53 protein-coding genes and 2 pseudogenes (2 of these 55 only partly in view) are annotated in these 55,407 nt (G+C 72.3%); 27 read left to right on the top strand and 28 right to left on the bottom strand.

What is annotated here, in order from left to right; all coding sequences use genetic code 11:
• Positions 1–5,904, bottom strand: the 5' portion of a protein-coding gene (locus OP04_RS30160; RefSeq protein ID WP_033343237.1) for a TIR domain-containing protein. Its footprint begins 1,317 nt before the window's first position; the window shows 5,904 of its 7,221 coding nt (coding positions 1–5,904); it begins with the start codon at positions 5,902–5,904; the stop codon falls past the left edge of the window.
• A gap of 62 nt (positions 5,905–5,966) precedes the next feature.
• A complete protein-coding gene (locus tag OP04_RS30155) occupies positions 5,967–6,416 on the bottom strand; it encodes a hypothetical protein (RefSeq protein ID WP_033343236.1) in 450 nt (149 codons plus the stop codon).
• 185 nt (positions 6,417–6,601) lie between these two features.
• Here OP04_RS30155 and OP04_RS30150 point away from each other — a divergent pair, with 185 nt between their 5' ends.
• Positions 6,602–9,247 carry an alpha/beta hydrolase family protein gene (locus OP04_RS30150; RefSeq protein WP_033343235.1) on the top strand — a complete coding sequence of 882 codons (2,646 nt, stop codon included), beginning with the start codon at positions 6,602–6,604 and terminating at the stop codon, positions 9,245–9,247.
• A gap of 813 nt (positions 9,248–10,060) precedes the next feature.
• On the opposite strand, the pseudogene OP04_RS55910 reads toward OP04_RS30150, so the two are convergent.
• From OP04_RS55910 to OP04_RS30125, 5 genes and pseudogenes are all read right to left on the bottom strand, one after another.
• Positions 10,061–10,525: pseudogene (locus tag OP04_RS55910) on the bottom strand (sigma factor); the annotation flags it as partial.
• A gap of 194 nt (positions 10,526–10,719) precedes the next feature.
• Entirely contained in the window at positions 10,720–11,364 is a 645-nt protein-coding gene (locus OP04_RS30140) for an RNA polymerase sigma factor (protein ID WP_033343233.1), read from the bottom strand.
• A gap of 113 nt (positions 11,365–11,477) precedes the next feature.
• Positions 11,478–11,726, bottom strand: a complete 249-nt coding sequence (locus OP04_RS30135) for a hypothetical protein (protein WP_033343232.1) — start codon at positions 11,724–11,726, stop codon at positions 11,478–11,480.
• A 163-nt stretch (positions 11,727–11,889) separates the two neighbouring features.
• Positions 11,890–12,891 carry an LLM class flavin-dependent oxidoreductase gene (locus OP04_RS30130; protein ID WP_033343231.1) on the bottom strand — a complete coding sequence of 334 codons (1,002 nt, stop codon included), beginning with the start codon at positions 12,889–12,891 and terminating at the stop codon, positions 11,890–11,892.
• 76 nt (positions 12,892–12,967) lie between these two features.
• Complete coding sequence (locus tag OP04_RS30125) at positions 12,968–13,642, bottom strand: SDR family oxidoreductase (RefSeq protein WP_033343230.1); 675 nt, start codon at positions 13,640–13,642, stop codon at positions 12,968–12,970.
• Positions 13,643–13,714: 72 nt separating this feature from the next.
• Between OP04_RS30125 and OP04_RS30120 the strand changes: the two genes are divergently transcribed.
• Complete coding sequence (locus OP04_RS30120) at positions 13,715–14,239, top strand: TetR family transcriptional regulator (RefSeq protein ID WP_033343229.1); 525 nt, start codon at positions 13,715–13,717, stop codon at positions 14,237–14,239.
• A gap of 293 nt (positions 14,240–14,532) precedes the next feature.
• On the opposite strand, the gene OP04_RS30115 is transcribed toward OP04_RS30120, so the two are convergent.
• A complete protein-coding gene (locus tag OP04_RS30115; RefSeq protein WP_051799342.1) occupies positions 14,533–15,915 on the bottom strand; it encodes a hypothetical protein in 1,383 nt (460 codons plus the stop codon).
• A complete protein-coding gene (locus OP04_RS30110; protein WP_033343228.1) occupies positions 15,912–16,961 on the bottom strand; it encodes an NAD-dependent epimerase/dehydratase family protein in 1,050 nt (349 codons plus the stop codon). Before OP04_RS30110 ends, OP04_RS30115 begins: the two co-directional genes overlap by 4 nt.
• A 113-nt stretch (positions 16,962–17,074) precedes the next feature.
• Between OP04_RS30110 and OP04_RS30105 the strand changes: the two genes are divergently transcribed.
• The 9 genes from OP04_RS30105 to OP04_RS30065 all read left to right on the top strand — a co-directional run bounded on the left by OP04_RS30105 (position 17,075) and on the right by OP04_RS30065 (position 24,338).
• Positions 17,075–17,734, top strand: a complete 660-nt coding sequence (locus OP04_RS30105; protein WP_033343227.1) for a glycosyltransferase — start codon at positions 17,075–17,077, stop codon at positions 17,732–17,734.
• The gene (locus OP04_RS30100) at positions 17,731–18,378 is read left to right on the top strand and encodes a TIGR04282 family arsenosugar biosynthesis glycosyltransferase (RefSeq protein ID WP_033343226.1); all 648 of its coding nucleotides are present in this window, start codon (positions 17,731–17,733) and stop codon (positions 18,376–18,378) included. Before OP04_RS30105 ends, OP04_RS30100 begins: the two co-directional genes overlap by 4 nt.
• Positions 18,375–18,992 carry a methyltransferase domain-containing protein gene (locus OP04_RS30095; protein WP_033343225.1) on the top strand — a complete coding sequence of 206 codons (618 nt, stop codon included), beginning with the start codon at positions 18,375–18,377 and terminating at the stop codon, positions 18,990–18,992. Before OP04_RS30100 ends, OP04_RS30095 begins: the two co-directional genes overlap by 4 nt.
• Positions 18,965–20,350, top strand: a complete 1,386-nt coding sequence (locus OP04_RS30090) for a molybdopterin-dependent oxidoreductase (protein ID WP_063746710.1) — start codon at positions 18,965–18,967, stop codon at positions 20,348–20,350. Before OP04_RS30095 ends, OP04_RS30090 begins: the two co-directional genes overlap by 28 nt.
• Positions 20,347–20,775 (top strand): hypothetical protein, encoded by a 429-nt coding sequence (locus OP04_RS30085; RefSeq protein WP_051799341.1) that lies wholly within the window; start codon positions 20,347–20,349, stop codon positions 20,773–20,775. Before OP04_RS30090 ends, OP04_RS30085 begins: the two co-directional genes overlap by 4 nt.
• A 10-nt stretch (positions 20,776–20,785) precedes the next feature.
• Positions 20,786–21,487 carry a response regulator transcription factor gene (locus OP04_RS30080; RefSeq protein WP_033343350.1) on the top strand — a complete coding sequence of 234 codons (702 nt, stop codon included), beginning with the start codon at positions 20,786–20,788 and terminating at the stop codon, positions 21,485–21,487.
• 155 nt (positions 21,488–21,642) lie between these two features.
• On the top strand, positions 21,643–22,578 hold the full coding sequence (locus OP04_RS30075; RefSeq protein ID WP_033343223.1) for an SDR family oxidoreductase: 936 nt from the start codon (positions 21,643–21,645) through the stop codon (positions 22,576–22,578).
• Between the two features lie 164 nt (positions 22,579–22,742).
• Positions 22,743–23,771, top strand: a complete 1,029-nt coding sequence (locus tag OP04_RS30070; protein WP_033343222.1) for a sensor histidine kinase — start codon at positions 22,743–22,745, stop codon at positions 23,769–23,771.
• 60 nt (positions 23,772–23,831) lie between these two features.
• Positions 23,832–24,338, top strand: a complete 507-nt coding sequence (locus tag OP04_RS30065; RefSeq protein ID WP_085066872.1) for a DM13 domain-containing protein — start codon at positions 23,832–23,834, stop codon at positions 24,336–24,338.
• Positions 24,339–24,343: 5 nt separating this feature from the next.
• On the opposite strand, the gene OP04_RS56560 is transcribed toward OP04_RS30065, so the two are convergent.
• The 3 genes from OP04_RS56560 to OP04_RS50305 all read right to left on the bottom strand — a co-directional run bounded on the left by OP04_RS56560 (position 24,344) and on the right by OP04_RS50305 (position 27,249).
• On the bottom strand, positions 24,344–24,478 hold the full coding sequence (locus tag OP04_RS56560) for a hypothetical protein (protein ID WP_269746717.1): 135 nt from the start codon (positions 24,476–24,478) through the stop codon (positions 24,344–24,346).
• A 75-nt stretch (positions 24,479–24,553) separates the two neighbouring features.
• On the bottom strand, positions 24,554–25,729 hold the full coding sequence (locus OP04_RS30060) for an MFS transporter (protein WP_232323787.1): 1,176 nt from the start codon (positions 25,727–25,729) through the stop codon (positions 24,554–24,556).
• A gap of 203 nt (positions 25,730–25,932) precedes the next feature.
• Positions 25,933–27,249, bottom strand: a complete 1,317-nt coding sequence (locus OP04_RS50305; RefSeq protein WP_051799340.1) for an alpha/beta hydrolase — start codon at positions 27,247–27,249, stop codon at positions 25,933–25,935.
• A gap of 162 nt (positions 27,250–27,411) precedes the next feature.
• On the opposite strand from OP04_RS50305, the gene OP04_RS30050 reads away from it, so the two are divergent.
• Positions 27,412–27,978 carry a hypothetical protein gene (locus OP04_RS30050; protein WP_033343220.1) on the top strand — a complete coding sequence of 189 codons (567 nt, stop codon included), beginning with the start codon at positions 27,412–27,414 and terminating at the stop codon, positions 27,976–27,978.
• On the opposite strand, the gene OP04_RS30045 is transcribed toward OP04_RS30050, so the two are convergent.
• The 5 genes from OP04_RS30045 to OP04_RS30025 form a co-directional block, all read right to left on the bottom strand.
• Positions 27,947–28,558: a LuxR C-terminal-related transcriptional regulator gene (locus tag OP04_RS30045; RefSeq protein WP_033343219.1), complete on the bottom strand. Its 612-nt coding sequence runs from the start codon at positions 28,556–28,558 to the stop codon at positions 27,947–27,949. The two genes, OP04_RS30050 and OP04_RS30045, sit on opposite strands and share 32 nt — an antisense overlap.
• On the bottom strand, positions 28,555–29,937 hold the full coding sequence (eccB, locus tag OP04_RS30040) for a type VII secretion protein EccB (RefSeq protein WP_051799339.1): 1,383 nt from the start codon (positions 29,935–29,937) through the stop codon (positions 28,555–28,557). Before eccB ends, OP04_RS30045 begins: the two co-directional genes overlap by 4 nt.
• Before the next feature lie 84 nt (positions 29,938–30,021).
• Positions 30,022–30,615, bottom strand: a complete 594-nt coding sequence (locus tag OP04_RS30035; RefSeq protein ID WP_033343218.1) for a TetR/AcrR family transcriptional regulator — start codon at positions 30,613–30,615, stop codon at positions 30,022–30,024.
• Positions 30,616–30,748: 133 nt separating this feature from the next.
• Complete coding sequence (locus OP04_RS30030) at positions 30,749–31,501, bottom strand: SDR family NAD(P)-dependent oxidoreductase (protein ID WP_033343217.1); 753 nt, start codon at positions 31,499–31,501, stop codon at positions 30,749–30,751.
• 125 nt (positions 31,502–31,626) lie between these two features.
• Positions 31,627–32,220 (bottom strand): TetR/AcrR family transcriptional regulator, encoded by a 594-nt coding sequence (locus OP04_RS30025; RefSeq protein ID WP_033343216.1) that lies wholly within the window; start codon positions 32,218–32,220, stop codon positions 31,627–31,629.
• A gap of 86 nt (positions 32,221–32,306) precedes the next feature.
• Between OP04_RS30025 and OP04_RS30020 the strand changes: the two genes are divergently transcribed.
• The gene (locus tag OP04_RS30020) at positions 32,307–33,065 is read left to right on the top strand and encodes an SDR family NAD(P)-dependent oxidoreductase (RefSeq protein WP_033343215.1); all 759 of its coding nucleotides are present in this window, start codon (positions 32,307–32,309) and stop codon (positions 33,063–33,065) included.
• Between the two features lie 140 nt (positions 33,066–33,205).
• Here OP04_RS30020 and OP04_RS30015 read toward each other — a convergent pair whose 3' ends face one another.
• A complete protein-coding gene (locus OP04_RS30015) occupies positions 33,206–34,051 on the bottom strand; it encodes a helix-turn-helix domain-containing protein (RefSeq protein ID WP_033343214.1) in 846 nt (281 codons plus the stop codon).
• 104 nt (positions 34,052–34,155) lie between these two features.
• On the opposite strand from OP04_RS30015, the gene OP04_RS30010 reads away from it, so the two are divergent.
• Positions 34,156–35,193: a zinc-binding dehydrogenase gene (locus OP04_RS30010; protein ID WP_157240578.1), complete on the top strand. Its 1,038-nt coding sequence runs from the start codon at positions 34,156–34,158 to the stop codon at positions 35,191–35,193.
• Positions 35,194–35,427: 234 nt separating this feature from the next.
• On the opposite strand, the gene eccD is transcribed toward OP04_RS30010, so the two are convergent.
• From eccD to OP04_RS29990, 4 genes are read right to left on the bottom strand one after another with little or no spacing between them, the layout of a single operon-like run.
• The gene (gene eccD / locus OP04_RS30005) at positions 35,428–37,227 is read right to left on the bottom strand and encodes a type VII secretion integral membrane protein EccD (RefSeq protein WP_051799338.1); all 1,800 of its coding nucleotides are present in this window, start codon (positions 37,225–37,227) and stop codon (positions 35,428–35,430) included.
• A complete protein-coding gene (locus OP04_RS50300; protein WP_051799337.1) occupies positions 37,224–37,544 on the bottom strand; it encodes a YbaB/EbfC family nucleoid-associated protein in 321 nt (106 codons plus the stop codon). The genes eccD and OP04_RS50300 overlap by 4 nt, the downstream gene beginning before the upstream one ends.
• Positions 37,545–37,557: 13 nt before the next feature.
• Positions 37,558–38,133 (bottom strand): hypothetical protein, encoded by a 576-nt coding sequence (locus tag OP04_RS29995; protein WP_033343212.1) that lies wholly within the window; start codon positions 38,131–38,133, stop codon positions 37,558–37,560.
• A 4-nt stretch (positions 38,134–38,137) separates the two neighbouring features.
• Complete coding sequence (locus tag OP04_RS29990; RefSeq protein WP_033343211.1) at positions 38,138–38,467, bottom strand: type VII secretion target; 330 nt, start codon at positions 38,465–38,467, stop codon at positions 38,138–38,140.
• Between the two features lie 187 nt (positions 38,468–38,654).
• Between OP04_RS29990 and OP04_RS29985 the strand changes: the two genes are divergently transcribed.
• The 6 genes from OP04_RS29985 to OP04_RS29960 all read left to right on the top strand — a co-directional run bounded on the left by OP04_RS29985 (position 38,655) and on the right by OP04_RS29960 (position 44,971).
• Positions 38,655–42,440 (top strand): type VII secretion protein EccC, encoded by a 3,786-nt coding sequence (locus OP04_RS29985; RefSeq protein ID WP_033343344.1) that lies wholly within the window; start codon positions 38,655–38,657, stop codon positions 42,438–42,440.
• Between the two features lie 2 nt (positions 42,441–42,442).
• On the top strand, positions 42,443–42,784 hold the full coding sequence (locus OP04_RS50295) for a WXG100 family type VII secretion target (RefSeq protein WP_051799336.1): 342 nt from the start codon (positions 42,443–42,445) through the stop codon (positions 42,782–42,784).
• Between the two features lie 31 nt (positions 42,785–42,815).
• The gene (locus OP04_RS29975) at positions 42,816–43,121 is read left to right on the top strand and encodes a WXG100 family type VII secretion target (protein WP_033343210.1); all 306 of its coding nucleotides are present in this window, start codon (positions 42,816–42,818) and stop codon (positions 43,119–43,121) included.
• Positions 43,122–43,204: 83 nt separating this feature from the next.
• Positions 43,205–43,519, top strand: coding sequence for a hypothetical protein (locus OP04_RS29970; RefSeq protein ID WP_033343209.1), 315 nt, complete (start codon positions 43,205–43,207; stop codon positions 43,517–43,519).
• Between the two features lie 4 nt (positions 43,520–43,523).
• The gene (locus tag OP04_RS29965; RefSeq protein WP_033343208.1) at positions 43,524–44,453 is read left to right on the top strand and encodes a WXG100 family type VII secretion target; all 930 of its coding nucleotides are present in this window, start codon (positions 43,524–43,526) and stop codon (positions 44,451–44,453) included.
• 44 nt (positions 44,454–44,497) lie between these two features.
• Positions 44,498–44,971 carry a hypothetical protein gene (locus tag OP04_RS29960; RefSeq protein ID WP_033343207.1) on the top strand — a complete coding sequence of 158 codons (474 nt, stop codon included), beginning with the start codon at positions 44,498–44,500 and terminating at the stop codon, positions 44,969–44,971.
• Between the two features lie 326 nt (positions 44,972–45,297).
• Here OP04_RS29960 and OP04_RS29955 read toward each other — a convergent pair whose 3' ends face one another.
• The 3 genes from OP04_RS29955 to OP04_RS29945 all read right to left on the bottom strand — a co-directional run bounded on the left by OP04_RS29955 (position 45,298) and on the right by OP04_RS29945 (position 47,424).
• Positions 45,298–45,762, bottom strand: coding sequence for a RidA family protein (locus OP04_RS29955; protein WP_198154029.1), 465 nt, complete (start codon positions 45,760–45,762; stop codon positions 45,298–45,300).
• Positions 45,763–45,868: 106 nt separating this feature from the next.
• On the bottom strand, positions 45,869–46,414 hold the full coding sequence (locus OP04_RS29950) for a hypothetical protein (protein ID WP_033343205.1): 546 nt from the start codon (positions 46,412–46,414) through the stop codon (positions 45,869–45,871).
• Positions 46,414–47,424, bottom strand: coding sequence for a helix-turn-helix transcriptional regulator (locus tag OP04_RS29945; RefSeq protein WP_033343204.1), 1,011 nt, complete (start codon positions 47,422–47,424; stop codon positions 46,414–46,416). The genes OP04_RS29950 and OP04_RS29945 overlap by 1 nt, the downstream gene beginning before the upstream one ends.
• A gap of 226 nt (positions 47,425–47,650) precedes the next feature.
• On the opposite strand from OP04_RS29945, the gene OP04_RS29940 reads away from it, so the two are divergent.
• Complete coding sequence (locus tag OP04_RS29940; RefSeq protein ID WP_033343203.1) at positions 47,651–48,109, top strand: peptidoglycan-binding domain-containing protein; 459 nt, start codon at positions 47,651–47,653, stop codon at positions 48,107–48,109.
• A 53-nt stretch (positions 48,110–48,162) separates the two neighbouring features.
• On the opposite strand, the gene OP04_RS29935 is transcribed toward OP04_RS29940, so the two are convergent.
• Positions 48,163–48,552, bottom strand: coding sequence for an ester cyclase (locus OP04_RS29935; protein ID WP_033343202.1), 390 nt, complete (start codon positions 48,550–48,552; stop codon positions 48,163–48,165).
• A 13-nt stretch (positions 48,553–48,565) separates the two neighbouring features.
• Complete coding sequence (locus OP04_RS29930) at positions 48,566–49,498, bottom strand: alpha/beta hydrolase fold domain-containing protein (protein ID WP_033343201.1); 933 nt, start codon at positions 49,496–49,498, stop codon at positions 48,566–48,568.
• A gap of 56 nt (positions 49,499–49,554) precedes the next feature.
• Here OP04_RS29930 and OP04_RS56860 point away from each other — a divergent pair.
• From OP04_RS56860 to OP04_RS29905, 6 genes and pseudogenes are all read left to right on the top strand, one after another.
• Positions 49,555–49,758, top strand: a pseudogene (locus OP04_RS56860) (MerR family transcriptional regulator); the annotation flags it as partial.
• 103 nt (positions 49,759–49,861) lie between these two features.
• Positions 49,862–51,079, top strand: coding sequence for a hypothetical protein (locus OP04_RS55905; RefSeq protein ID WP_033343200.1), 1,218 nt, complete (start codon positions 49,862–49,864; stop codon positions 51,077–51,079).
• 55 nt (positions 51,080–51,134) lie between these two features.
• Entirely contained in the window at positions 51,135–51,782 is a 648-nt protein-coding gene (locus OP04_RS29920; protein WP_051799335.1) for a TetR/AcrR family transcriptional regulator, read from the top strand.
• Positions 51,783–51,853: 71 nt separating this feature from the next.
• Positions 51,854–53,071, top strand: a complete 1,218-nt coding sequence (locus OP04_RS29915) for a cytochrome P450 (protein WP_033343199.1) — start codon at positions 51,854–51,856, stop codon at positions 53,069–53,071.
• Positions 53,072–53,197: 126 nt separating this feature from the next.
• Positions 53,198–54,379: an NAD(P)/FAD-dependent oxidoreductase gene (locus tag OP04_RS29910; protein WP_033343198.1), complete on the top strand. Its 1,182-nt coding sequence runs from the start codon at positions 53,198–53,200 to the stop codon at positions 54,377–54,379.
• A gap of 2 nt (positions 54,380–54,381) precedes the next feature.
• Positions 54,382–54,576: a ferredoxin gene (locus OP04_RS29905; RefSeq protein ID WP_033343197.1), complete on the top strand. Its 195-nt coding sequence runs from the start codon at positions 54,382–54,384 to the stop codon at positions 54,574–54,576.
• A gap of 368 nt (positions 54,577–54,944) precedes the next feature.
• Here OP04_RS29905 and OP04_RS29900 read toward each other — a convergent pair whose 3' ends face one another.
• Positions 54,945–55,407, bottom strand: partial view of a YbhB/YbcL family Raf kinase inhibitor-like protein gene (locus OP04_RS29900; RefSeq protein ID WP_033343196.1) — the 3' portion only. The gene runs 74 nt beyond the window's last position; 463 of the gene's 537 nt are visible here — the last part of the coding sequence; the start codon falls outside the window, past its right edge; it ends in the stop codon at positions 54,945–54,947.

Here is a 55,407-nt window from a genome sequence, read left to right as displayed (position 1 = left end):
GCTGGCGGAGACGGTCGGCAAGGCTTGAATCGCCTCCTGACGTCGGTCTGATCCGAATCGTGCCAGCGTCTGTGCCGCGTCGACTCTGGCGACGGTTGTCATCGCCGGGTCGTTTGCGAGGGCACGCAGCACGTCGGCGGCTCTGGTGGTCTGATCCGGCCCGATATTGGACAGATCCTGGGCAGCTGTTACCCGCCAGTCGTCGTCGATCATCGGACTGCTGGCCAAGCCGTGAATCACATCAGCTACCTGACCATGGGTGACATGTGGGTAACGCAGAAGATCCCAGGCGGCCCAGCAGTGCTGACCTGAGTTCACTGCAGCATCGCCGGCCATCGTTGCCAACAGGTCTGCGCTGTGGGTGGACCGGTCGTCGCCCCAGCTGTGGAGGGTGGTCAGGGCGCGCCGTCGGCGCCTGGGATACGCGGTCAGGTCCGTCGCAGCGATATGGAGCGCCGACATCGCTCGCTCCCGCAGAGCAGGGTCTGCGGTGGCGGCATCGACCAGGAGAAAGGCGACCTTGTCCGTGTCCCCGCCCGTGTCGGCGGCAACGCCGGAGTCGCTGGTCCTTGAGACCAGAAGCTCCACGCCGATGGTGCGATCGGCGCCGCCGAACTGACTGAGCTTTTGTGTTGCTTCTTGCTGTTGGAGAGGAGTTAGGCAGGCGTTACCAGCGGCTTCGCGAAGTATCATTCTGGCACTCTGTTCGGCCTTCGGGCCCAGCCGTGAGGCTTCGGCGGCTGCGCTCCATCTGGTGTCCGGGGACGCCGAGGGGTCCGCCGAGATGGCGAGCAACAGGGCGATCGGCTCGTCGCGTTCCAGCCGCGGCCGCAGGCGGATGAGCACGACGAGTGCTGCCATCCGATGCTCCGCGCGTGTCGCCACCGCTGTGCTGAGCTCGAGCAGCAGACCGATGGCCTCTTGGCGCCGCCCAGGATCCAGCCGGGCCAAAGCCTCAGCGGCGTCGATTCGTGTCTTGGCGCCGACCGTTGAGTCGCGGGCAAGGGTGCTCAGTGCTTCCACCGCGCGCCGACGTTCCGCTGCGCCGAGTTGTCCCCAGCGGCGTGCCGCCTTGAGCCGCACTGTGTCGTCCTGGGCAGGATCCGAGGCGATTGAGGCGAGCGCATCGACAGCTGTCGGGCGCATGCGCGGGCCGAAGCCGAGTAGCAACTCGGCGATGGCTGGGCGGTCGGGTGCGTCGGCGACAGAGAACAGGCCGGCCAGCACAACGGCACTGATTGACCAGCTCTCCGATCGGACCCGAGAGGACAGGGAGACCGCTGCGACACGGTCCTGGGTGGAAGCCCAATAGTCAAGCATCGCCATGTCGGCGTCGGCCGCGAGGGCCGTTGTTTGTTTATCGCTGAATCGAGTGAGCCACCCTGCGGCTTCGACGCGGTTGAGGACGGGAAGTTGCGGATCGGAGGCGATCGCCGTCAAAGCGCTTATGGTGGAAGCCTCGTCGTGCAGCGCTAGATCGAGCGCCGCCCTAATCCGTTGATCTACCGGGGCCTCCGGCTGCACTGCCATCCCGTATAAGCAGTCGATCACCCTGTTCCGGGATTCAGGATCGAGCCTTGCCCAGGACGCGGCCGAACTACGCCGCTGCTCTGGGTGTACGTACGGGTCGAGTGCAATTCTTCTGTGAATTGATGTCGCCCGCATTCGATCAGGAGCCTCAAGCTTGGCCAGCTCTGCCGCAGCCTGTGCTCGCTCCCACGGGAGGGCCGTAGGTGCGGCTTCGGCATCTCGGTATGTCTCGATGACTCGATCGAGACAGTCGGGACTCAGTTTTCCGGCAGTCTGGGCTGCGGTGACTCGCTCCTCCCACCCGGCGAATGGATCGGCGGCAAGTGCCCCGGCTGCAGCGATCAGCGACGCGGCGTTGCCTCCGGCGATGACGTCTGCCTGAGACATTGCCATCCTCGCGGCGTGCCCGCGCGGTGCGCCCGTAATCGCGTAGCGGCGGAGTGCGACGGCTGCCCGGGATCGCCCATCGGTACCGCTCACCGCGAGCGCCTTCGTACTGCGTGCCCGGACATACTCGTCGTTACGCACGTCGGCGGTCAGTTCCTCCAGCACCGGGGTCACTCGCTCCGACCAGCCGTCCATCCGTTTGAGGAGAACTTCGGCCGAGTACAGTCGAGCAAGCGAGCCGGCTGTGTAGTCGAGCGCGATTTCGAAGAGGATTTCTGCTGTGCGAGCAGTTTTTTCGGTATCTGCTCCAATCGTTCGTTCGGCAGCTAGGTATCGATATACCGGATTTATTGTTGGGTTCTGTGTGGCATCGATCAGTATTTTTCTAGCCCAGGTCCGATCGGACTCGCCGCCCGTCTGAGTAAGTCGCCACGCTTCACTGACGATGCCCCATATGCCCGGGTCGTCGATGCTGTGATCCGCCGCCAAGGAGCGTAGTGCGCCGATGCCGATATCCCGATGCGTGCTTCCCGAGTTGATCAGCCTTTGGACGGCGGAAATTCGAATCGTAACTTCTTTTGCTGGGTCATCGGCTATTGATGCAACTGTCGTCATGGCCGATTCAAGCGTGTCGTCCCCGAGTTCCGTGATCGCTTGTGCCGCGAGCAGCCGTGCCTTGTCCTCCACCGATGGGCAGGCCGCGATGCGGGCCAGCGTCGATGCGGCCAAGGGATGATTGTCGGGATCGAGTGCTATGAGAACGGCACCCGCCAATATCTGATCCGATGGTGCAGTGGTGGGGTCAGCCAAACGTGCTCCGAACCGTGCGAGTGCCTCGTCACGTTGAGCGTCGCCGAGCTTCGCCCACCCGGTTGCCGCCCGCAGCCTGTCGTCGAGTTCTGCGGTCGAGGCCGTTGCGATCGAGCGAAGTACCTGGTCTGCGATTGCCCGCGGACCGGCACCCAGTACGGCAAGTTCGTCGACCGCTTGGATCCGGATACCGTTCGGGGCCGTGACTTCGTTTGCCAAGGTGGTCAACGCCGCTATCGCGAGACCGCGGTGCCGAGGGTCGAGGGCGGCAAGTTCTTCTGTGGCGAGTTGGCGGAGATTCCAGTCATCCGTCGGCATCGAAGCTAGGCGATGGTACAGCCGGGCGGCGTGTGCACGGTGGTCGCCGCCCAGCTTGGCGAGTTCCTCGATTGCGTCGGCCTGTCCCTCCATGAGCGGGCTTTCCGCGACCCGTCGAAGCAACTCGATGGCGACCTGTCTGCCGCCGACGTCCATGGTGTGGGCTGCGGCGCGGGCAAGTAGCCGCTGTGGAGCGTCGACGCCGTATACGTCGTCGCTCAATCGGCGCAGTGCGTCTGCGGCCGACAGCCGGCAGTCTCCGCCCAGCATTGCCAGTGACTGTGCTGCTGATCGTCGTGCTCCGACCACTTGGGTCGAATCTGTCGCGAACTTGAACAGCAGGCCTGCGGCGTGTTCTCTATGCTGGTCCGGGAGCTTGGCGAGCTCCTCGGAGGCGGAGAGTCTCTGCCATATTTGCAAATGTGGGTTGGTGGCCAGTGCCGATAGCAGTCGGCCGGCTTCGTTTCGATGCTCACCACCGAGCTCGGCGAGTGCCTGAGCTGAGCTGAGTCGCTCTCCGGCACTGTTCGTGGAGTCGCTTGCCAGCCTGGTCAGAACTCGTACTGCGGTGATCTGATGCTCGGACCCGAGCCGTGCGAGCACGCTGGCCGCGTTGCGTCGATGTGCACATGGTCGCTCGACGTCTTCAGCCATGGCCATCAGCACCGTGACGCCCTCAAGCCGTGCCTCGATGTCGTGGTCGCGCAGGACGTCCACGATCGCCGGTTTGGCACCGTCATCAACCCGAGGATCGCGGAACAGGCTCAAGAGTGCGGCGGCGACGGCGGGCCTGCGCGCTAGCCCAGCCAGCGGCCGGAAGTCCGTCCACGTCCCGGCGAACGTCTGCCGCCAGACCAGCGCGAGAAAGGTGTCCAGCTCACCGTCGGTGCACGGTGCTCCCTGAGCGATGAGCTTCCCGGCCCACTCCTGTTCATGCGTGCCGCGCCGCTGCAAATGGGTCAACAGCCCGGTACCCGCCGTAGGCAGGTGGAGGTGGTGCGACAACACCTGTTCCGTGAGGCGATCACCAAGCAGAAGGCTGGTGATCCGCTCGGCCCAGGCCGGGGCGAGCGGATCGAACGGGATGGGCAGCGTGCGAGCCTCTGCTGTGGCCGCGAGGTGCTCAGCGAAGGTCTGGTGCAGGAACCGCAGGCCCACGCCGCGCCGGCTGAGGATGCCGGTCCGGGACAGCCAGCTGCCGAGCAGGTTGTCCCAGCCGGTAGGCGACCTGCCGGGCAACGGCGCCGATCTCTCCCGCAGGAACTGCTGGACGACGCCGAGCAGCGGCGTCTCACTGCCGATGTGCTCGACGGCGAGCCGTTCCAGCAGTTCGGCACGGTGCTCGTCGAGCCACCCGGTCAGCTCGGGCCCGCATACGCCGGAGAGGACCGACGCCGCCGAGCCGTCGCGGGCTTCGGCGAAGTGGTCGATGTAATCCTCGTACAGCTCGTAGCGGCTGGACGGGAGGGACTGTCCGCGGCGGGCGTCGAAGACCTTGGCCGCGACCCAGGCGAGCAAGGGCACTTCGAGCACGCGTTCGAGGCCGGCGATGTCGACCTGCTTGAGGAACTCCGCGCGTGCGATCGCGCCCTCGGGCGTACCGTCGGCGTTGAATCGCAGTTCCGCGAATCGTTCCAGGGCGGTGCGGTCGAACGGTTGGAGTTCGAAGAATCCGACGCCGGGGTCCTTCAGCCGGTCGATCTCGCCGGGCTCCAGCGGCCTGGTCGTGATCAGGAACTTGGCCGGGCCGGCCGTCGACGTGCGCATGCTGAGCGTGGTCAGGAGCGCTTCCTGGTCGGCGGGCTCCGGGATCTCATCGAGCGCGTCCACCACCACGAGCCAGCGATGGCTGTCGACCGGGTTCTCGAAGATCTCCGCCGGAGGGACCCGTACTCCGAGCGATCCGCACTCGGCGGCGACGGTGTCGCGCAGCGCTTCGAACCAGCTGCGACCGGCGAGGTGGGCGGCCAGCGTGCGGGCCGGGACCATCACGGGTATCAGCCCGTTGGTGGAGGCGGGATCGCCGGAGAGCAGGGTGTCGGTCAGTTCGGCGACGAGGCGCTGCCCGAGACTGGACTTTCCGAGCCCGGCGGCACCCTCGATCACCAGGTGCTCGTGCTGCGTGAAGACCTCGTCGAACGGGCGGGCCAGGGCGAAGATGCGCCGGTCCTCGTCCGCTACGGAAGCCTCGTCGAGCTCAGGGTCGAGGTTCCGGCGGATTTCGAACGCGCTCGCGACACTTTGCTGCACGTACGTCACGGACAGCGGAATCCGATGCTGGCCGGGCAGGCTGTAGGGCTGTTCCTCGGCCAGCCGCCGCAGCGCGCGAAGCATGTCCTCCAGCCCGGAAGGCAGCACGGTCGCCGGAGCGTCGGCGGTGGCGGTGCCGCCTGGGAAGTGGATCTGCCCAGGGCTTCCGCCAGGAAAGTGGAGCCCCGTTGGGCGCGGCCTGTTGCGGTCGACCGCCGCCATGAGTCTCTTTCGGGCGGCCGTCTCGTCCACGCCGAACAGATCGGTGTAGACGATCGGCCGGAGCAGGCCCGGCGGGTCGCAGGGCTGCGCCCGTACTGGGATGAGGAGCCCTTTTTCGCCGGTTGGATCGTGAGTGAAGGTCGCGAGCCACTCCGCGGTGCCGAAATCAGACCGCAGATAGTCCGGGGTGAGGATCGCGATCGTCCGCTCCGAGGTCGACAGCGCCCGGTGCATTTCGAAGGCGAAATTCCGGCCTGGCCGGAGGTCTGCCGCCTGGTACACCGTGGAGAAGCCGGCCGCCTCCAGTTGGGCCGCGATCCATTCGGCCCAGGGCCGGTCCCCGGTTTCGTAACTGATGAAGAAGTTTCGGCCCGAGGCGTGATCCATGCGGTCTCCGATATCCGGCAGACTGCCATCCTAATTAAGCACCGGCCAGGTGCAACAGCAGGCTATCGGATGATCGCGATAATGATCAGAGTCGCGCCGTGGATGGCGACCGCGATATGCAGGCCGGTCCAGAACCAGTGCAGGCGGACGTGCGACAGGCGGCGGTGAAGGCTGTGATGCCTGGCCGTGGCCGCCTCGAGGTGCGGATTGTCGTGGAGGGCGCCGAGATCCTTGAGCGTCATGGTCAGGGCCTTGGCCTTGCGGCGGTGGAAAATGGCGCGCTCGTGATATTTCGCCGAGATCAGGGCGCCGTAGACGCCCAGTGTGATGATCAGTGCGCCGAGTGGGATGGTGGTGTCCGCGAACTTCTGCTGAATGATCAGTCCGCTGAGCGCCGAAATGATCACGAGGATGAAGTTGGTCATTGTCGCGCGCTGGTTCTCGGACTGCCGGAACTGCTGACGTTGCTCGTTCCAGTAAGCCAGGACGACGTCGATCTCCCTATCCATCATGATCCTCTCAGCGTCGCTGAATAGCGGGACCAGAGCAGATATTCACTCAACCAGACGTGGTCAAGGAAGCCTGCAGCGTGACCCAGGTCACTCGCGGAGGGCCAACCTGAATCGCGTTCGCGCGTCCATCGGTGCGACAAGGTTTTCCTTCGAGTCGGGAGATCAGGTTGAGTTCTCGTAGAGCCATGTGGGGGTTCGGGACCGCGGCGGTGCTGGTCGCGGCGCTGGCCGGCGCGGTGGCGGTCGCGCAGGCGGAGACGGATCCGGCAGGACCGGCTGCGCTGCCCGCCGGTTGGAGCGTGCAAGATCGGGATCTGGTGTGGACCGCGCCGGAGCCTGTTACGACGCGGGCGGCGGCGGTGGAGTTCTGGTCCGGGGATCGGATGCTCGGGCGGGCCCGGCCGGGGGCGGAACTGCGGTCGTACCACCTCGATCTGCCTGTGGATCTTGATGACCTCCAGGTGCGTGCGGCCGGCCGCCGGCTCGACGCGCCGCCGGTGAGTGCGCGGCGCGGTGCCGCGGCTCCCGTGCTGCCGGGGCAGCGGCCCGCCGCGGCCGTCGATCCGGGTGTGGCGGGGGCGTTCGAGACCGTCACCGGCGAGTACAGCCTGCCGGGCGTGCGGGTGCCGGGCTTCGAGACCGAGCTGGAGCGGCGGGCCGTGGTGGTCGCGCCGAAGAACGCGCCCGGACCTCGGCCGCTGGTCGTGCTGCTGCACGGCGTGCACTACACGTGCCACGGCGACGAGGGCCAGACCGACCAGTGGCCCTGCCCGCCCGGAACGACCGAATCGCCCAGCTTCCGCGGCTATCTCTACGCGCAGCAGCTGCTGGCCTCGCAGGGCTATCTGACGGTCTCGGTGTCGGCGAACAGCATCGACGGCCAGCCTTCCGCCGGGTCGGTCGTCGAGACCCAGGCACGATCATCGCTGGTACGGCTGCATCTTGCCGCCTGGGCCGACTGGGCCGCCGGCCGTGCCGGTGCGCCCGCGATCGTGCGCGCGGCCGGGCGCGCGGACCTGTCGAAGGTCATGCTGGTGGGTCATTCGCGCGGCGGTGAGGGCGTCAACCAGGCCGCGCTGGACAGTCTCCGCCCGCCGCCGGCCGCGCGGGACGGCTACCACGGCGAGGTCCGGTGGACGGTCCGCGGCGTGGTGGGCCTCGCGCCGACCGCGTTCGGGCAGAACCCGGTCCCGGAGATCCCGTCCGTGACCGTGCTGCCCGGCTGCGACGGCGACCTGTCCGACCTGCAGGGACAGCAGTACGTGGACGGTACGCGCGGGGTCGGGTCGGGCAGGGCGCTGCACAGTGCGCTGTACGTGATCGGCGCGAACCACAACTTCTTCAACAGCGAGTGGACGCCCGGCCAGTCGGCCACCCCGTCGTGGGACGACGCGCCGTCCGGCGACGACGCGTTGTGCGCGGCCGGTGCTGCGGCCCGGCTCACCGCGTCGCAGCAGCAGGCGGTCGGCGCGACCTACCTCGCCGCCGCGGCCCGCCTCTTCCTGGCCGGCGACGACCGGGTCCTGCCGCTGCTCGACGGCAGCGGCGTGCGGGCGCCCTCGGCCGGCCCGGCGCGCGTGCTCGGTCACGCGCTCGGCGGTGCGCGCACGCCCGCGCTGATACCGGACACGACGGTCACGGTGACCGGCGCGCGGCTGTGCGAGATGGTCACGGACGGCTGCCTCCCGGACCGGGGCGCGCCGCACTTCGTCCCGTTCGCCGGCGTGACCGAGGAGCCCGGCCGGTACGCGATCCGGCTCGACGGCGCCGCCACCGTGCGCCCGCAGGCCGCCGCCTCCCTGACCGGCGCGAGCGAGCTGGCCCTGCGCCTGATCGTGCCGCCGAACACGACCGGGAACCGGTTCGGCGTGGCGGTCACCGACGCGGCCGGCCGGCGGGCCGACCTGGGCGAGGTGACGCTGGACGGCCTGCCCGGCACGTCGTACACCTCGTCGTACTGGGCGCAGGAGGCCCGGATCCGCCTGCCCCGGCCGCTGACGTCCGTGACCGGCCTCGAACTGACCCCGCGCCAGGCCGGTCCCGCCTGGCTGATCGACGCGTGGGGCTGGCGGCCCGGCCTGCCGGCGCCGGCCCCGGAGAGCCCGGCCCGGGTCGACGTCGGCGAGCTCACCGTGGACGAGGGTGACGCGGGCACGACGACCCACCGGGTCCCGGTCGAGGTCACCGGCGGCGCGACCGGCCAGGTCAGACTGTTCCTGCGCGACCCGGCCACGGGCGAGCAGCGCTCCTGGGTCGCGGACGTCACGCCGGGAACATCGCGTATCGACGTGCCGATGGAGGTCGTCGGCGACACGCTGTACGGCGGTGACCAGCACTGGGCCGTGTACGCGAAGGCGGTCCGGAACACGCTGGTCGGCGCGTTCGAGGGCGGCCTGACCGTCCGCGAGAACGACCCCCGCCCGACCGTGACGATCGAGCCGTCCGAGGTCACCGCGGCCGAGGGGGAGGCGCTCACCTGGACCGTGCACCTGTCCGCGCCGGCCGCGGCCTGGCTGGCCGTGACGTTCGAGATCAAGCCACCGGCCGGGCCCGAGCTGTCCACCACGGACGTCGACCCGGTCTGGTACCGCCAGCACACGTTCGACGACCCGGAGCCGTCCCGCCAGCTGTCCGAGGCCGGCCTGCGCCTGTTCGTCTCGCTGCCACCCGGCGAGACCACCGCGGACCTCGTCGTTCCCACGGCCCGCGACGACCTCGCCGAGGGCCCGGAACACGTCCGCTGGCAGGCGCTCACCTACGACGCCGACGGCCCGGTCCCGGCCGGCTTCGCGGACGGCACGCTCACGGACGTACCCACGGCCGGCTCTTGAGGTCAGGCGCTGCCACCGATCATGGTCGGTGGCAGCGCCAGGTCGGGCAATGGGCGCCCCCGGTCGGCGACCTAGTCCTGCGCGCGCTGGCCGGTGTTGCCGTGCACGGGCGCGCCGTCGGCGTTGTAGCCGTCGCCGCCGCACATGTTCGGCAGCCGCCCCGGAGAGCGTGTCGAGGAAGCCGCCGATCTGGCGCCGCTGGCCGTTGACGAACGAGTCGACCGGCTCCAGCGGCTCGCTGGTGCGTTCCCTGGTTGCGGCGCCGGCGAGGAGTTTTAAGCCCTCACGGGGCCGGCCCTTGTCCTCGTCCGAGCCGGCGAGCGCCAGCTGGGCCCGTTCGGTCTGCCGCTTCACGGTGTAGAGCGCGTCGCCCGGATTCGCGTCCGAGCCGGCCATGGACATGCCGGACAGTGCGACCGCGCCGGCGATGACGCCGACCACGACCGCGCCGCGGGCACGCAGTCGACGTCCGGCGTCGCCGCCGCTGGGCGCCCGCGTTGCATGGCTGTGGTCGACGCCGCCGATGCCCTCTCGATCTGCGGTTGCCGCCAGCATGGTCCCGAGCGAGGCACGGAAGCCAGGATCGATGCCGACGCCCGCAGGCATCTCCGAGAGGGCCCGAACGACAGCTACCAGCGGGTCGAGCCGCTGATCGATATCCTGGCCCGGAGAATGTGGTGGCGTCTTCGCTTCCGCCCTGGCCAGGGCGGCGAACCGGGTTGCCGGCTCGCTCGTCGGCGATCTCCTCAACCGCATCCTCTGTGTGACGAACGTGAACCGTGCCTTCCGGACCTGCGGTGTCTCGATCGCGCCCACCGTGGTGACGTGATCGGCGACGGCCGCGTCCGGCCCGCGGTCCGTGTTGAGCACATCGCCGGTGAGGTGCTGCCTGGATGCGAGACGGTCGGCGACCTGGTCGCGGGCGATCGTGACCAGCCAGGCGCCGAGGTCGCGGCCCTGCTGGGTGAAGCTGCCGATCCGCTTGAGCGCGTGCAGGAACGTGTCCGACGTCAGGTCCTCGGCGAGTTGCCGGTTGCCGACCCGGGATCGGATGAAACGGAAAACCGTGTCCACGTAGCGGTCGTAGATCAGCCCGAACGCCTCGGACTCGCCGGCTTGGGCGCGCTCGACCAGCTTTCCGACCCCGCTTGAGTCCGGCGCTGTGCTTCCCGATGACGTGGCGTGCGTTCGCGGGGACTCCGCAGCCGGGATGGTGTTCATCCACCTCGGCAATTCGGTCACGATCAGGGGACTCTGCGGGGGAGGGGCGGCTTCTCTCAGCAGGTCGTCAGGGACGGTGCACACCAATGCCTCCGCAGCAGCGACGGCCTTGAGGCGGGCACGCCGCCGGGCGAGTTCACCGCCGGCCAGGCGGGACTCCACGATCTGATCGACAAGGCCGAGGACGTCGATGGCCAGTTCCTGCATGGTCGGCTCGTGCAGGCGGGGGGTGGAGCCGTCGTCGGAGGTGTTCACCGGTTCTCCTTCCCGGACAGACCCGTGGTGCCGGCCGCACACACCTCGCGCGTCATGTTCTCCTTCTCCTCCGTCAGGAGGCGCTTGAGACGTTCGCGAGCCAGGTGCAGGTGCTGGCGGACAGTGGCCTCCGTCTTGCCGACGACGGGGGCGATCTCCTGCGCGCTTATCCCATCAAGGAAGCACGCCATCACCTCGCGCTGAGCCGGAGAAAGAGCGCCCAGCTGCTGTATCACCCATTCCCAGCTCTCGTGCTCGCTCAGTTCCGGGCACATCTCAGCCTCGGGAACGAGGTGGCCTCCGGCGATCTGGCGTTTCAGCCGGTCGGCGTCCCGTTGCCGGCGCTTCGAGAGTTCGTTTCTGACCGCCTGGCTGGCGTAGGCGACCGGGTAGATGGGACGCCCCGGCGTGTTCCAACGCTGGTAGAGGCGGAGCATCACCTCGTTGATCGCTTCCTCGGCCTCGGCGACCGCGCTGCCGTGCGAGACGCCGACCGCGATGCCGGCCATGATCCCCATTTTCAGGAGGCGGGGGTATATCGCGTCATAGAAGTTGTCGAAATCCAGGAGGTCTGGCATGGAGATCCCGGTATCGGGCCGGGCGCGGTGATCAGGCGGCGCCTGAATCAAGCCCTTCTCCATTCGGATCACGGCCAACCTCCGGTTCGTCGTCGCGGACTGTCCGCCCTCACCTCCCTGGATCCGCAGGACCGAGCCCGTGTGAAGGTGCCCTCCGCACTTTTTTGAGACGGCGGTCATTGCCGGGTCAGGACGAGCACTCCGACCACGATCACGGCCGACACCGAGGCGATCGCCGTCACCACCACCGAGGCCGAGACGGCGTAGACCCCGCCGATCCCCACCAGCATTCCGTTGATCATCCCCAACAGCCCGGTGGTGCCCGGTCCTCGAACATCCACGACGTCCCGCGGAGGCCGTGATCCGGTGACGTCCGCGATGCGCTGCCGCGCAGCACCGGTCTCGTTCTCATCGTCGATGCTCATGTTCGTCCTGCCCGTGACCCGGACGGTGCCGTTGCACCGCTCTCCTGACCTGAGATCTGTGGCCGGGCCGTGGCGTGAAGATCGGTGGCTGGCGCATCGAGGCGCTGCCGCCCGCCCGTGGTCTCGCCGAGCCTCGAGACCACGGACAGCCGGTACGAACGGATCAGGACAGTCCCGCCGCCTTTGCCGCCAGCTCGTAGCTGCGGACCCGCGCCTGCGGGTCGTACACGCCGCAGAACAGCATCAGCTCGTCCGCGCCGGTCTGGTCCACCAGGTCCGTGAAGCGGCGCGCGACCGTCTCGACGCTGCCGCGGGCCTGTGATGCCGAGTGGGCCGCGATCATGTCGCGGGCGGCCTCCGGGACCCCGTGGCTCTCGGCCTGTGCGGGTGTGGGGAGCGCGAGCGCGATCTGGCCGGTCATGGCGCCGACCTTGGCCACGTCCATGGCGCGGCCCAGGCGGGCGGCCTCCTCGTCGGTGTCCGCGACGATCGTCTCGACGCAGATCATCACGTACGGCCGGTCGGCCCAGCGGGACGGCGTGAACAGCTCGCGGTAGCGTGCCGCGGCCGCGACCGTGTTGTCCGGGCGGATGTGGTGGGCGAGCGCGATCGGCAGCCCGAGCCGCGCGGCCAGCTCCGCGCCGGCCGGGCTGGAGGACAGCAGCCACGGCGCGGGCCCGCCGGCGGCCGGCGGCCAGCCGTTGATCAGCGCGACGCCCGCCTCGCCGGACAGGTAGCCGATCAGCTCCGCCACGTCCGCCTGGTACTCCGCGTCGGTCGACGGCTCGCCGCCGCGGCGCAGCCCACGGATGATCTTCTCGTCGTGGGTGCCGGGACCGCGGCCGACGCCCAGATCGATGCGGTCCGGGTGGAGCGCGGCGAGCGTGGCGAACTGCTCGGCGAGCGCGAGCGGCGCGTGGTTCGGGGCGAGGACGCCGCCGGAGCCGAGCCGGATCCGGCCGGTCTGCGCCGCGTAGTGCGCGATCAGGACGGCCGGGACCACGCTGGACGCGATCCCGGCGCCGTGGTGCTCCGCGAACCAGACCCGCCGGTATCCGAGTTCGTCGACGGCCTTCACGGCGCGCCCGGCGGCGTCGAGCGCCTCCGTGGCCGTCCGCCCGTCCTCGGTCAGCGCCAGCTCCAGTGCAGACAGTGCGATTCCCATGCCGCCACCCTAGCCACGCTCCGCGATGATCCCGTGGTCGGCAGTTTTCAGATCAAGGGCCGGCCGGGGGTACGGGTCAGGCCGCCGCGAGCCCGGCCTTGACCCCGCGGGTGACGTCGTCCGCGAGGATCTGCGGCGTGCCCGCGGCGATGCCGTCGAGCGCGAGCGCGGCCACCAGTGCGGGGTCGATCTTCTGGTCGGCCGGGATGGAGGCGGCCATGTCCGTGTCCATGAAGCCGACGTGCAGTGCGGAGACGGTGATGCCGCGCGGGGCCAGCTCTTCGCGTACCGCGTCGGTCATGGCCCATCCCGCGGCCTTGGCCGCGCTGTAGGCGCCGGCCCACGCCGGGTGGTGCCAGGAGAGCACGGACAGCACGTTGAGGATCGCGCCGCCGCCGGCCGCCTCGATGACCGGTGCGAACGCGCGGGTGACGGTGAGCGTGCCGAAGTAGTGCGTCTCCATCTCCAGGCGGATCAGGTCGGTGTCGCCGTCGAGCAGCGCCTGCCCGGTGGCGGACCCGGCGTTGTTGATCAGGAGGTTGACGTCCGGCGCGGCCGTGACCGCGTGTCGCACGGAGGCGGGGTCGGTGACGTCGATCCGCACCGGTACGACGCCGGGCAGGTCGATCGTCTCCGGGTCGCGTGCACCGGCGTAGACGGTGGCGCCGCGGGCGAGCAGCTGGGATGCGAGGTGGCGGCCGAGACCGCGGTTGGCGCCGGTGACCAGCGCGACTGCCTGGGTGAGTTCCATGCGCTTTAGATTACGCACATCATCTAACAGGTCAAGGGTAATAGATGACACACCACATCTATACTGGGGATCATGGGACGGGTATCGCAGGCACAGGCGCAGGAGAACCGGAAGCAGATCGTGCGGATCGCGGCGCGGCTGTTCCGCGAGCGCGGGGTGGCCGGCGTCAGCGTCGCGGACGTGATGGCCGAGGCCGGTCTGACGCACGGCGGCTTCTACAAGCACTTCGCCTCCAAGGAGGCACTGGTCGCGGAGGCGGTCGCGCAGGCGTTCGCGCAGCGGGCGGACCTGCTGGCCACCGTGCCGCGGGACGCGTTCATCGCGGGCTACCTCTCCGCCGCGCACCGGGACGCGGCCGGCGACGGCTGCCCGTCCGCGGGCTTCGGCGGCGACCTGGCACGGGCCGGGCAGGACGCGGGCGCGCGGGCGGAGTACGCCCGGGGCGTCGAGATGTACGCGGACTGGCTGGACGGCGACCTGGCCACGCTGAGCACCATGGTCGGCGCGATCATCCTCGCGCGCGCCACCGCCGGCACGGACGTCTCCGACCGCATCCTCGCCACCGCCCGCGACCGTCTGGTCCCGCGCGCGGTCTGAGAGCGCGGTCTTGAGAGCGCGGTCTGAGCGCTCAGTGGGGGTGAAGGTCCCCGCGACGCCCGCCGAGAGGGTGGCTGCGGGAGGACGCCGGCATCCCCGCGTCGTTCCGGGCGGCCGGCGTCGACGAGCACGCGTTCCTGGCCGCTGCCGCATCAGGCGGTTGAACGCCCACGCGGAACAGGGTGCGCCCGCGAACCCGCACCTGCCGATGCTCGACGACCTGCGGGAATTGATGCGCGAGGCCTGCTACGGCACGGCCGGGCCCGCCCGGCCCGGTCCGTGCCCGCAGCGGCTCACCAGTGGGTCAGCAGCAGATGGTTGACGATCAGCGCCACCGCGGCCTGGACCCCGAGCCAGGCCCGGTGGTGCCGAAGGGGCAGCATGCCGGCGCCGGCGAGCAGCCAGATCGCGAACGGCAGCCAGATCCGCTCGACCTCGGCCTTGCTGTAGCCGGACGCGTCCGCCGCCAGGATCGCCAGGACCGCGGCCGCCACCAGCACCCAGGTCGCGTGCGGGCCCCGACGGGGCATGATCCGCGGACGGACCGCCCGGACGGCGCGCGACGCGGCCCGGCGCACGATCGCCGCGGCGGCCGGCCCGGCGCTGACCGTGAGCGCGGCCAGGTTCGCCCAGACCCAGTACGCGTACCGCCGGTCCGTGGCGATCCCCTGGTAGTACCGCTCGATGACCAGGTGGTATCCGGTCGGCCACCAGAATCCGGCGGCGGCGAAGGCGGCCACGACCACGGCCGCGCCGACCGGTGCCCACACCGCGATCAGCACCCGGGTCCGGGCGAGCACCAGCACGGCCAGCGCGATCGGGGCCATCAGCACCAGTCCGTACGACAGGAAGCAGCCGAAGCCGAGCAGCACGCCCGCGGTGAACAGCCGGACCGGGCGCCGCCGCACCGCACCGGACGCCAGCAGCGCGATCCCGGTGGCGGTGACGCCGGCGAACAGCCCGTCCGCGGACACGCCCACCCACACCGCGCCGGGGAACAGCACCACGAACGGCACGGCGGCCCGCGCGGCGTCGTCCGTGCCGAGTGACCGCACCGTCCAGGGCACCGCGACCGCGATCAGCGCGCCGGTCAGCACGCACAGCATTCCGGCCCAGCCGCCACCGCCGAGGCCCAGCCGGTCCAGCGCGACGAAGACCAGCAGCGCGCCCGGCGGATGCCCGGACACGTGCGTGGTCCACGAATCCGGCTGGAAGTCGAGGATCCGGCCGGTGAACCCGGCCAGCATCGCAGGCACGTCGGTGACGCCCGGGACCTCGTGCAGATATTCGTGTGTGGTGGTGAGCCGGCCCGCCACGCCCCGGTCCCAGCCGTCGACCAGCGCGAGCGCCAGCGTCCAGGCGACCGCGGTCGGATAGGCCACGACCGGCAGCCACCGCCACGACAGCGTGGCAGCCACGCGCGGGCCGTGGACGCAGACCAGGACCGCGATCGCCACGGCCGGCGGGGTGCCCGGTCCGGCGTGCGGGAGCCAGTGCGCGAACAGCGGCGCGGCCGGGGCGTAGACCGGCGATCCGGCGAGCCACAGCAACCCGCCGACGACCGCGGCGACGACGACCAGCCCGATCGCGAGCCCGCCGGCGACCGCGTCCGGATGGGGCCTCGGCCGTGTCCGCCGGGCGAGGTCCGGGCTCGGCCCGGTCGGATCCGGGCTCATCCGCGCAGCGGAGCGTCGGCGAACTCCGCCATCCCGGCCGCCGGCAGCACGGCGGCCCGGAAGCCCAGCTCCGTCTCGGCCCGCCGCGGCGACGCGACCACGTGCCGCACGTCGCCGAGCCGGAATTCCCCGGTGGTCACCGGCGTCGGACCGCCCGCCGCCTCGGACAGCGCCACAGCCATCTCACCGATGGTCGCCGGGTGGCCGGAGGCGACGTTGTACGCACGCCAGCCCGGCCGTGCCGCGGTCGAGACCAGCGCGGCCACGTTCGCGGCCGCCACGTCGCGCACGTGCACGAAGTCGCGCCGCTGACCGCCGTCCTCGAACACCCGCGGCGGGCGGCCGGCCGCCAGCGAGGACCGGAAGATCGCGGCCACCCCGCTGTACGGCGTGTCCTTCGGCATCCGCGGCCCGTACACGTTGTGGTATCGCAGCGCCGCCACCGCGCCCCCGGTCTGCCGCGCCCATGCCGAGGTCAGGTGCTCCTGCGCGACCTTCGTGGCCGCGTAGACGCTGCGCGGGTCGAGCGGTGCGTCCTCACCGATCAGCCCGGGGACGAGCGACGCCCCGCAGTCCGGGCAGACCGCCTCGAACCGTCCGGCGGCGAGGTCGGCCTCGGCACGCGGCTCCGGGCGGGACGGGCCGTGCCGCGGGCACTCGTAGGCGCCCTCGCCGTAGACGACCATCGAGCTGGCGAGCACCAGGCGGCGTACCCGGGCACGGGCCATCGCGGCCAGCAGCACCGCGGTGCCCAGGTCGTTCGCGCCCACGTAGTCCGGCAGGTCGTCCAGGTCGACGCCGAGCCCGACCATCGCGGCCTGGTGCACCACCACGTCCACGCCGGAGAGCGCATCGTCCATCGCGGTCCGGTCACGGACGTCCGCGACCCGGACCGGGCAGCCGGCGATCTCCGCCGGGATCGGCGCCCGGTGCGCGGCCGGGCTGCCGGAGTCGATGACGGTCACGTCGTGGCCCGCGCTGAGCAGCGCCTCCACCACGTGCGATCCGATGAAGCCGGCACCGCCGGTCACAAGCACATGTGTCACGGTGCCGACCGTAGGGCCGCGGCAGGGGTTCGGCGGCGTACGTCACCGGACGGTAAGGGTTCGTCATCGTTCGATAAGGATTCGCGGGCCGGATCCCTCATAGCGTGCGGAGCATGACCGATGTGGTGCTGCCCTGCCGTGATGAGGAACGGGCCCTGCCGGGCCTGCTGACCAGGATGCCGGCCGGCTACCGGCCGATCGTCGTCGACAACGGCTCGGCCGACGCGACCGCCGCCGTGGCCCGCGCGCACGGCGCGGAGGTGATCACCTGCCCGCAGCCCGGCTACGGCGCCGCCGTCCACGCCGGGGTCCTCGCCGCGGACCCGGACGACGGCGTGGTCTGCGTGATGGACGCGGACGGCTCGTTCGACCCGGCCCAGCTGCCGCTGCTGGCCGATCCGGTCCGGGACGGGCGGGCCCGGCTCGCCACCGCCCGCCGCCGCCCGGTCGCCCGCGGGGTGTGGCCGCTGCATGCGCGGGCCGGCAACGCGGTGCTCGCCCGCCGGCTGCGCCGCACCACCGGGCTGCAGGTCCACGACATCGGCCCGATGCGGGCCGTCCGACGCGACGACCTGCTCTCGCTCGGCCTGCGCGACCGCCGCTTCGGATATCCGCTGGAGTTGCTGATCGCGGCCGGGCGGGCCGGCTGGGAGGTGCTGGAGGTCGACGTCGACTACCACCCGCGTGCGGCCGGCACCCACTCCAAGGTCACCGGCACCGTGCTCGGCACGGCCCGCGCCGTGCGTGACATGAGCGCGGTGCTCGCCCGATGACCGGCCAGATCCTGCTGCTGGCCAAGGCGCCGGTGCCGGGCCGGGTGAAGACCAGGCTGTGCCCGCCGTGCACCCCGGAGCAGGCCGCGGGCGTCGCCGCGGCCGCGCTCGCGGACACCGTGGACACCGTCACCGCGTCGGCCGCGGACCGGCGGGTGCTCGTCCTCGACGGCGCCCACCCGGCGCCGCCCGGCTGGACGGTCACCGCGCAGCGCGGCGGGCCGCTGGGGGAGCGGCTCGCGCACGCGTTCGCCGACCACGCCGGCCCGGCCACGATCCTGATCGGCATGGACACCCCGCAGCTGACCACGGCCGGGCTCGACGCGGCGCTGCGTCTGCTGACCGGCTGGGGCGGGCCGGACGCGGTGCTCGGCCTCGCCGCGGACGGCGGCTGGTGGGCGCTCGGCCTGCGCGATCCCGGGGGCACGAAGGCTCGCGCCGCCGTCGCCGGGTTGCGCGACATTCCCACCTCCCGGTCCGACACCGGCGCGCGGACGCTCGCCCTGTTCCGCGGCGAGGGCCTGCGGGTGGCGCTGCTGCCGGTGCTGCGCGACGTGGACACCGCGGCCGACGCGGCCGAGGCCGCCGCGCTCTGCGCCGGGGACAGCCGGTTCGCCCGTACCGTCGCGGCGGTGGGCCTGTGACCGCGGTCTTCGAGGACGCGTTCCGGCGCCTGGAAGCGGGACGGCCGGCCACGATCACGGTCCGGGACGTCACGTTCGAGCCCGCGCTCTGGTGCCGGGACGACCTGCCCGGCGACAGCGTCCTGCGCGACGCGTGCACCGGCCCCACGCTCGACGTCGGGTGCGGCCCCGGCCGGCTCACGGTCGCACTGGCCCGTGCGGGACGGCCCGCGCTCGGCATCGACGTCAGTGCCGCCGCCGTCCGGATGGCACGGCGCCGGGGCGCGTCGGCGCTGCTGCGGGACGTGTTCGACCCGCTGCCGGGGGCGGGCCGCTGGGAGCACCTGCTGCTGGCGGACGGCAACATCGGCATCGGCGGTGACCCGGTCCGGCTGCTGCGCCGCTGCCGCGCGCTGCTGGGACCGTCCGGCCTGCTGCACGCGGAACTCGCGCCGCCCGGCACCCCGACCTGGTCCGGCACGGCGATCGCGCGCAGCGGCGCCGGCGCCACCACGATCTCCTGGGCCGCCGTCCCGATCGACGACCTGAGCGGCCCGGCCACCGCGGCCGGCCTGCGCGTGCTGCACACCCGGACGGAGGCCGGCCGATGGTTCGCCACCCTCACCCGCCGCTGAGTCGCCTGTGGACCTACCTGACGACGCCGCTCCCGCCGCCACCGGGATATCTGCGGCGCGGGCCGTTGCGAGCGGGCGCGTTCCGGTCCGGTGGCCGCTCCACCGCGCTCACCGCCCGGCTCGGCGTGCTGCTCGGCGCCGCGTTCGCGGTCTGCTTCGTGACCGGGCTGCTCAGCCACCTCATCCAGCATCCGCCCGGATGGTTCTGGTGGCCGTCGCGTCCCGCCCGGCTCTACCAGGTCACCCAGGGCCTGCACGTGGCGACCGGTCTCGCCTGCGTGCCGTTGCTCGGCGCGAAGCTCTGGGCGGTCTATCCGCTGCTGTTCACCTGGCCGCCCGCGCGCAGCGTCACGCACGCGGCCGAGCGGGCGGGCATCGGCGCACTGGTCGCCGCCGCCCTGTTCCAGCTGGTCAGTGGCGTGCTCAACGTCTCCCGCTGGTACGCGCCGATGCCGTTCCTGTTCACGGCCGCGCACTACTGGATCGGCTGGCTGGCGATCGGCGCGTTGCTGCTGCACCTCGCGGTCAAGCTGCCGATCACTCGCGCGGCCCTGCGCCGGGCACCGGACCGGAGGCCGGCAGAGGGCGCCGGCCCGCTCGGCGCTGTCCCGGCCGGGCCCGCCCGCACCGATGCCGCGCCGTCCGGGCCGTCCGCGACGGATCCCGCGACGGCCGGGCCGCCCAGCGTCCGTGCCGCGCCGTCAGGGCCGTCGTCCGAGCCGCCGGAGCCGCCTGCCGAGCCGCTCGCCGCGTCGGCGTACCGGCGGGAGCTGCTCGTCGGGGCCGGGGCGGCGGCCGGGCTGATCACGCTGTTCACCGTGGGCCAGACGGTGCGCCCGCTGGCGGGGCTGGCCGTGCTGACCCCGCGCCGCCCCGGCACCGGGCCGCAAGGCCTGCCGGTCAACCGGACCGCCGCCGACGCGGGCGTGCTCGCGTCGATCGCGGACCCCGGCTACCGGCTCGTCCTGGACGGGCCGGTCGGCGTCCGCCACCTCGACCTGGCCGCGCTGACCGCGCTCACCCCGCACACGGTCCGGCTGCCGATCGCGTGCGTGGAAGGGTGGAGCGTGACCGCCGAGTGGACCGGCGTCCGGCTCGCGGACCTGGTCGCGCTGGCCGGCGCCGACCCCCGCCGCAGCCGGGTGGTGGTCGAGTCGCTGGAGGAGCACGGCGGCTACCGCGCCTCGACCGTCACGTCACCGCACACCCACGACCCGGACACGCTGCTCGCGTTGCGCCTCAACGGCCAGATCCTGGACCCGGACCACGGCTATCCGGTACGCCTGATCGCCCCGAACCGGCCGGGTGTGCTGCAGACGAAGTGGGTTGGCCGCCTCACCGTCCGGGAGGAATCGTGAGAGCGTTCCGCGTGCTGTCGGCCGTCGCCGGGATCGCGGCCATGGGCTACGCCATGATCGGCCTGTTCACCGCGCCGGACGCCCGTCCGGCCGGCACACTGGCCTTCCTCGCGGCCGTGCTCGTCGTGCACGACGCGGTCTGGATGCCGATCGTGCTGGTCGCGGGCCTGCTCGTGACCCGGTGGGTGCCGCGCCGGGGCCGGTCCGCGATCCGGGTGCTGCTGCTCTGCGCGGTCGCGCTCGCCGCGGTCGGGCTGCCGCTGCTGCTGAGCCCCGGTCGTCCGCCCGGCCCGGCGGCGCACCCGCTGGCGTACCCCTTGATGGTCGTGATCGTGCTCCTGACCGCCGGCCTGCCGGCGCTGGTCCGGGGGCGTAAGGAAACCGAAAGGACGGCGGTCGGCGACCCCGGGCCCGATCCTCGGTAGCGTGAGCCGGATGGGACACCGGGTGCTGGTGGTGGACGACGACCCGACCGTCAGCGACGTCGTGCGCCGCTATCTGGAACAGGCCGGCTGCGAGGTCCGGCTCGCCGCCGACGGTGCGACCGGCCTCGCCGCGATCGCCGCGGAACGGCCGGACCTGGTCGTGCTGGACCTGATGATGCCCGGGATCGACGGCATCGAGGTCTGCCGGGTGTTGCGCCGGCAGTTGCCCGCGCTGCCGATCGTGATGCTGACCGCGCTCGGCGAGGAGGCGGACCGGGTGCTCGGCCTGGAGGTCGGCGCGGACGACTACGTCACCAAGCCGTTCTCGCCGCGTGAGCTGGTCCTGCGCATCCGGTCCGTGCTGCGCCGCAGCGCCGGGGCGGACGCGCTCGCGGACAGCGCCCCGACCGTGCTCACGGACGGTGACCTGACCGTCGACACCGGCCGGCGGACCGTCACGCTCGGCGGCCGGCAGCTCGGGCTGACCGTCCGCGAGTTCGACCTGCTGGTCTTCCTGCTGAGCAGCCCCGGACGGTCCTGGTCGCGGGCGGACCTGCTCAGCAAGGTCTGGGGCTGGCAGTTCGGCGACCAGTCGACCGTGACCGTGCACGTGCGCCGGCTGCGGGAGAAGATCGAGCGCGATCCGGCCGAACCCCGGCGCATCCTCACGGTCTGGGGTGTCGGCTACCGCTACGAGACGACCGGCGCATGACGGGCGACGGCTGCTGCGGCGCGCCCGGTCCGGCGATGTCCTGAGGGTATCGCCAGGGCTGAAAGAGGTCTTGGACAGCCATGTGTGTCGATGGAACGGTGGGATCGCGGCCCGATGAGAGCGGCGATTCCATTCATCTGCACGAGGACTGTGTCATGCGCGTTTTTGTCACCGGCGGGACCGGCCATTCCGGTTCGTACATCATTCCCGAGCTCGTCGCGGCCGGCCATGAGGTCACCGGACTGGCCCGGTCCGAGGCGGCCGCGGCGGCGATCTCCGCGCTCGGCGCGAAGGTGCGCCGCGGGGAACTGCAGGATCTCGACGGGCTCAAGGAGGCGGCCGCGGACGCCGACGGCGTCGTTCACGTCGCGCACCGGCAGGATCTGCTGGTCACCGGCGGGATCGACGCCGTGGCCGCGGCCGAGGTCCCGATCATGCACGCGTACGGCGAGGCACTGGCCGGAACAGGGAAACCGCTGGTCGTGGCCGGAAGCATCGGCTCGTCCGGACCCCTGGGGCGGCCGGTCACGGAGGAGGACTCGGCCTTGATCGCCGGCGACGAGCACCGGGGCACGCTGCACGCGCGCAACGTCGTGGAGACCACGGTCATCGGGCTCGCGGAGCGGGGTGTGCGGTCGTCGGTCGTGCGGATCGCGAACATCGCGCACAGCACCACCGACCGTGCCGGCTTCCTCCTGCGGCTGATCGCGCTCGCGAAGGAGAAAGGATTCGCGGGCTATCCCGGGGACGGCGCGAATCTGTGGAACGCGGTGCACATCCGGGATGTCGCGTCGCTGTTCCGGCTGGCGCTGGAGAAGGGGCCGGCCGGCAGCTACTGGCACGCGGTCGAGGACGGGGGTGTGCCGTTCCGGGAGATCGCCGAGGCCGTCGGCGCCCGGCTGGGCGTGCCCGCGGTGAGCATTCCGGCGGACGTGCTGATGGTGCCGGGCTACTTCGGGTTCCTCGCGAACATCGTCACGCAGAGCTACCCGGCGTCGAATCTCATCACCCGCCGGACGCTCGGCTGGGAGCCCGCGCAGCCGCGGCTGCGCGACGATCTGGACAACGGCCACTACTTCCCGGCCGGCTGACGGTGGCGGCCGTGTCGTCCCCGCGGGCTCGACGCGGTGGGGACGGCACGGCCGGGTCGCGGGCGCGCCTGGCGTACCCCCTGATGATCTGTGGCGCCGGGGTGGTCCGCAGCCGTAAGGGATCCGCAAGGACCGGGCGGCCACGGCGTGGGTAGCGTGAGCGCATGAGGGACATGCTGCTGATCGGCGTGTACGCGTTGCTGGCCGGCGGCGTGGTCGGCGTGGTGGGGGCGACCGTGCTGCGTGCGCTGCGTGGCCGGTCGATCCTGGTGCACATCCTGCTGCTGCTGGCCGTCACCGTGCTCGCGGTCGTGGCCGGTGTCGTCACGGTCGCGCAGGCGATGTTCCTGTCCGGGCACGATCTGCGCGTCGTGCTGGTCACGGTCGGGGCGTCCGCGATGGTGAGCCTGGTGCTCGGTGCGCTGTTCGGGCGGCGGCTCGCCGCGGCCGCGGTCTGGGCGCAGGCGGCGCGGGAACGGGAGCGGCACCTGGAGGCCGGTCGCCGGGAGCTGGTCGCCTGGGTGTCGCACGACCTGCGGACGCCGCTCGCCGGGCTGCGCGCGATGGCGGAGGCGCTGGAGGACGGCGTGGTCGGCGACCCGGCGACCGCGGCCGAGTACCACCGCCGGATCAGGGTCGAGACGGATCGGATGACCCGGCTGGTCGACGACCTGTTCGAGCTGTCCCGGATCAACGCGGGGGCGCTGCGGCCGGAGGTCACGGACGTACCGCTGCGGGACGTGGTGTCGGATGCGCTCGCCGGCGTGGCGCCGCTGGCCGAGAGCCGCGGGATCATGCTGGTGGCGGCGGAGACGGGGTGGCCGGTCGTGCGGGCGGGGGAGCGCGAGCTGGCACGCGTGATCGGGAATCTGCTGGTCAATGCGGTGCGGTACACGCCGGTCGGGGGGACGGTCCGGATCGAGGGCGGGCGTGAGCGGGACGCCGTGTGGCTGGCGGTGTCGGACACGTGCGGCGGTATCGCGGAGTCGGATCTGGGGCGGGTGTTCGATGTGGCGTTCCGGGGGGAGCGTGCGCGGACGCCGGATCGGGCGGAGACGGTCGGGGCTGCCGGGGGCGGGCTGGGGCTGGCGATCGTGCGCGGGCTGGTCGAGGTGCACGACGGGCGGGTCTCGGTGCGCAATGCGGGGGACGGGTGCCGGTTCGAGGTGCGGCTGCCCGTCATCATTCGGTAAGGGTCTGTCCGGGGCGGTCCGGGGTCTACTGAAGGGGTGATTACTCCTCGTCGTTCGCTGATGGCTCTGGTTCTCGTCGTTGTCGTGACGGCCGGCCTGTACTGGTTCCAGCCGTGGAAGATCGTGACCGATCGTGAGGTGGCGGAGTCGTTGACGGTGGTGGGCGTGCCGTCGTCCTCCCCGGACGCTCAGCCGCTGGGTTCTGCGACGCCTGCCGGCCCGGTGCTCGTGCGTCAGGGCGAGTTCATCAGCCATGAGCACGACACGACCGGCCTCGCGCGCGTGATCCGCGACCCGGACGGCTCCCACACGCTGGAGATCGCCGGTCTCGACACCTCCGACGGCCCGGACCTGCGCGTCTGGCTCTCCGACCAGCCCGTCCTTCCCGGCACCGCCGGCTGGCGCGTCTTCGACGACGGCGCCAGCGTCGAGCTGGGCCGGCTCAAGGGCAACCGCGGCGACCAGGCCTACGTCATCCCGCCCGGCACCGACCTCGACCGGCTGACCAGCGTCACCATCTGGTGCGTGCGGTTCTCGGTCTCGTTCGGCGCAGCCGACCTCGCCTGACCGTCCTATGTGGCCATGACCTCGGCGGCGGTCGCACCGGCCGCCTTGCCGAGCAGCCGCCTGAACGCCGCCCGCTCCTGCTCGTCCGGATTCGCCGGCGCCGCGTCCTGCGCCTCGCCCACCCTGCCGCACCGCGTCATCAGCGCCTCCCGCCCGCGGCAGCGCCCGTTGCCGAGCTTCGCTCCCCGCCCGCCACCGGCATCAGAACCGGCTGGTCATGCCGGTCCGACCGGCGACGGCTCCCGGGCCTGACGCGCCGCGGCAATCATTACGACGGTGGCCAGCAGGACGAGCACAGCGCCGGCGTACAGCGGTCCGGTATAGCCGAGCCCAGCCGCGATAACAACCCCACCGAGCCATGCCCCGACCGCATTCCCGACGTTGGAGGCGGAGACGTTCGCACTGGCCGCGAGCGCCGCCCCGCCGGCCGCGTCCGTCACGCGAGTGATCAGCCCCGGCACGCCGGCAAATCCGGAGATCCCCATCAGGAGCATCAGGACCACGGACGCAGCGCGGCCGGCCGCCAGCACCCCGAACAGGATCAGCGTCAGTGCGAGCGCGACGAACGCAACGATCACCGTGGCATCGCGGTGTCGATCGGCGGCGCGCCCGCCCACCAGGTTCCCGATCGCCAGCCCCGCGCCGTAGACGACCAGCAGCCAGGCGACGTCCGCACCGGTGAAGCCACCCACCTCGGTGAGCGTATAGGCGATGTAACTGAACGCCCCGAACATGCCGCCGTACCCGAGCGCCGTCGCCGCCAGCGTCAGCCACACCTGCCGGGACCGGAACGCGCGCACCTGATCGCGTAACGAGGCCGGTGCTCCGTCGCTGTCACCCGCGCCGGGCGGGACCAGCGCGAGGATGCCGGCCAGCGCGACCAGCCCAACCCCGGTGATCACCCAGAACGTGGCCTGCCATCCCCAGCGTTCGCCGATCAGCGCGCCGAACGGGACGCCGACCACGTTCGCCACGGTCAGCCCGCCGAACATCACCGCGACCGCCCGCGACCTGCGGTCCGGTGTGACCAGGGCGGCCGCGACCAGTGACCCGATCCCGAAGAACGAGCCGTGGCAGAGCGCCGCCACCACCCGGCCGAGCATCATGATCTCGTAGCCCGGCGCGATCGCGCACAGCAGGTTTCCCGCGACGAACAGCGCGACCAGGCCGGTCAGCACCTGTTTGCGCGGCCTCCGGGCGGTCGCGGCGGTCAGCACGATCGCGCCGACCGCGACGCTCAGCGCGTATCCGGAGATCAGCCGTCCGGCCGCCGCCTCGGAGACGGTGAAGCTCGCGGCTACCTGCGGCAGCAGTCCCGCGATGACGAACTCGGTCAGCCCGATTCCGAACCCGCCCGCGGCCAGCGCGAACAGCCCGCCCGGCATCCTCATCCGCACGCCTCCCGCGCCATGTTTACGCAAACATCGCCCCGCGACGATCGCACCCCGGCCGGTGGCAGTCAAGGGCGGAGAGCTTTTCAGGTCTCCTTCGGGCGCGGTCCGGTGCGGACTCCGTGCGGCGTCGCGGGGAGCTCCGCGAGCGCGGCCGCGCGGATGCCACGGGCCGCGCTCCCGCGGACGATGTGTGCGAACGGTCAGGGGCGCTGCGAGAGGAGGCGGGAGATGTTGGCGATGACCTGGGGGTCTCGGAGGTAGATCTTGTGGCTCTCGACGGGATCGCCGATGTAGCCGACGGGCAGGACGACGGCGTTGAAGGGGATGCGGGACGGGTCGACGTTGTAGTACTCGACGTAGCCGACGCCGTGGGCGACGTCGTACCGGGTGGTGGAGATGTTGACGTCGCCGGTGCCGAGCATGGCGTTGCCGGACTGCACGGTGGTGCCGATCGAGCCGACCAGGTAGGCCGCGTTCGCGTCGACGCCCAGCGTCGAGGAGGTCACGCCGTACGTCGTGGTGCCGTAGCTGTGCGCCAGCAGCAGGTTGTAGGAGCCGCCGGGGACGGTGCCGGTGGCGCGCAGGCCGTCGGCGAAGCGGGACAGCGGCTCCGCGGCCGCTTCCGCGAAAGACCGGCGGAAGACCTCGCCCAGACCGTCCGGCGCGTCGTAGCCGAGCCACAGCGTCGCGGCCGTGCCCGGCGGCGCCTGCGCCACCACCGCGTCCATCCGCTCCAGCATGGCCGGCGTGGTCGCCAGGTCCGACGTCATGCCGGGCACGTAGGTCACGGTCCGTGGCGCGGTGTCCGGGTTGCCGATCGACATGATCAGCTGGCCGTCGTCCGCGGGGTCGATCTTCAGCAGGTAGGCCGGCGGCCGGTCGCCGGGCGCGGTCAGCCGTGCCTGGATCGCCTCCATCGCCGCGACCTTCCCGGTCGATCCGTGCATCACGTCGAGCTCGGGGTTCTCCCGGTAGAGCCGATGCTCGGCCAGCGCACGGTCGAGCAGCACCCGGTTCGCCCGGTCGCGGACCTCGACCGGCACGCCGTCCAGGCCGCCGATCAGCTCCGGGTGCGTGGTCACCATCCGCTCGCGCGCGTCCGCGTCCCGTCGCTCCCACCAGTCGTTGACCGCGTGCGGGTCCGTGTTCGGAGCCGGGAGCGTGGTGACCGCGAGGCCGAGGCCGTCGCGCGGCACGCCGTCCGTCTCGGCCAGCAGTTCGCGGTAGAGCTGGGAGGTGCGGGCGTCCGCGCTGCGGTACCGGCGGGCGGCGTCGTGCACGTCCTCGGACAGCCGCTCCAGCTGCGCGCTCTCCGTGTGCAGGAACGGTTGCAGCGCGGCCAGCGCGGACCGGACCGCCGCACCCGCGACGGCGGCGCCGGGCAGCCGGCCGAAGTCGGCGTCGGACGCCGTGCCCGCGGCGGCCTGCTTCTCGTCGGCCGGCCCCAGCTCGGCCGCGGCCGAGGCCAGGTCGCGCGCCCCCTTGGACATGCCCTCGGGCTCCACGTAGTAGTGCACGGGTGCCTCCCGTTCGGATCGCCGGATGCGGTGACGGTAGCGGCGCGGCACCCGGCACCGGCAGGTCAGAACTACCCCGTACCCCCTGGGTAGTTATCACCTGCCGCAGGCAGGCCCGCGGCCGTAGCGTCGCAGCGGGAACCCAGGAGAGGAGTGAAGCGGATGACCACGGCAGAGGCGGTCAGATCGGCGCTGCTCGGCTACCAGCAGGTGCTCGCCGCGATGCTGAGGGACGTCACCGGCGACACCGGCCGGCTCACGATCATCGCCACGGCCGCGGCGGCGAGCGCGGCCCACACCGAGGCCGCGGCCGGACACCTGACGACGGCGCGCACCGGCCTCACCACCGCCTGGACCGGCCTGGGCAGCGAGACGTTCCAGGAGAGGACGGCCACGCTGCCGGCCCGGTGCACGGACGCCAACGCGCTCTGCGCCGCGCTCGGTGACGGCCTGCACCAGGTCGTCACCGAGACCGGGCGCACCCAGCTCATCATCACGCTGCTCGCGCGCACGTTCATCGCGCGATCGAACGGCATCATGGGCCGGGTCAACGCGATGAACCCGGTGCCGGACTCGGAGCTGACCGCGGCACAGCAGCTCGGCACGCGTTTCGTGGACAACGCCAAGACCCACCACCAACGCCTCGACGGTACGCTGCGCGCGTTCGCCGAGAGCGTCAACGCCCGGACCGCCACGTTCACCGCTGGTACACCAGACCCTCGCCGATAGCCAGGCGCGTCAGCTCGGAACGGCGGCGCTGGCCGGTCTTCTCGCGGATCCGGTCCAGGTGCGACCGGACCGTGCGGACGCTGATCGTCAGGGTGCGCGCGATGTCCACGTCCCGCTCGCCGTGCGCCAGCAGCGACAGTACCTGGCGTTCCCGGTCGGTCAGCGCCGTCCGTGCCGGCGGTCGCGCCACCGGGCCGCCGAGCATCCGGGCCGCCAGCGACGGCGAGACGTAGCTGCCGCCGTCCGCGACCCGGCGCATCGCGGTGGCGATCTCCGGCGCGTCCGCGAACTTGGTCAGGAACCCGCGCGCGCCGGCGGCCATCGCGGCCAGCACGTCCGTGTCGTGCGCCTGGGCGGCCAGCACCAGCGGTTTGTGCCCGGCCTCCGCGACCGCCAGCACCGCGCTCGCGCCGCCGTGCTCCTCGAGCACGACCACGCCCTGCGGCGACCGGTGCGCGAGGAACTCGTCCACGGACCCGGTCATCGGCCCCCGGACCAGGCCCGGGGCCTCGTCGATCACCCGGGCCAGCGCCTCCCGGAACAACGGGTGCTGCTCGACCACCGCCACCGTCGTCGTCATCGCCGGAACTCCTGTCTCGCACCCTGCACGGACAGCTCAGGTCCGACAGGCAACAACGACACCAGATCTTTCGGGGGTACGGATGCGCGCACGCCGTCGTAGCCGAGCGCCTTCGCCGCGTCCGCGTCCGCGAGCGGATAGCGGATGCCGCGGTCACCGACCAGATAGGACGGTGTGTCGTCATCGCCGCCGATCAGCACGCCGGTGCCGGGTGGCAGCCAGACCGCGTCCGCCGCGGTCGCCTGGTTCTCCGGCGCGGGCAGTGCGCGGGCGTTCGCGGGCAGCGGCGGTCCCCCGGCCGTCCACAGTGTCCCGTCGGCGGTGCAGAGCGCATCGGCCAGGTCGCCGCCCGGGACCGCGTCCGGCAGCCGGTCCGGGTAGCCCGGGTTGTCGTCACCGTTCTCCACCAGGTCGGCGGCGATGTCCGCGGCCGGCACCGGCAGCGCGCGCGGTTCGCCGTCCGGATAGGCGGCGCGGTTGGCCGGGTTCCCCACGATCAGCGCGGCCTCGGTCTCGGTGATCGGGCGCAGCGCGGTCGTGGTCACCAGGTAGTAGCGCGATGCGCCGCCGACGTCCTCGGTCCGCAGCACCTGCCCGGACCTGCTGCGTTGTCCGTTGCCGCCCAGCCGCGGGCCCTGCCGGCCGGCTCCCTCGACGGCGAGCGGGGCCAGCGGCGGGCCTTCCGGGATCGCGTCGAGCCATTCGCGGGTGACCGGCCGGGGCTGGACCGCGTCGTAGCCGAGCGCGACCGCGGCGCCGTCCTGCAGTGCCATGCGCCGGCCGGCGGTGATGAGGTGGCGGTCGTCGTCGGGGCCGGTGACGAGGAGGGCCCGGTCATCGAGGCTCCGCCGGTCGTCCGGACGGTCCTGACCGGCCGGCGGGGGTGCCAGGCCGCCGATGATCAGCGTGGTCTCGGTGCCCTCGGTGCAGACCGCCCACGGGCCGGTGATCAGCTGGTTGCGGGCCGGCAGCGTCGCGGGCGCGTCCGGGATGCCCAGCGGCATGCCGCGCGGCGCGTCCGCGAGCCGGGCGGCCGTGATGCTGACGGTCCGGCCACCACCGATCAGCAGTCGCGCGGACGCGTGGTTGAGCACCGGGTGCAGCAGGCCGTCCGCGCCGAGCACGAAGCCGGCGCCGGACTCCTTCTCGATGACGATCTGGCCCGGCCGGCGCCAGTCCGCGCTGGTGCCGGGCCGGAACACGGAGTAGACGAGCACCGCGACGGCCGCGAGCAGCGCCGCACCGGTCCCGGAGGCGGTGGCGATCACGGTGCGGCGGCCGGGCGCGATCGGGTGGTTCGCATCCCCGAACTGCACCGCCGAGACGACCCGTCGACGGAGGAACCTGTAGGCCTGAAGCTGATCCCGTTGCGTCCACATCGTGCGCTCCCCGTCACCGATCCGCGTTCTACGGGCTACTCCGTACGAATCGCAAAAACGGTTCACGTGCGGTGTGGATATTTCTCAGGCCTTGGTCGGCAGCGCCGACAGGGCCACGTCCACCACCTTCATGAGGCTCTGCCGGGAGGCGCCGCCCGCGGCCTCGACGGCGATTCCGCCCGCGACGGTCGCGACGTAGGCGCCGAGGGAGGCGGCGTCGGCGTCGGCGGGCATCCGGCCTGCCCTGATGGCGCGGGCGAACACGTGCTCGAGATCGTTCCGGACGTCCGTGCGCAGCGAGGCGAGTTGATCGACCACGTCGTGGTTGTCGTCGCTGCAGACCAGCGCGCCGCCGACCATGAGGCAGCCCTTCGGATGGTCGGGCATGGTCCCGTCGCGGACGACGCCTTCCAGGTAGTTGCGCGAGGCCTGGACGGGGTCGTCCACGGCGAGCGCCTCGGCCCGGCGGGCGAGCCTGGTCCGCATGTAACGGTTCATGACCTTGTCGAAGAGCGCGCGCTTGTTCCCGAAGGCGGCGTACAGGCTGGGGGCGCCGATGCCCATGCTCGCGGTCAGATCGGCGATCGACGTGCCGTCGTAGCCCTGGCGCCAGAACACGTCGATCGCGCGGTCCAGTGCCTGGTCGGCGTCGAACTCTCGCTGCCTGCCACGCGGCATGCCGGCCTCCTCTGCTGATCTCACCCGCACAACCGCAGCAGGGTGGCAGACCTTCCCGGAGGCCTGGCCACCGGGTGTCGATCCTAGGTGGCCGGCGGCCACCGCCGGACGTCCGGCGGTGGCCGCGCGCGTGTCACATCGCCTTTGCCAGGTGGCCGCCGTCCACGAGGATGGTCTGGCCGGTCAGGAAGCTCGCCCGGTCGCTCGCGACGAAGACGACGGCCTCGGCGATCTCCTCCGGTGTGCCGAGCCGGCCGAGCGGGCTGCTCTCGGCCATCTTCCGGAACCGCTCGGCGCCCATGAACTCGGTGACGTTCTCGCTGGACACGTTGCCCGGCGCGATGCCGTTGACCCGGACGTTGGCCGGGCCCCACTCGACCGCCCACGACCTGGTGTACGCGTCGATCGCGGCCTTCTGCGCGCCGTAGGTGGACATGTGGGGCATGTGGCGTGTTCCGGCCATGCTGCTGATGTTGACGACGGCGCCGCCACCGCGGGCGGCCATGCCCCGGGCGAAACCGGTGGTCAGCGCGAAGGCCGCCCGGATGTTGACGTCCCAGGACTCGGTGTTCGCGGCGAGATCCTGGTCCAGGCTCGGGCCGATGCTGTTCCGGTAGCTCGCCGCGTTGTTGACGAGCACGTCGACGTCGCCGGCCTCGTCGATCAGCCGGTCGACGTCGGCGGCGTCGCTGAGGTCGGCGAGGATGAAGCGGGCCTCGCCGCCCTCGGCGCGGATGTCGGCGACGACCTCGTCCCCGCGCTCCTGGTGCCGGCCCGTGATCAGCACCGTGGCCCCGTCGCGCGCGAAGGCCTGCGCGGTCGCGGCGCCGATCCCGCCCCGCGCGCCTGCGCCCGTGATCAGGACAGTCTTTCCCCTTGAGTGCATGACTCTCCCATATCTGTAGCGAACGTTATCTTTAACGCTCGCTACAGATATAACCAGGTGGATCCCGGGCGCGCAAGCCGAAGGCCCCCTGGCCGAAGCCAGGGGGCCTTCGCGGTGCTTTCGGGCTATCGGCTCAGGCCGGCCACGGCGAGTGCGGCGTCGGCGGCGTCGCGCAGGACGGACTCGTCCATGCCGGCCTCGGTCAGTGCCTCCATGCCGCGCAGCACGGCCAGGAGGTGGTGGGCGGTCCGGCGGGCGTCGCGGTCGGCGGGGATGTCGCCCGCGGCCTGGGCGCCCTCCACCTCGGCCTGCAGCAGGCCGGCGATCGTGGTGAACGTCTGCCGGGCCCGCGTGGCGACGTCGGGGTTCGTGGCGGCCAGCTCCGCGGTGGACTTCGCGAGCAGGCAGGCGCGCGGCGGGGCGGACGGATCGCCGACGGTGGCCATCACGTCGAACAGGGCCCGCAGCCGCTCGGCGGACGAGGACTCCGGGCCGCTCAGCCGCGCGCGCAGGCCGGCCGCGGCATCCGTGCAGTAGCCGTCGAGGACCCGCAGGAACAGCGCCTGTTTGTCGCCGAACGCGCCGTACAGGCTGCCCTTGCCCAGGCCGGTCGCCCGCATCAGGTCGTCGAGCGACGTCGCCGCGAAGCCCGAGGTCCAGAACGTCTCGGTCGCGGAACGCAGCACCTGCTGCTCGTCGAACTTCCGTGGACGCGCCATGCCCCGACGATATTAGTTCTGGACCGAACGGTCAACGTGTGCTTGTATTTGACCGATCGGTCCGGAACTAGGGGAAGTGACAACTCATGAGCGAGCTCGAAGGCAAGACGGCGCTGGTGACCGGCGGTGCGTCCGGTATCGGCCTGGCCGCGGCCACCCTCTTCGCGGCCGAGGGGGCCGAGGTCTTCATCACCGGCCGGCGGCAGTCCGAGCTCGACGCGGCCGCCGCGTCGATCGGTGCCACCGCGATCCGCGGCGACATCTCCGACCTGGACGACCTGGACGCGATCGCGGCCCGGATCGGGGCGAGCGCGGGACGGCTGGACGTGCTGTTCGCGAACGCGGGCGGCGGCGACATGCTCGCCCCGATCACCGAGCTGCGGCCGGACAGCTTCGACTACGTCTTCGGCACCAACGTGCGCGGGACCGTGTTCACCGTGCAGAAGATGCTGCCGCTGATGCCGGACGGATCCTCGATCGTGGTGACCGGCTCCACCTCGGCCAGCCGCGGAAACCCCGGATTTGGCACGTACTCGGCCTCCAAGGCGGCGGTCCGGCAGTTCGCCCGGATCTGGGCCGCGGAACTGGCCCCGCGCAGCATCCGGGTCAACGTGCTGGTCCCCGGCCCGACCGACACCCCGGGCCTGCGCAGCATCGCGGGGGACGAGGTCTTCGTGCCCGCGCTGCTCTCCCAGATGGCCGCCACCACACCGCTGCGCCGGGTGGCGGATCCCGCCGAGATCGCCCAGGCCGCGCTCTTCCTGGCGAGCGCCCGATCCAGCTTCATGACCGGCAGCCAGCTCTTCGCCGACGGCGGCGAGGTCCAGGTCTTCCCCGCCGCATAGTGGGCTTTCGTCGCGTCCGCGCGACTCTGCGAGTGTTCGGGTCAGGTTTCGAGTGATGTCCGGGGAAATGGCGAGTCACCCGTCAGCGCTTCGTCCAATCGCCACTCTCACGCGGACGCGACTGCAGGCGGACGGCCGCCTCAGCGGGAGGGGGAGGAGGCACCGTCCCAGCTGGCCAGGAAAGCCAGCGCCTCGGCGGAAGGGGAACCGGGCGGCGCGCTGAAGGTGAAGATGATCAGGCGCGGGTCGGCCGGCAGGTCGAGTTGCTCGTAGTTGAGCTCCAGATCGCCGCCGACCGGGTGGCGGAGATGTTTGACGCCGCTGTGGTGCAGCATCACCTCGTGGTCGGCCCACCGCACGCGGAACTCCTCGCTGCGCGTCGCCAGCTCGCCGATCAGAGCGGTGAGCTGGCGGTCGCCGGGATACCGGGCCGCCGCGGTCCGCAGATCGGCGACGACCGCGGCCGCCGCCGACTCCCAGTCACGGAAGAACGTGCGCGCCGCAGGGTCCAGGAGCAGGAACCGGCCGAGGTTGCCGCTCGCCACGATCCCGGGACAGAGCGCCCGCCCGAGGCGATTGACGGCGAGCACGTCGAGGCGGTCATTGCCGACGAAGGCGGCCGCCCCGGTGACCGCGTCGACCAGGTGCCGGATCACCGGCCGCACGGTGCCGGCCTCGGGGGCGGCAGGTGCCCGCCGGCCGCGCGGACCGGCCGCGCGCGCCAGGTCGAGCAGGTGGGCCCGCTCGGCGTCGTCCAGCCGCAGGGCTCGGGCGAGCGCGTCCAGAACACTCGGTGAGGCCTTGCTCATGTCCCCGCGTTCCAGCCGCGCGTAGTACGGCACGCTGATCCCGGCCAGCACGGCGACCTCCTCGCGCCGCAGCCCCGGGACACGCCGCTGCCCGTACGACGGAAGGCCCACGCTCTCCGGCGTCAGACGTGCGCGCCGCGAGGTCAGGAACTCCCGGATCTCGCCCCGCGCGTTCATCACCGCCCCAGCCTAGGCCGCGTCACCCGGCCGTGGGGCACCCTGCTGGGGTACGGCTGACGAGGTGTCACAGCCCGGCCCGATCGGTGCTTGGCTCGGGTCTCATGAGAGCGATCCACATGTACGGGGCCGGCGATGTGCGCGTCGTCGAGGTCCCCGATCCCGTCCTCGCCGCGGACACCGATGCGATCATCCGGGTGGTGCGCGCCTGCGTCTGCGGCAGCGATCTGTGGCCGTACCGGGAGATGCCGTCCGGTGGCCCCGCCCAGGCGATGGGTCACGAGGCGATCGGCGTAGTCGAGGAGACCGGTGCCGGCGTGCACGGTGTCCAGCGCGGCGACCTGGTCGTCATGCCCATGTTCTCGACCGACGGGACCTGCGAGTTCTGCCGCGAGGGCACCCTGTCGGGCTGCGCCCACGTCGGCTTCTTCGGGCGGGCCGGGGCGGCGGGTGCGCAGGCCGAGGCGGTACGCGTCCCGTACGCCGACGCCACGCTGGTGCGGGCCGGTGCCGAGACCGGCGACGACGAGGTGCTGCGGTCCCTGGCCACCCTGTCCGACGTCATGGCCACCGGTCACCATGCCGCGGTGACCGCCGGGGTCCGCCCAGGTCACACCGTCGCGGTCATCGGTGACGGTGCCGTGGGTCTGTGCGGGGTGATCGCCGCCCGCCGCCTCGGCGCCGAGCGGGTCATCGTGCTCGGCCGGCACCGCACCCGCACCGACCTGGCCCGTGACCTCGGCGCCACCGATGTCGTCGCCGAGCGCGGTGCCGAGGCGGTCGAGCGGGTCCGCGAGCTGACCGGCGGCACCGGCGCCCACGCCGTCCTCGAGTGCGTGGGAACCGAGGAGTCCACCGCCACCGCGATCGAGATCGCCCGTCCCGGGGGTGGGGTGGGCCGGGTCGGCGTCCCGCACTATCCCGCCGTGCCCCAGGCCGTTGCCGCCTGGGTCAAGAATCTGCACTTCGGTGGCGGCCCAGCGCCGGTGCGGGCCTACCTCGACGAGCTCCTGCCGGATGTGCTGAACGGCACCATCCGGCCGGGACGCGTGTTCGACCGGACGACCAGCCTCGACGGCGTCCCGGACGGGTATCGCGCGATGGCGGCCCGGGAGGCGATCAAGGTGCTGGTCACGCCGTGATCGTGAGGTGCCGTGATCGCTGGACCAGGTCGATGAGGATCGGATTGGTGCAGAGCGCTTCGCGGCACCACCAACGCCGGACGGCCGGGGACGAAGCCGTCCGGGCCTACTCTGCGAGTCGCTGGTCGGCGCCTTGATCAGCGGCAGCTTTCACCGGCACCTGCCGGTGATCGGGGCGTCCCCACGTCGTTCTGGCAACGTCGGGGACGCCCCGGTCTGGCGCCCGATCGCTTCTCAGCCGACCAGCGTGCCGGCCAAGCGGTAGAGGTCGAGGACCGCGGCGGCGATGGGGACCAGCGCGGTGAGCGCGACGAAGTCCGCCACGTCCAGGGCGCGCGCCCAGTGCGGTGACGCCGGACGGCGTCCGGCGCGCACCGCGAACCACACACAACCGAGCGCGGCCAGCACGGTCGCGCCGCCGATCAGGGCGACAGCGGTCGCGCCACCGGTCGTGGCGGTCCGTACCGCGGCCCCGGCCAGCACCACGGCGCCGCCGAGCAGGAGCGCGGCATACTGAGCGACCGAGCGGAAGCCGCGGCTGCGGACCAGCAACGCGATCCCGGCGGCCGCGATCAGCAGCGTGCCGAACGGCGCGCCGGTGATCATCAGGACCAGCGAGCCCGTCACGACGGCCACGGCCTGCGCGACCAGCAGCGCGGTCAGCGCCTGCTCGGTGCGCCGGGCCAGGCCGGAGGTCTCCGCGGCGGTCCGCGGGCTCTCACCCGCGCGGAACGCGGTCATGTCCGCCGGAACCTCGGGCGCGGGCACGCCGCCCAGCCGGAGCGCCAGGCTGGGGAACACCGGGCCCAGAACCAGCGCGAGCACCATGATCACCGCGGCGGCCGCGCCCGGCGTGACGCCGTCGACCAGCAGCGATCCGGCCGCGACGGCACCCACGCCCGTCGCGCCGGCCGCCACCGTGAACCAGGGCCGGTGACGGGGCAGCAACACGGCCGCGAGCGCGGCGCCGCCGGCCGCCGCGGCGAGTCCTCCGGCCAGCGCCGGAGCCTGACCACCGGGCAGCACCAGCCGGTAGGGCAGCGCGACGATCGAGGCCAGCAGCACCGGCGGGCCCGCGGCGGCCAGTGCCGCGCCCACGACCGGTGCACCCTTGCGGGCCACCAGGAACGCGGCCAGCAGCAGCAACGCGCCGAGCAGCACGGCCGCGAACGGCCCGTAGACCCCGGACCACGCGCACGCCACCCCGGCCGCGACGAAGGCGAGCGCGCCGATGCCCGCGGCGGTGCCACCGGCGATCTCGCGAGTCCACCGTCCTCGCGCGCCGTCGACCGCGCTCGCGATCGCGTCCACCGGATCATCAAAGATCATCGGGGGTACGACCTGGGCCGCCGCCACCAGATGCAACAGCTCGCCGTCGCGCAGGCCCACGGCGGTGACCGTCGCCTCGGCCGGCAACGGCGCGCCGCCCACCCGGCACAGCGTCCACGCGTGGGCGTCACCGGCGCTGCCGGTCATCCGCCGCAGCACCGGGATCAGCTCCGCGATCGTGCACTCCCCGGGCACGGCCAGGTCCACCCGGTAGCGTTCGCCCGCCACCGTCACCCGCCGCGGCATCCCCGGCGGCGGCGCCGGCGGCCGATCCGCCTGGTCGACCGCCTCCCACGCGCTGGTCCGCCGCACCTGGGCGGGCCGGCGTGCGGGAACCGCGGGCGGTTGCGGCAGCGCCGCGGGCCGCGACGCAGCGGGTCGCTGATCGGCCCAGCCCGGCATCGCGGGGACCGCCGGCACCGGCACGGTCCCGCCGCCCCCGGCGAGGGCCGGGTAGGCGCCGCTCGCACTGGCGGTGGGATACGCGCCGCTGGCGGTGACGGTGGGATACGCGCCGCTCGCACTGGCGGTGGGATACGCGCCGCTGGCGCTGACGGCCGGATAGCCGCCGCTCGCGGCCGACTGTGCGGCCGGCGCGGTGAACGCCGAGTAGCCGGGTGCCGCTGCCGGGAACGCGGGCTGCGCCGGCGGCTGCCACCCGGACTCCGGCGTTACCGGCTGCGGCGCCGTTGTCCCGCCGGTCACTGCGCCTCCTCCAGCAGCGGCGCGAACATCTCGGCGCTCGTCGCCGCCAGCCGGCGGAGGCCGTCGTTGACCGCGGCGGTGACCAGTGAACCGACGGTCGCGGAGTCGTACCGGCGGAGGGTTTCGGGGGTGATGCGGATGTCGGTGAACTCGCCGCTGCCGGTGAGGAGCGCGACGACCTCGCCGTTGGGGGAGTGGCCGGTCAGGCGGGTGGCCTCCAGTTCGCGCTGGAGCGTGAGGACGCGGGCGTTGTTCTGCTCCACGCGGGCCAGCGCGTCGTCGAGTTCGGTACGCAGGCGGTCCATCTCGGTGTCCATGGCGGGAATCCCCTCAGTCGGTCTGGCGGAGCAGCGTGCGGAGCTGGTCCGCGATCTGGATCAGCTGGGCGGTGACGGCGGCGATCCGGGTCAGGCCGATCACGTCGAGCTGGGTACGACCCGCCTGCACGGCCGAGGCCAGCGAGCCGGTCGTGGACAGCGACAGCGCGCGGGCCGCCGGATGGCCGTGCGGCTGGGAGAGCAGCGCCGCGACGGTCGGGTTGGTGGCGCCGACCATGGCCGCGTAGCTCTGCTGCGTCATCGTGACCACGGCCGCGGCCGCCTGGGTCTGGCCCTGCAGCGTGCTCACCAGCGTCGTCATCTGCTGGAACAGGTCCACGACGGTCTTCAGCTTCTGGGCCGCGCCGTCCGACGCCGCGCCGACCGGCCAGGCCTGCCGCAGCGCGGTCTGCGCGCCGCTGACCTTGCCGATCAGGCCGGTGATGGTCTGCACGTGCGTGAGCAGCTGGGTCAGGTGCGTGAGGATCTGCTGCGCGTCGCCGCCGATCAGCAGCGGGAGCACGGTCGTGCCGGGCCCGCGCCCGCCCGCGGCCGCGTCCATCGCGCCGGACGAGGGGAACGACACCATGTCGTCACCGCCCGATCCGGGGCAGGCCGTCGACTATCCGCAGGAACTCCGCGCTGGTCTTCTTGTCCGCGTCCGCGTACTTCTCCGCGGTGCGCTGCACGCGCTTGCCGATCTCCGCCAGGATCATCTCCATCGCCTTCAGCGTGGCGGCGAGCTCGGCCTGCGCGGTCCCGGCCGCCGCGCCCGCCTGGGCGCCGATGACGCCGTAGCTGCCCACCGGCGGGGTGAGGCCGGCCAGCTGTCCCGTGGTGTTGCCGATGTCCGTGGTCAGGCCGCTGAGCTGCTGGACGACGCGCAGCACCTCGGAGACCGACACCTCGTAGCGATCGCTCATGCCGTCTCCTCCGCTTCGCTCCTCCGCCGGCCTGAGTCAGAGCACTGCGCCACTGATTCGCTCGCAAGCTCGCTCATGCCGCCAGGCTAGGTAACCGCGCGGGCGGGCGGGCACGGCGTATTTACCCACCGGCTGTCGGCGGAATTGCCCATGTGGAGGACCGCGTCGATGCCGCACCGTGGTGGTCATGCGGGGAACCCAGTCGGAGATCGTGCTCCAGGCGCCGCCGGAACTGCCGAGGGCGTCCGGTGGCGGCAGCGGCATGCAGCAGCTGCTGTTCATGCTGCCGATGACGATCGGCATGGGCGTGATGGCGTTCGTCTACATCGGCCGGTCGGCCAGTGGCAACGGGCTGATCGTGTTCGGCGTGCTGTTCGCGATCGTCATCGTCGGCGTGATCGTGATGGGCGTGTCCCGGCACGGCGCCGCAGCCCGCGCGCAGATCAACGACGAGCGCCGCGACTACCTGCGCTACCTGTCCGGCCTGCGTGACCAGGTGCGCGCCGCGGCGCAGCAGCAGCGGGCCGAGATGACCGAGGCACTGCCCGCGCCGGAGACGCTGCCGCAGCTGGCCGGCACCGTGCGGATGTGGTCGCGGCGGCCGGCGGAGACCGCGTTCGGCCGGGTCCGGATCGGGGCCGGGCCGCAGCGGGCCGCGGCGGCGCTGCGCGCCCCCCAGACCGCGCCGCTGGACGATCTGGACCCGGTCTCCTCCACGTCGCTGCGGCACTTCATCCGCGCGTACGCCACCGTGGACGCGCTGCCGGTCGCGGTGTCGCTGCGCGCGTTCACCCGCGTGTCGGTCGCCGGCGACCCGGCCGCCGCGCGGGACCTGGTCCGGGCCATGGTCGCCGGCCTCGCCGTGCTGCACGGGCCGCACGACCTGCGGATCGCGGTGTGCGTGGCCCCGGACCGGCTGACGGACTGGGCGTGGGCGAAGTGGCTGCCGCACGCGGCGCACCCGTCCCGTACCGATGCGGCCGGTCCTGCCCGGCTCTTCACCACGGACGCGTCCGGCCTCGGCGATCTGCTGGCCGCGGACCTGACCGGACGGCCGGTGTTCCAGCGTGGTGCGGGCGCGCCGAGCGGGCTCGCCCACGTGATCGTGGTGACGGACGTGTCCGCCGGGCCGGTGCCGGGCGAGGGGCTGTCCGGCGTGACCGTGCTGGACGCGTCCGGCCACGAGCCGCCACGGTCGCCGGCCGTGCTGGAGCTGGTCGCGTCCGCGGACGGACGGCTCGGCGTGATCGGCGAGCACACCGTGCTGGTCGGCACGCCGGACCGGCTCGGACCGGTCGCGGCGGAGGCGATCGCGCGGTCGATGACCGCGTGGCACCACCCGGCGCCGGTCGCCGCGGACGGGTCCCGCGCCGCCACGACCACGCTGCCGGACCTGCTCGGACTGGTCGAGCCGTGGCCGCGGGCGCTGCCGGCCCGCAGTGCCCGGGACCGGCTGCGCGCACCGCTCGGGCTGGCGCCGGACGGCACGCCGATCGAGCTGGACCTGAAGGAGTCGGCCGAGGGCGGCATGGGCCCGCACGGGCTGGTCATCGGCGCGACCGGGTCCGGCAAGAGCGAGCTGCTGCGCACGCTGGTCACCGCGCTGGTCGCCACGCACTCGTCGGAGACGCTGAACCTGGCGCTGGTCGACTTCAAGGGCGGCGCCACGTTCACCGGGATGACCGGGCTGCCGCACACCTGCGCGGTGATCACGAACCTGTCCGCGGAGCTGAGCCTGGTCGACCGGATGGGCGACGCGCTGCGCGGCGAGATGGTCCGCCGTCAGGAGTTGCTGCGCGCGGCCGGCAACTACGCGTCGGTGCGCGACTACGAGGCCGCGCGGGCCGCGGGCGCGGACCTGCGGCCGCTGCCGTCGCTGCTGGTGATCATCGACGAGTTCTCCGAGCTGCTGTCCACCCGGCCGGAGTTCACCGAGCTGTTCGTGATGATCGGACGGCTGGGCCGCAGCCTCGGCATCCACCTGCTGCTGGCCTCGCAACGGCTGGAGGAGGGGCGGCTGCGCGGGCTGGACAGCCACCTGAGCTACCGGATCGGGCTGCGTACGTTCTCCGCGGCGGAGAGCAGGACCGTGCTCGGCGTGCCGGACGCCTACGAGCTGCCGGGCGAGCCGGGCGGCGGGTATCTGCGCGCGGACACCACGACGCTGCACCGGTTCAAGGCCGCGTACGTGTCCGGGCCGCTGACCAGCCGCTCGGCGACGGCGCCGGACGCGGTCCGGCCGGTGCCGTTCGGCCTGGCCCCGATCCCGGCCGCACCGGCCCGGACGACCGTGACCACGCACAAGGTGTCCACGATGGACGCGCTGCTGACCCGGCTGGCCGCGCACGGGCCGGAGGCGCACCGGATCTGGCTGCCGCCGCTGGACGAGTCGCCGTCGCTGGCCGAGCTCCCTTTCGAGAAGGAGCTGCTGCGTGTCCCGGTGGCCATTGTGGACAAGCCGTTCGAGCAGCGCCGGGACCCGCTGACGGTCGACCTCTCCGGTGCGGCCGGGCACGCGGTCGTGGTCGGGGCGCCGCAGAGCGGGAAGAGCACGCTTCTCCGTACCCTCGTGTCCGCTCTTGCCCTGACCTGCACCCCGCGGCAGGTGCAGTTCTTCCTGATCGACCTCGGCGGTGGCGCGCTGTCCGCGCTGGAGGGGCTGCCGCACGTGAGCGGCATCGGCGTCCGCCAGGATCAGGAGCGCTGCCGTCGGGTGATCGCGGAGGTCACCGGGCTGCTGGCCGAGCGCGAGGAGGCGTTCCGGCGGCACGGCATCGACTCCGTGGCCGCGTTCCGGCGCCACCCGCCGCCCACAGTGGACGGCCGCGAGTTCGGCGACGTGTTCCTGGTCATCGACGGATGGATGGCGTTCCGGCAGGAGTTCGAGCCGCTGGAGGAGGCGGTGCAGACGCTCGCCGCCCGCGGCCTCGGCTTCGGCATCCACGTGGTGCTGTCCGTGAACCGCTGGATGGAGCTGCGCGCGGCGATCCGCGACACGCTCGGCACCCAGCTGGAGCTGCGGCTCGGCGACCCGTCCGACTCCGTCGTCAACCGCCGTGCGGCCGCGACCGTGCCGGAGCGCCCCGGGCGCGGCCTCACCCGCGACGGCCTGCACTTCCTCGCCGCGCTGCCCCGGCTCGACGGCGATCCGGCCGCGCTGGTCGCGCACGTCGCCGCGGCCTGGACCGGGCCGCCCGCGCCGCCGGTGCGTCTGCTGCCACGGCTGGTGCCGGCCGAGACGCTGCCGGCCGGCGAGGGCCGCGCGGTGCCGATCGGCCTGGCCGAGCAGGATCTCCAGCCGGTACGCCTGGACTTCGACGCCGACCCGCACCTGATCGTGTTCGGCGACACCGAGTCCGGCAAGACCGGGCTGCTGCGCCTGATCTGCCAGGGCATCGCCGCACGCTACCCGGAGGAGCAGGCCGCGATCCTGGTCGCCGACTACCGCCGCGGCCTGCTGGAGGCGGTCGGCGGGCGGCACCTGCTCGCGTACGCCGGCACCGAACCCGCGCTCACCGCCGCGATCACGGACGTGGTCACCGCGATGCGCGCCCGCCTGCCCGGACCGGACGTCACCGCGGAGCAGCTGCGCCGCCGCGACTGGTGGCGCGGGCCCGAACTGTTCGTGGTCGTCGACGACTACGACCTGATCGCCACGCAGCAGGGGAACCCGCTCGCGGCGCTCACCGGCCTGCTGCCGCAATCACGCGACATCGGCCTGCACCTGATCGTGGCCCGCCGCACCGGCGGCGCCTCACGGGCGATGTTCGAGCCCGTGCTGCAACGGCTGCGGGACCTCGGCACGCCCGGCGTGCTGCTGTCCGGCTCACGCGAGGAGGGCGCGCTGCTCGGCGGCGTCAAGGCCGTGCCGCGCCCGCCGGGCCAGGCCAGTTACGTGGCCCGGCGCGGCGGCGCGTCCGTCATCCAGGTCGCGTGGGTTTCTGAAGTGTCCGAACACTCTGAAGGGAGCTGACAATGACCGGAACCGGCTACCAGAGCGACGCCGCCGCGATGGCGAAGGGCGTGGCGGGGTTCGAGGAGTCCGCCGTCGCCGTACGCACCGCCATCAACGCGCTGCAGGAAGAGCTGCGCGAGCGGCTGGCCACCTACAAGGGCGCGCAGGCCCAGGCGTTCTGGCAGGTGCAGGGACAGATCAAGGAGAGCATGGACCTGGCCGGGCGCGAGCTGGACACCATGTCCACGCTGGTCCGCACCAGCGCCACCAACTACAGCACCAGCGACGAGGAGGCGGCCTCGGACATCAACAGCGTCGACGCCGCCCCCAGCCCGATCCTCAACCGCCTTTCAGGCAACTGACCCATCCCACGGTACGAAAGGGAGCACGACAATGGCGAGCACAGACATCATCAGCGTCGATTTCGGCGCACTCGACGACGCGTCCGGGGCACTGATGGCGAAGGCGAAGGACGTCAGCACCGCGATGACCCAGCTCCAGGCCTCCCTGGCCCCGATCAAAGAGACCTGGTACGCGTCCGGCAGTTCCGCCGGGGCCGCCGCGGAAGCCTCCGAGACCCGGCTGCGCGGCGCGATCGACGAGGTGGTCCAGGTGATCACCACGTTCTCCGGCAAGGTCACCCTGGCGGGCGACATCGCGAGGAAGACAGAGAACGACAACGCCAACCTGTTCGCCTGACGGCGTCGACGGCGGTGGCGCCGTCCGTCCCGGACGGCGCCGTGATCCTGTGAGGAAGGCATCGTGCTTGTGAGGGAGGCATCGTGACCACCGACGGCTATCGGGTCGAACCGGCCGCGCTCGAGGCGTACGCCGCCGGCCTGGCCTCAGCCCGCGACGCGCTGCGCCACCCGGCCGACCGGCTCGCCGCACTCGACGCGGTCCCGCCGCCGCTCGGCGCGTTCGCGGAGGCCCAGGCGCTGACCGACGCGCACACCGCGCTGGTCCGGCACATGCAAGGGCTCACGGTCGCGATCGCGTCCGCGCTCGGCTTCGCCGAGGAGGTCACCGGCGCGATCGCCACCGGCTACCGCGACGCGGACCAGGCCGCCGCCGACACCTACCTCGGAACGGTCTGAGTCGATGCAGCAGCCTCCTGACTTCTCGCGGTGGCCGCACGAGGAGCTGATCCGGGCGCTCGCGGCCGCGAACCCGTACGTGGTGCGCGCGGCCGCGGACACCTGGGCCGTGATCGCGACGTCGCTGCACGAGCTCGGCCACGACATCACGCCGGCCGGCGAGTCCTGGACCGGCCCGGCCGCGGACCGCCACCGCCAGATGACCGGCGCGCTGTCCGGCGGCGCGACCACAGTGGCGGAGGCGGCCGGTCAGGTGCGCGACCTGATGTACGCGGCCGCCGAGGCGCTGCAGACCGCGTGGACCACGATGCCCCCGGTCGGCGGCGGGGCCGCGCACCGGCAGGCGATGCTGGTCATGGCCACGCTCGCCACCCGGTACCAGACCATCACGGACGCGCTGCGGGTGGCGCTGGCCCGGCTGCCCGCGGACCCGGCCGTGGCGGACGTGGACCCGGTCACCGGCGCACCGGTCACGGGCCGGCCGCCACTGTTCGGCGGCCTGATGCCGGCCGGCCTCGCCGCCACGGCCGCCGCGGCCGCGATCCGGACCCTTCCGGCCGGCACCCCACCCGGTGCCAAGGGCACCGCCGCCGTACCGTCGTCCCGGGTTTCCGCGGGTGGTTTCTCTGCGGGAGCTTCGGGCGGCTTCTCCGGCGGCGGTGGTGCCCTGCCGTCCTTCGCCGCGCCGCCCGCCACGGCCGTGGCCGCCACCGCCGCCGTGGCCGCCCCCGGCGTGGCCGCCGCAACCGGTGGCGGCACCGCAGCTGCCGGCCGCGGCTTCATGCCCCCGATGATGGGCCCCGGCATGATGGGCGCCGGCGCCGAGGGCGGCGGCATGTCCCGCCGCGTCCCCCCATGGCTCGTCGAAACCCAGGACGTCTGGGGCGAAAGCTCCCCGGTAACCTCTCCCGTGATCGGCGAGGAACCGTTCTGAATCTCCTTGTGTGGCAACGGGAAACAGCCCTAGGGTCACCGCTCGTGCACACCACACCGATCATGATCCACGGCGTTGCCGGGTGGGTTTCCGTCACGCTGCCGCCGATCGGCCGGGCGGCCCTCACGGTCAACGGGATGCCTGCTCAGCGGCTCAGGGGCAGTGACTGGCTGCTGCCGGGCATCACCGGCACGCCGATCCTCGTCAAGCTCAAGCGCGGGTTCGCCGACCCCTTTCCGACCATCCAGTCCATCGACGCGGCTTATCCGACCGGCCCGGCACTTCCGGGCTTCCTGAGGACGCTTCTGCTGCTGCCGGTGCTCCTCATCCCGTTCAGCGGGCTCCTTCTCGGTGCGATCTTCGGGGTGCCGGCGTTCATCGCGAACATGAGCGTCGGCCGCAGCGAGCTCACCAACGGGGTCAAGGGCGTGGCGATGGCGGCCATCAACCTCTGCGCGATCCTCGGCCTCGTCGCGCTCATCGGCGCCCTCGTCGTCCTGTCGTCGCTGGTCGCGTAGGCCCGCACCTGACGGCGCCGCGGCGCTTCGCGTCGCGCGCCGTCAGGCACAGGAATCCGGCCGCAGACTCTGGCCCGTGCGCTCGGCGACATCGACGCGGTCCCCAGCGCCGAGACCCGCCCAGCTCGCAGCCACCCCGACCGCAGGCACCGGCGCCCGGGTCGGCCGGCAACCGGCCAGCCGTAGCGGGGTGAGCGCATGAGTAGCCAGCGCATGGCCGCCACCAGCGATATCAGTCGGGAGCGGGCGCGGCTGATCCGTCTTCGAAGGGCGAACTCGTCGCCCAGGCCACCCTGCCGGCCGGCGTCCGCTGACAGCCGCTTTCGCTAGCCCGCGACCTCCAGGTCCGTGCACAGCTCGAAACAGTTGTGCCGGGACAGCGCGGCCACACCGATGCTGGCCCGCGCCGCCTTCCCGCGCTCCGGTCCGAACACGTCGATGAACAACTCCGACACGCCCGCGGACACCAGGTGCAGATCCTCGAAGTCGTCCGTGGTCCGCAGATAGCAGAGGTTCCGGCCGATCGCGACGACCCGGTCCAGGCTGCCGACCGCGAGCCGGATCAGGCCGAGCGCGTTGATCGCGGTGCGCCGGGCCGCCTCGTAGCCCTGCGCGACGGTCAGGTCATCGCCGAAACGGCCCGGATGCACACGGTTCCCGGCCCGGTCCTCCGGTGTCAGGCCGGACAGCAGGAGCAGATTCCCGATCCGGCGGTACGGCAGCACCTGGCCGTAGCGGCCGCCGTACGGCGGGTCCGTGTAGTCGGGAATGTCCAGGCCAAGCTCACGCACACGATCCTCCGGGCTCATACCCGCCATTCTTGATCACAATTCGTGGACCGGTGGCCGGCACACTGTGATCAAGGCGTGCTTTGTGCTGTTCCCGGGGAGGCGTACATCAGAAGCAGGTGCCGCAGGTCGGCGTGGGGGCGCCCTTCGGCGGCGGCGGGTAGATGTCGCCCGAGTACGGTGCGGCGTCGACCTCCTTGGTGACCAGCGGATCGTCGATGTCCAACAAGGTGCTCGTGGCGGTGTTGCGGTTCGCCGCGATGACAACGCGGGTGCAGGCGATGCGTGACATCTCGCCGGCGAGGACGCAGACGCCGTACTCGCCGGGTTCCGGCTTTATGACCGCCACGCCGAAACGGCGCGGCTCCGCGTTCTTGAACAGCCGGACCTGGTAGCCCGTCGACTCTCCGACGGTCATGTCCGGTCGGTAGACGGCGACCCGGATGCCGCTCCCGGCGACCGTGGGCTCGCACGGCACGGCCAGCCCGTCGAGGACGAACCAGCCAACCCCGCTGTCCTTTGCCACCCCCTCCAGGTAAGCGGTGGCGCACGGCGCCATGGTCCAGGGCACCGGATCCGCCGCCGACGCGGGCGCGGGCCCGGCGAGCACGGCGGTCAGGGCCGCGACGAACAGGGCTATTCGACGGCGAAACATCAGGATTTCTCCTCTGGCTGCCGGGCGGCCGGCGGACGGGTTTCGGGCAGGGGGACGGCGCGGGCGGCGCCGAGGAGCAGGGCGAGCTGGAAGCGGTTGTCGACACCCAGGCGGTCCATCAGGGCACGCAGCGTGTAGACGACCGTGCGCCGGCTCAGGCCGAGCTCGGCCGCGGCCGACGCCTCGCTGTGACCGTCGCTGAGCAGGGCGATGATGGCCTGTTCCCGGATGCTGAGCATGATCGTGGGTGCCTCGGGCTGGTAGATGTCGCGGGCGGTGCTCCAGAACCGGTAGAACAGCCGCGTCAGGTCCGCCACCGCGTCCGGGTCGGTGACCAGCACGGCCCCGGCGTCGAAGTCGGCCGGGTCCGCCGGGAGCAGCGCGGCCCGCCGGTCGAACACCATGAGCTTCACCGGGAGTGCGGCCGCCTCCCGGTGCTCGGCGCCGGCCGCGAGCGGTGCGGCGTGACCACCGGTGGGCGGCGTCGGGGTGAGCGTGCGCAGCCGGACGCCCCGGGCCAGCAGCGACCGGTCCAGCGGCGAGGCCGCCGCGGCCGCGCCCGCGCTGAACTCGTACTCCGTGTTGATCGTCAGGTGTTCGCAGCGTTCCGTGGCGACCAGCCCGGCGATCCGGTCGCGGGCGGCGGCCCGGCTCGGCAGCCGGGACACGGACGCCGCCGGGAGCCGGTCCAGGTGCAGGCCGGACACCGCGGCCACGTGCCGGTGCAGTCGCGCGTCGAGTGCCTCGGGGACACGCCGCCGCCGTAGCGACGACACCACCACGTCGCCCGGGACCGGGTGCCAGAACCGGTCCCGGCCGTCGGCCCGCACCCGCACCGCACCGGCCGCGGCCAGCTCGTCCAGTGCCCGGTCGATCCTGCCCGGCTCGACGCCGAGCCGCCGGGCCAGCGCCCGCGCCGTCTCCGGCCCCTGCAACGCGAGCGCCCGGTACGTCAGATCCGCGTGCGCCGACAGCCCCCACCGGCCCAGGCACGGCACGACCCCGTTCATCCTCACTGCACCCCCGTGACAGTCAATGACTGGCACCACCCAATCGTGTCCGGGCCGCGCTGCCAAGACCGTCCGCCGATTTCTTGCGCAGATGCGCAACGGTGCGCACCTGCGCAACCGGATCCACGGTGGATCTCGACGGACGTGGCGGTCGGATGGCCCACTGTGTCGCGACCGGAGCCGAGCTGGTCCCGCTCGGCCGACCATCGAATGAAGGCAGTGTGCGATGAGGACGATTGTCAACAGGGCCGCCGCGGCGGCGTTCGCGTTCGCGGCCACCGCCGGGGTGCTGGCCGCGCCGACACCGGCCGCCGCGGCCGAGGTCGGATGCAACAGCTTCACGAGTGTCCACTACGCCGGGAACCTCTACCGTCACGTACCGTCGGTGGGGTCGGGTTCCTGGAACTTCGACTGCGTCCTGGCGCGCGGCGCGAACAACGTCGGCGTGCTGGCCCTGCAGGAGAGCCTGAACGTGTGCTACGGGCAGAGCCTCGCCACCGACTCCGACTTCGGCCCGCTGACCGAGCAGGGTGTGCGCAACGCGCAGAACATCCTCAACTGGGAGGACGGCGCCGGCCTCGCGGTCGACGGCCGCTTCGGCCCGAAGACCAGCTCCTGGTTCCGTTTCCAGGTCTACGACCACGCGAACGGCGGCGCGCCGCAGAAGTGGTGCGCCCGCCGGTGACCATTCGGCGGCCGGTGCGGGCGGCACACCCGCCGTGCGCACCGGCCGTCCGGTCAGCCCGCCAGCTGCCGCGCGATGGCCTGGGCGTCGAGGAGGTACCACATGTGGGCGAAGCGGCCGTCCCGGAAGTGGTAGAACGCGTACTCGGTGAAGGTGACGCTGCGTCCGGTGGGCTGCAGTCCGAGCCACTCCGTCACCGGGGTGCCGGTGTCGGTCAGCCGGGCGGCCACCCGGTCACCCTCGATGAGCAGGTCGTCGAGGCGCCACACGAAGCCGTCCACGGCGCTCATGTGCTGCTTCATCGTGGCGACGTAATCGTCGCGGGAGACCGGCTCGCCGTTGAAGACGATGGTGTCGTGCGCGAACTCGGCCATCCGGTCGAACTCGCGGGCGTTGATGGCCTCGATGTGGTCGAGGTACAGGGCGCGCAGGTCGGTGCTCAATGTGGACTCTTCTCTACAGGGAGCGAAGGACGGCGACGCGGCGGGCGTGCACGCCCGCGTGGATGCCGATGGACGGGGCGATGTGGTCCCAGCCGTGGGTCAGGCCGGGCAGGACGTGCAGCTCCGCGCTCACCCCGGCCGACCACAGCCGCCCGGCGTACGCGACGGCCTCGTCCCGCAGCGCGTCGAGCTCGCCGACCTCGACGTAGGCCGGGGCCAGGCCCGCGTGGTCGTCCAGCCGGGCGGGGACGATCGTGGCGGGCGCGTCACCGGACCAGGCGTCGCCGAGCAGGCTCCGCCATTGGGTGATCTTGAGCGTGTAGAGGTCGGCGGAGAACGGCAGGAGTTCCGGGTCCGGCGCCACCTCGCGGTTGTCGAGCACCGGGTAGACGAGGATCTGCCGGGCGAGCGGGATGCCCTCCGTGCGGGCCCGGATGGCGGTTGCTGCGGCGAGGGTGCCACCGGCGCTCTCGCCCATCACCGCGATCCTGGCCGGGTCGACGCCGAGTTCGCCGGCGTGCTCCCGCAGCCAGGTCAGGCCGAGGAACACGTCGTCGGCCGGGGTCGAGCCGCTCGCCTCGGGCGCCAGCCGGTACTCGACCGACAGGAACGGGACGCCGGCCTCGGCGACGTACCGTGCGATGAACGGGGCGAAGTGCGTGACCTGCCCGGCGACCAGGGCGCCACCGTGCGCGTGCACCACGGCCGCGGTGGTGCCGATGGTGTCGGCCGGGGCGAACCAGTGCAGGTCGATTCGCGTGCCGTCGGCCGCGGTCGCGGTGCGGACCCGGTGCGCGACGTCGGGCCGGTCGAGGCCGGCGGTGAGTAGCGGGTACACGGTGGCGACGGCGTCGCGCCAGGTCTTCCAGTCGCCGGGCACGAGCGGCTCGGACGACGTGCCGCCCGCGGAGACGGCTGCGAGTTCGGGATCCAGGGACAAGGTCATGCCGGCGACGCTATGACCTAGAGTCCGCTCTAGATCAAGACAGGGAGTCAGGGTGAGTGACGACGATCTCTCGATCGGTGAGGTCAGCGAACGGACCGGGCTCGGCATCCCATACGCTGCGCTACTACGAGCGTGAGGGAGTGCTGCCTGGGCCGGTGGCGCGCGGCAGCGACGGCCGGCGTCGCTACTCGGCCTTCGACGTCGAGTGGCTGCGGCTGTGCCACCGGTTCCGGTCCTGCGGGATGCTGCTCGGGGATATCCGCCGGTACGCCGAACTGGTCGCCTCCGCGCGGCGAATAGCGACTCTGTCGGCATTCGGCGGCGTCAGGGCCGGCTGCCGCGACGGGCGTAGGATTTCGCGGCGTGAGCAGTTTCGACGATCAGGTTCGTGCGGCTCAGGAAGCGGAGGAGGCCGCGCGGCAGAGTTCGTCGGCGGCGCAGCGGAGAACCGCGGACGAGAACGCCGCCGCCGAGGCGGAGGTGGTCGGTGCCGCGCGCCTGCTGGCCGAGGCGCTGGCCGACCTGGACATCCCGGTGGACGTCACGGTGGAGTTCCGCCGGAGGTTCATGCGGAAGAAGTTCTTCGGAGGGTATGCCAGCGAGGAAGAGGTCTTTCACGTCTTCGACGGCTGGCTCTTCGGCGAGACCCGGCACGACTGGACCGACCCGGACACCGGCCGGTCGACCCACACGATGAGCGGGCGGATCCTGGCGGTCGACGGCCAGGCGCACCAGTTCTTCCAGAAGGGGTACGGATGGTCGGCCGACGGCCGGTCCGTGCTGCACGTGGATCAGCCGTGGGGCACGAACGTCCTCGACGCGCCGCTCGTCCCCGGCAACGCGGCCGGATACCGCGAGGCGCTCGCCGACCTGGTGAGACTGGCGGTGAAACACCGGGTCGATCCCGCGCGGCTGCGACCGCCGGCCGCGAGCGGGCCGGTGCCGGCGATCGACGTCGACGAGATCCGGCGTCTGGCCCGGGAGCAGTTGCAGCGGCGTGGCCTGTCGCCGAGAACCGCCTGGGTGCTGGACTTCGAGGAGGCGTTGCGGGCAGCGCTTCTTCCCCGGGCCGAGTTGTTCGTCACCATCATGGCGGCGGCCGGTTTCCCCGGCCTCTATGACAAACGGGAACGGTCCGCTGAGACAGGCAGTCGCGCGTGGACGATCGGCGCCTACGACTCGATCACGTCGATCGGTTCGTACGTCGACGACAACTGGGTGGCGCACACGGTCGACTCGACGCATCCGGTGTTCCTGGCGCTCGACACGTCGTCTGCGTTTCACACCGCTCGCGCGGTCGAGGACTGGCAGTCGATCGGCGTGGCGGGTGCGCCGCCGGACCGGACGATCGTCGTCGACGGCGAGATCGACACGCCGAGCGCGCTCGGTGAGGTCGGAGTCCGTCGCTATGCGGAGGACACGTCGGCCGCGGATTCGGCCGCCGAGTTCGCGGTCGCCTGCGATCGCCGGATGCTGTTGCTGCTGTGCGCGAACGACCTGACGTTTCCCGACCGTGATCTCTCCCGCGTCACCTGGGACGAGAGCGAGTCGCGCGTGCTGCGGAGCATGCGGGGTCGGTGACCGTCGATTAGCCGTACATCTTGTACGCCCAACTGACACGGCGTACGGTGAATGCGTGGCGGAGGTCGGGCTGCGCAGGGCTCGGGGGAGTCTGCGGGAAGAGCAGAAGCGGATGACGCGCCAGCGGCTGCTGGACGCGGCGCTGACCGTGTTCGCGGAGAAGTCGTTCCTGGACGCGACGATGGACGACATCGCCGGCGCCGCCGGGGTCGCGCGGGTGACGGTCTACGCGCACTTCCCCGGCAAGACCGAGATCATTCAAGCGCTGACCACCCGGGTGTACGACGCGATGAGCGACATCTTCGCCGCGCTCGGCGCGCTCCCGGCGTGGACTCCGGCGACGATCCGCGGCTGGCTGGACGACACCGTGCCGGACTGGCAGGCGATCACCCCGGTGCTGCGGGTCATCCACGTCGAGGGCGCGGTCGCACTGTCCGTCACCGACCGGACCGCGGACGCGGCCCGGGGGCGATATGTGGCCGAGCACGAGCGCTACACCGCGATGCTCACGGCCGACCGGGAGCGGTGGCCCGGGGTGCCGGAGTCGGAGGCGCGGCAGCGGGCACTGACGGTGGTCCTGCACACCCGCACGATCCTGCTCGCCTGGCTCGCGACCGGGTTGTCGCTCGGTGACCCGGACCCGCTCGACCTGCTCACCGGCACGGTCTGCCAGCTGCTCGGCCCGGCCGTCCAGAACGCCTGACCGGCAACGGCCGCGAGCGCCCGAGCACGCCTTGACTGTCCACAGTGCACACCCGAACGAGGAGAGAAGCGTTGACGCAGATCGCCGAGTACGACATCGCCCGCGACGCGAAATGCCCGCTCGACCCGGCGCCGGCCATGCGCGCCCGGCAGCAGGAAGGGCCGCTGACCCGGGTCCGGCTGTGGAACGGCAGCACGCCCTGGCTGGTCACCGGCCACGCCGCGCACCGCGAGGTCCTCGGGCACCCGGCCGTCAGCGTCGTGCCGGGCAACGGCACCCCCACGATGTCCGCCGCCGAGGTGCACGCCGGCCAGTCCCAGGACGAGCGCGGCAGCAACACCAGCTTCATCCTGATGGACGACCCGGAGCACGCCCGGCTGCGCCGCATGGTCACGTCGGCGTTCACGATCAAGCGGATGAACACGATCCGCCCGGCCGTGCAGCAGATCGCGGACCGCCTCATCGACGACCTGCTCGCCGGCCCGGACACGGTGGACCTGGTCGACGCCTACGCGCTGCCGCTGCCGTCACTGGTCATCTCCGAGCTGCTCGGCGTCCCCTACGACGACCACGAGTTCTTCCAGGACAACAGCAAACTGCTCATCAACCGTACGACCACGGCCGAGGATCGCGCGGCCGCCCACCAGCGCCTGGCCGCGTACCTGGACGGGCTGCTGGCGGAGAAGATGATCCACCCGGCCGAGGATCTGCTGTCCGGCCTGGTCGAGCGCGTGAACAACGGCGAGCTGACCCGGCAGGGCGCGGCGAACATGGGCGTGCTGATGCTGTTCGCCGGCCACGAGACCACGGCCAACATGATCACGCTGGGCACGCTGGCGCTGCTGCAGCACCCGGAACAGGCCGCGCTGCTGCGCGACACCGACGATCCGAAGCTGATCGCGTCCGCCGTCGAGGAACTGCTGCGGTTCCTGACCATCACGCACGGCGGGCTGCGCCGGGTCGCGCTGGAGGACATCGAGATCGCCGGGCAGGCCATCCGCGCGGGCGAGGCGATCATCGTGGTGAACGAGACCGCGAACCGGGACCCGGACGTCTTCACCGACCCGGACCGGCTGGACATCACCCGGGACGCGCGGATGCAGGCCTCGTTCGGCTACGGCGTCCACCAGTGCCTCGGCCAGCCGCTCGCCCGGCTGGAACTGCAGATCGCCTACCAGACGCTGCTCCGGCGCGTACCCACGCTGGCCCTTGCCTCTGATCTTGAGGCGATCCCGTTCAAGCATGACGGGTTCGTCTACGGCGCCTACTCGCTGCCGGTGTCGCGATGAGCGCGCCGGAGCACGTGATCATCGTGGGCACGTCCGTGGCGTTCTTGCCGGCGGTGCCGCGATGAGCGCCCCGGCACGTGTGGTCGTCGTGGGCGTGTCCGTGGCGTCCTTGCCGGCGGTGCCGCGATGAGCGTCCCGGGACATGTGGTCATCGTCGGTGCGTCCGCGGGCGGGCTGACCACGCTGGAGGCGCTGCGGCGGCTCGGGCACGACGGCGCGGTGACCGTGATCGGCGACGAGATCCACCCGCCCTACGACCGGCCGCCGCTGTCCAAGCAGGTGCTCTCCGGCGCCTGGCACCCGGACAGGGCGGCGCTGCGGACCGCGGAGGCGATCGGGCTGCTCGGCGCGGACCTGCGGCTCGGCGAGCGGGCGGTCGCCCTGGACTCGGCGACTCGCACCGTGACCACCTCCGGTGGTATGTCCGTGCGGGGGGACGCGATCGTGATCGCCACCGGTGCCACGCCGCGCCGCCTTCCCGGCAGCGAGGGTGTCGCGGGCGTGCACGTACTGCGCGGCCTGGACGACACGCTGCGCCTCCGCGAAGATCTTGAGCCCGGACGCAGGCTGGTGGTGGTCGGCGACGGCGTGCTCGGCAGCGAGATCGCCGCGACCGCGGTCGGTCTCGGCGTCGACACCACGCTCGTCGGCCCGCAGGCCGCGCCGATGCGTCTCCAACTCGGCGACGAGGTTTCCGCGCTGCTGGGTCAACTGCACACCGACCAGGGGGTACGCCTGCGGCTGGGCACCGCCGTGGACGGGCTCGTCGTGTCGGAGGGCCGGGCCTCCGGTGTGCGGCTGACGACCGGCGAGGTGCTGCCGGCGGACGTGGTGGTGATCGCGTTCGGCGCCGCGCCCGCGACGGACTGGCTGGCCGGCAGCGGCCTCTACCTGGACAACGGTGTGGTCTGCGACTCCCGGTGCCTGGCCGCGGACGGGGTGTGGGCGGTCGGCGACGTGGCCCGCTTCCACCACGAGCACCTGCGCCGGTCGATCCGCCTGGAGAACCGCACCAACGCCACCGAGCAGGCCATGCTGGTCGCGGCGAACATCCTCGGCGCGGACAGGGCGTACACGCCCGTGCCCTACTTCTGGACCGACCAGTTCCACGTCAAGATCCAGGTGTACGGCACGCCGACGCCGGAGATGCGCTTCGGCGTGGTGGACGGCTCGCCGGAGTCCGGGCGGTTCGTCGGCGTCTACCACCTCGGCGACCGGCCGGCCGCGGTCCTCGGCTGGAACATGCCGAAGCAGGCCCGCCAGCACCGCCAGTTGTTGCTGCCCGTACCCGTTCCACCGAAGGGATGATCATGAAGGTTTCCATCGACCAGGACAGGTGCGTGGCCGCCGGCTCGTGCGTCACCGCCGCCATGGACGTCTTCGACCAGCGCGACGAGGACGGCGTGGTAGTGCTGCTCGACCCGGAGCCACCAGCGGGCCTGGCCGCCGAGGTCCGCGAGGCCGCCGCCGTCTGCCCCGCGGCTGCGATCACCGTTCACGAGTAGCGCGCACCCGCGCGCCGCGTTCGTCTGTACTGAGTCCACCTGACCCCTTCGGGTGACGCCTCGCGGGCGTGAAAATCCTTCGACCGTGGTTCGCGGTGGGGCCTGTTCCGGTCAGCTTTCGGCGTCGAGGTCCAGACCCGCCTCGACCTTCGGACACTCTCTGCCCGAAATTTCAGGAAATAGCGGCCTGATGGCCGCGGCATCCTCACCCTGGCGCCGAAAGCTGACCGGAAAACAGGCGCCGCCACGGCCCGAAGCTGAAGAATTTTCATGCCCGCGAGGCGTCACTTCGACGGTGCCAAGAGGACTCAGTAACGTCGCGCTCGTCTGGGTACATAGTGGCCTGCGGGTCGGCCGCAGCCCGACCGTCAGCGTTCGAAGGTGCCGGTCGTGCGGCCGCGGGCGAGCACGTGCCCGGCGACGGTCCTGCGCACCGCGCCGATCGTGGCGGCCTCGGCGGGCAGCGGCGCGTCCAGGGCGAACAGCGAGAAGTCGTAGTGGTGCGCGCCGTGGCCCGGTGGTGGCATCGGTCCCTGATAGCCGGTCCGGCCGAACGACGCCTTCAGGAATCGCACCGCCGGGGCCGTCCAGTCGTCCAGCGCGCGCAGCTCCGCCGGGAGCACGGCGACGGTGTGGACGATCGGGCGCGGCAGCGGCACATCCGTGTCCTCCAGGATGAGCAGCAGCTGTGCGGTGCCCTCCGGCGGATCCGTCCATCGCAGCGCGGGCGGGCGGTTGTCGCCGGCGCTGCCGGCCGCGGCCCAGGACGGCAGCGGCCCGCGGTCCGCGAAGTCCGGGCTGGTCACGGCGATCGACTCCGGTCCGGCGAAC

The organism is Catenuloplanes japonicus, assembly GCF_000717135.1.
GTDB classification, from domain to species: Bacteria; Actinomycetota; Actinomycetes; order Mycobacteriales; family Micromonosporaceae; genus Catenuloplanes; species Catenuloplanes japonicus.
Note: the sequence above shows the minus strand (reverse complement) of the source record. Positions and strands in the feature narration are given on the sequence as shown.

Excerpts from the sequence above, each read along its gene's own strand:
- OP04_RS30155 (WP_033343236.1), bottom strand. The coding sequence starts at position 6,416 with ATGATGGATAGGGAGATCGACGTCGTCCTGGCTTACTGGAACGAGCAA.
- OP04_RS30150 (WP_033343235.1), top strand. The coding sequence starts at position 6,602 with ATGTGGGGGTTCGGGACCGCGGCGGTGCTGGTCGCGGCGCTGGCCGGC.
- OP04_RS30140 (WP_033343233.1), bottom strand. The coding sequence starts at position 11,364 with ATGGAGAAGGGCTTGATTCAGGCGCCGCCTGATCACCGCGCCCGGCCC.
- OP04_RS30135 (WP_033343232.1), bottom strand. The coding sequence starts at position 11,726 with ATGAGCATCGACGATGAGAACGAGACCGGTGCTGCGCGGCAGCGCATC.
- OP04_RS30130 (WP_033343231.1), bottom strand. The coding sequence starts at position 12,891 with ATGGGAATCGCACTGTCTGCACTGGAGCTGGCGCTGACCGAGGACGGG.
- OP04_RS30125 (WP_033343230.1), bottom strand. The coding sequence starts at position 13,642 with ATGGAACTCACCCAGGCAGTCGCGCTGGTCACCGGCGCCAACCGCGGT.
- OP04_RS30120 (WP_033343229.1), top strand. The coding sequence starts at position 13,715 with ATGGGACGGGTATCGCAGGCACAGGCGCAGGAGAACCGGAAGCAGATC.
- OP04_RS30115 (WP_051799342.1), bottom strand. The coding sequence starts at position 15,915 with ATGAGCCCGGATCCGACCGGGCCGAGCCCGGACCTCGCCCGGCGGACA.
- OP04_RS30105 (WP_033343227.1), top strand. The coding sequence starts at position 17,075 with ATGACCGATGTGGTGCTGCCCTGCCGTGATGAGGAACGGGCCCTGCCG.
- OP04_RS30100 (WP_033343226.1), top strand. The coding sequence starts at position 17,731 with ATGACCGGCCAGATCCTGCTGCTGGCCAAGGCGCCGGTGCCGGGCCGG.
- OP04_RS30090 (WP_063746710.1), top strand. The coding sequence starts at position 18,965 with ATGGTTCGCCACCCTCACCCGCCGCTGAGTCGCCTGTGGACCTACCTG.
- OP04_RS30080 (WP_033343350.1), top strand. The coding sequence starts at position 20,786 with ATGGGACACCGGGTGCTGGTGGTGGACGACGACCCGACCGTCAGCGAC.
- OP04_RS30075 (WP_033343223.1), top strand. The coding sequence starts at position 21,643 with ATGCGCGTTTTTGTCACCGGCGGGACCGGCCATTCCGGTTCGTACATC.
- OP04_RS30070 (WP_033343222.1), top strand. The coding sequence starts at position 22,743 with ATGAGGGACATGCTGCTGATCGGCGTGTACGCGTTGCTGGCCGGCGGC.
- OP04_RS30065 (WP_085066872.1), top strand. The coding sequence starts at position 23,832 with ATGGCTCTGGTTCTCGTCGTTGTCGTGACGGCCGGCCTGTACTGGTTC.
- OP04_RS56560 (WP_269746717.1), bottom strand. The coding sequence starts at position 24,478 with ATGACGCGGTGCGGCAGGGTGGGCGAGGCGCAGGACGCGGCGCCGGCG.
- OP04_RS30060 (WP_232323787.1), bottom strand. The coding sequence starts at position 25,729 with ATGAGGATGCCGGGCGGGCTGTTCGCGCTGGCCGCGGGCGGGTTCGGA.
- OP04_RS30050 (WP_033343220.1), top strand. The coding sequence starts at position 27,412 with ATGACCACGGCAGAGGCGGTCAGATCGGCGCTGCTCGGCTACCAGCAG.
- OP04_RS30045 (WP_033343219.1), bottom strand. The coding sequence starts at position 28,558 with ATGACGACGACGGTGGCGGTGGTCGAGCAGCACCCGTTGTTCCGGGAG.
- eccB (WP_051799339.1), bottom strand. The coding sequence starts at position 29,937 with ATGTGGACGCAACGGGATCAGCTTCAGGCCTACAGGTTCCTCCGTCGA.
- OP04_RS30035 (WP_033343218.1), bottom strand. The coding sequence starts at position 30,615 with ATGCCGCGTGGCAGGCAGCGAGAGTTCGACGCCGACCAGGCACTGGAC.
- OP04_RS30030 (WP_033343217.1), bottom strand. The coding sequence starts at position 31,501 with ATGCACTCAAGGGGAAAGACTGTCCTGATCACGGGCGCAGGCGCGCGG.
- OP04_RS30025 (WP_033343216.1), bottom strand. The coding sequence starts at position 32,220 with ATGGCGCGTCCACGGAAGTTCGACGAGCAGCAGGTGCTGCGTTCCGCG.
- OP04_RS30020 (WP_033343215.1), top strand. The coding sequence starts at position 32,307 with ATGAGCGAGCTCGAAGGCAAGACGGCGCTGGTGACCGGCGGTGCGTCC.
- OP04_RS30015 (WP_033343214.1), bottom strand. The coding sequence starts at position 34,051 with ATGAACGCGCGGGGCGAGATCCGGGAGTTCCTGACCTCGCGGCGCGCA.
- OP04_RS30010 (WP_157240578.1), top strand. The coding sequence starts at position 34,156 with ATGAGAGCGATCCACATGTACGGGGCCGGCGATGTGCGCGTCGTCGAG.
- OP04_RS50300 (WP_051799337.1), bottom strand. The coding sequence starts at position 37,544 with ATGGACACCGAGATGGACCGCCTGCGTACCGAACTCGACGACGCGCTG.
- OP04_RS29995 (WP_033343212.1), bottom strand. The coding sequence starts at position 38,133 with ATGGTGTCGTTCCCCTCGTCCGGCGCGATGGACGCGGCCGCGGGCGGG.
- OP04_RS29990 (WP_033343211.1), bottom strand. The coding sequence starts at position 38,467 with ATGAGCGATCGCTACGAGGTGTCGGTCTCCGAGGTGCTGCGCGTCGTC.
- OP04_RS29985 (WP_033343344.1), top strand. The coding sequence starts at position 38,655 with ATGCGGGGAACCCAGTCGGAGATCGTGCTCCAGGCGCCGCCGGAACTG.
- OP04_RS50295 (WP_051799336.1), top strand. The coding sequence starts at position 42,443 with ATGACCGGAACCGGCTACCAGAGCGACGCCGCCGCGATGGCGAAGGGC.
- OP04_RS29975 (WP_033343210.1), top strand. The coding sequence starts at position 42,816 with ATGGCGAGCACAGACATCATCAGCGTCGATTTCGGCGCACTCGACGAC.
- OP04_RS29965 (WP_033343208.1), top strand. The coding sequence starts at position 43,524 with ATGCAGCAGCCTCCTGACTTCTCGCGGTGGCCGCACGAGGAGCTGATC.
- OP04_RS29950 (WP_033343205.1), bottom strand. The coding sequence starts at position 46,414 with ATGTTTCGCCGTCGAATAGCCCTGTTCGTCGCGGCCCTGACCGCCGTG.
- OP04_RS29945 (WP_033343204.1), bottom strand. The coding sequence starts at position 47,424 with ATGAACGGGGTCGTGCCGTGCCTGGGCCGGTGGGGGCTGTCGGCGCAC.
- OP04_RS29940 (WP_033343203.1), top strand. The coding sequence starts at position 47,651 with ATGAGGACGATTGTCAACAGGGCCGCCGCGGCGGCGTTCGCGTTCGCG.
- OP04_RS29930 (WP_033343201.1), bottom strand. The coding sequence starts at position 49,498 with ATGACCTTGTCCCTGGATCCCGAACTCGCAGCCGTCTCCGCGGGCGGC.
- OP04_RS29910 (WP_033343198.1), top strand. The coding sequence starts at position 53,198 with ATGAGCGTCCCGGGACATGTGGTCATCGTCGGTGCGTCCGCGGGCGGG.
- OP04_RS29905 (WP_033343197.1), top strand. The coding sequence starts at position 54,382 with ATGAAGGTTTCCATCGACCAGGACAGGTGCGTGGCCGCCGGCTCGTGC.